A 43,306-nucleotide genomic window follows, 5' to 3' on the forward strand; every position below is an offset into this window, starting at 1 on the left:
ACTCATCGCCCGTGTGGCCGGGTAATTGGCCCCCGGCCCACCAACCCCCCCCCAACCCCCCCCGCCCCCCCCGCCCCCGGCGCGGCCCCCCCCGGTTCACCGGGGGGGCCCGACGGCGTACGGCGGGTGGTGCGGGATCAGCCGGTGAGGCGCTCACCCGTCGAGGTCGCGAAGACGTGCAGCTCGTCCGGGCGGGGCACGACGTGCAGCTTGGTGCCCTTCTCCGGGACGGCACGGCCGCCGACGCGGACGACGAGGTCCTTGTCCTGGGTGCCGACCTCGGCGGAGCCGTAGACGAAGCCGTCGGCGCCGAGCTCCTCGACGACGTTGACCGAGACGGCCAGACCGGCGGGGGCGTCGGCGGAGTCCTTGGTGAGGGACTTCGCGGCGGAGCCGCCGTGCTCGACGATGTCGAAGTGCTCGGGACGGATGCCGACCGTGACGGTCGTGTCGCCGCGGTCCGCGGCGGCGGTGAGCGCCTCGCGGGAGACCGGGACGACGCTGTTGCCGAACTTCACGCCACCGTCGGTGATCGGGACCTCGACCAGGTTCATGGCCGGGGAGCCGATGAAGCCGGCCACGAAGAGGTTCGCCGGCTTGTCGTACATGTTGCGCGGCGAGTCGACCTGCTGGAGCAGACCGTCCTTGAGGACCGCGACACGGTCACCCATGGTCAGGGCCTCGACCTGGTCGTGCGTGACGTACACGGTCGTGATGCCCAGACGGCGCTGGAGCGAGGCGATCTGCGTACGGGTGGAGACACGGAGCTTGGCGTCGAGGTTCGACAGCGGCTCGTCCATGAGGAAGACCTGCGGCTCACGGACGATGGCACGGCCCATCGCGACACGCTGACGCTGACCACCGGAGAGCGCCTTCGGCTTGCGGTCGAGGTAGTCGGTGAGGTCCAGCATCTTGGCGGCCTCTTCGACCTTCGCCCGGATCTCGGTCTTGTTGATACCGGCGATCTTCAGCGCGAAGCCCATGTTGTCCGCGACGGACATGTGCGGGTAGAGCGCGTAGTTCTGGAACACCATCGCGATGTCCCGGTCCTTCGGCGGCAGGTGCGTGACGTCGCGGTCGCCGATGCGGATCGAACCGCCGTTGACGTCCTCGAGACCCGCGAGCATGCGCAGGGAGGTCGACTTGCCGCAACCGGAGGGACCGACGAGGACGAGGAACTCGCCGTCCTCGATGTCGATCTCGAGCTGGTCGACCGCGGGCTTCGTGGAGCCGGGGTATACGCGGGACGCCTTGTCGAACGTGACACTGGCCATGCGGAATCTTCTCCTTCACCGGCAGGAACGTGCCGGACGATCCGTTGTAAGGGAGTGGTCTGGTCCACTTGAGTGAACCTGCCTGGACGCTACCCGGCCATGTCGAATCTGTCAGTAGTTCTTGGGCCACGAATTCCCCGGGCTCGATCCGGGTGGGAGGCGGCTGCGGGACGGCCCTCAGTCCTGCGCGGTGGGGCGGACGACGATGTCGCCCACGTCGACGCCGTCGGGCTGCTCGACGGCGAAGGCGATGGCGCGGGCCACCGCATCCGGCGGGATCGCGATCTTCTCCATCTTCTCCATGATCTGGGCCCTGACCCCGGGGTCCGACATGGAGTCGGCGAACTCGGTGCGGACGAAGCCCGGTGAGACGACGGTGACGCGCAGGCTGTCGCCGGCCTCCTGGCGCAGACCCTCGGAGATGGTGCGCACGGCGTTCTTCGTGCCGGCGTACACCGCCTGGAGGGGGACGATGCGCAGCCCCGCGGTGGACACGGTGTTGATGAAGTGGCCGAAGCCCTGTTCCCGGAACACGGGCAGTGCGGCGGCGATCCCGTACAGCACGCCCTTGAGGTTGACGTCGATCATCTCCTCCCACTCCTCGACGCGGAGGTCGTCGAGAGGGGAGATCGGGCCCACCCCGGCATTGCTGACGAGGACGTCGAGTTTGCCGAACCGTTCGCGTGCCAGCGCGACGAGACCGGTCAGGTCCTCGCGCCTCTTCACGTCCGTACGGACCCGGACGGCTTCCCCGCCGGCCTCCTCGATGCGGGCGGCCAGGGCCTCCAGGCGCTCCGCACGGCGCGCTCCGAGGACGACCTTCGCGCCGCGCGCGGCGAGCAGGAGCGCGGTCGCTTCGCCGATGCCGCTGCCGGCGCCGGTGATGGCCACGACCTTGCCTTCGATGCCTTCGTTTTCCGACATGACCGGCAGTCCTTCCAGAGAGGGGAGGGCAGGCCGGGGTCACTGCCCCGGTCATGCCCTAGAGTGAAAGTGGAGGCGCCGCCACTTTCACCCACACTAAGTGGAGCCGCCTCCACTTAGCAAATGGAGAGCAGGGAGAGCCGTTGATGTCCCCAGCCGCAGGACGCCCGCTGAGGGCCGACGCCCAACGCAACCGGGACAAGATCCTGGCCGCGGCGGTACGCGTGTTCACCGAGGAGGGGCTGGACGCCCACTTCGAGCGCATCGCCAAGGAGGCGGGCGTGGGAACGGGCACCCTCTACCGCAACTTCCCCACCCGGGAGGCCCTGATCGAGGCGGCGTACCGCAACGAGGTCTCCCGCCTGTGCGACTCCGTCCCCGCACTCCTGGCCGCCATGGAGCCCGGCGAGGCACTGCGCGCCTGGACGCGCCGCTTCATCGACTACGCCACCGCCAAGCTCGGCATGGCCGAGGCGCTCCGCGCCGTCGTCGCCTCCGGTGCCAACCCGTACGCCGACAGCCATCGGATGATCCAGGAGGCCCTGTCGTCCCTCATGGACGCAGGCACCGCGGCCGGTGTGATCCGGTCCGACATCACCGCGACCGACATGTTCGCCGCCCTCGCGGGAATCGCCCTCACCTCGGCCGGCCCCGACCAGCGGGAACAGGCTGAACGCCTTCTCGACCTCACCCTGGACGGACTGCGGTCCGTGCCCCGTGAGCAGGGGTGAAACTTCTTGGATGGGTGGATGGGGCGCTGTGTAGAGTGAGGGCTCGCGCGCGTGCTTCCGGCGTGCGCGATGCCTCCTTAGCTCAGCTGGCCAGAGCAACGCACTTGTAATGCGTAGGTCATCGGTTCGAATCCGATAGGGGGCTCAATCCCCAGGCCGACATCTAGTCGGCCTGGGCTTTTTATGCCGATCCGGCCTGGATCCTCGGCAGGAAGCTCAGCGCCGTCCTGAGATCCGAAGGCTCGCGATAGTGAACCCCGGTCATCCCCATGGCCCGCGCGGCTTCGACGTTCTCCAGTCGGTCGTCCACGAAGAGGCACCGCTCCGGTGCGACGCCCGCCCGCGCGGCCGCGATGTCGTAGATCTCCCGGTCCGGCTTGGCGACGCCCACGCGGGCGCTGCTGACGACGTGGTCCGCGAGATCCGTCAGGCCCAACGACGCCAGGTCCCGCTCCAGTTCCAGGGTCGCGTTCGTCACCAGGACCACGGGCAGGTGCGCCCGTACGTGGCGCAGCAGGCACACCACTGCGTCGTCGGCCCGGAACGGGGCTTCGGCGAGTGCCGTCGCGAGTGCGCGGGCCCGGGGTTCGGGGAGCTCGTCCGGCAGCGCGCGGACGATGGATTCGATCCACTCCTGCTGGGTGATCCTGCCCAGCAGGAGGGGCAGGTCCGTCTCCGGGGCGTAGGCCACGTCCGTGGTCGTTCCCGGTGTCAGGCCCGCCGCGTGTTCGAGCTCGGTCAGCCGCGTCGTGTCGTAGAAGCGGATCACGTTGTCGAGGTCGCACAGCACGGCGTCGAAGGGGCGGCCTGCGGTTGCAGGAGAAGTCATGGCTCAGCCCCGTCCCGCCACCCGGTCCGCGAACTTCGCGATCGGGTCCGTGCCCGGGCGGGGTGAGGTGCGTTCGCGGCGGTCGGCTGCCCGGTAGGCGGCGTACATGCCGTGGACGCCGAGCCAGCGGAAGGGTTCGGGTTCCCAGCGGCGGACGCGGTGGTTGACCCAGGGGAGGGTGGTCAGGTCGGTGGGGCCGGACTGGCCGGAGTCCTGCTGGATCAGGTCGCGCAGGGTGCGGGCGGCGAGGTTGGTGGTGGCGACCCCGGAGCCGACGTAGCCGCCGGCCCAGCCGAGGCCGGTGGAGCGGTCGAGGGTGACGGTGGCGCACCAGTCGCGGGGGACGCCGAGGACGCCGGACCAGGCGTGGGCGATGCGGGTGCCGGCGGTGGTGGGGAAGAGGCGGACGAGCAGGTCGCGCAGGGCCTCGACGGTGGCGGGCCGGGTGCGTCCGTCGTTGTCGGTGGCCGAGCCGTAGCGGTAGGGGACGCCCCGGCCGCCGAGTGCGATGCGGTTGTCGGCGGTGCGCTGGGCGTACATGTACGCGTGGGCCATGTCGCCGAGGGTTTCGCGGCCGTTCCAGCCGATGGTGTCCCAGAGGGAGTCGTCGAGGGGCTCGGTGACGATCATGGAGGAGTTCATCGGGAGCCAGGTGCGCTTCTGGCCCTTGAGGCCCGCGGTGAAGCCTTCGGTGCAGCGCAGGACGTACGGGGCGCGGACCGTGCCGTAGGGGGTGACGGCGTGTTTGGGCTTGATCTCGGTGACGGGGGTCGACTCGTGGATCGTGACGCCGAGGGCTTCCACGGTGTCCGCGAGGCCCTTGACGAGTTTCGCGGGGTGCAGACGGGCGCCGTGCGGGGTCCAGGTGGAGCCGACGGCGCCGGTGACGCGGACGCGTTCGGCGGTCTCGCGGGCGCCGTGCAGGGTGCGGTCACTCTCGCCGAAGGCGATCTCCGCGGAGTGGAAGCCCTTGAGGCGGGCCAGCTGGGCCGGAGTGCAGGCGACTTCGAGGACGCCGCCCCGGTGGATGTCGGCGTCGATCTTCTCGTCGGCGGCGACCCGGATGACCTCGGTGACGGTGTCGTTCATCGACTGCTGGAGGCGGACGGCTGCTTCGTGGCCGTGGAGTTTCGCGTAGCGGTCGCGTCCTGCGATGCCGTTGTAGAGCCAGCCGCCGTTGCGTCCGGATGCGCCGTAGCCGCAGAACTTGGCTTCCAGGACGGTGATGTTGAGGAAGGGGACGGCCTTCTTGAGGTAGTACGCCGTCCAGAGTCCGGTGTATCCGCCGCCGACGATGCAGATGTCGGCCGTGGTGTCACCGGGCAGGGGCTCGCGGGGTGTGGGGGTGCCCTGGTCCGCGTACCAGAAGGATATGCCGCCGTTCGCGGTGCTGACGGTGCTCATTTTGCCCCTGCTTGTCCGTATGGCCGGCTGGCCGTGTGATGGCTGTCCGCCGGTGAGCCTGTGTGGCGGGACGTTACTGGGCGGGGGCGGGTTTCGTCTTGTGCCGGTTGCGGGTGAGCGGGTAGCAGGCGAGGCCGATGAGTACGGAGGTGAAGTGGCCGACGTCGGTGAAGGTGGCGCGGGTGACGAGGGGGACGCCGTAGATGACGAGGACGGCGAAGAGGTAGACGTACCGCCAGGGCCGCGGGACGTAGTAGGTGAGCACGGCGACGACGCCCGCGAGCGCGTAACTGACGCCGACGTCCAGGGTGTTGGCGGCGGTCTCCGGTGCGTGGCCGTGCCGGATCGCCCAGGCCAGGACGCCCTCGCTGACGAGGGTGGCCAGGACGTGGGCGGCGGCCACGACGGTGAGCCAGCGCAGGGTGCCGAGCCGGCGCTCGGCGGGGGCGTGGAAGACGGTGTAGAGCACGGCGTAGGGGAGCCATTCGCCGCCGTCGATCCAGAAGGCGCTGCTGATCAGGACGCGTACGGGGTTCTGGGAGAGCTCGTGGATGTTGGTGGAACGCTGGCGGAGGAAGTCCTCCTCGAAGGCCGGTGACATCTGGTGGACGATCACGGTGGTGACGAAGAGGGCCGTCAGCCAGAGGTAGGTGCCGGGGGCGCTGCGGATCCATGAGCCGACGCCGCGGATCCACGTGGCGGGTGCGGAGCGGGGCCGCGTGGGAGGGGCGGGGTGGCTCGGGGTCATAACCGATTGACGCACGCTCCTACGATCGGGGGCGTGATTGACATTCCGGATGCGCTGATCGCCACTCAGTCCAAGTACAACGGTGCGGCCGGGCGGGCGTTCCTTGCCGCGTTGCCGGGGATGGCCGCGGAGTTCCTCGAACGGTGGGGGCTGCGCCGGGACGGCGAGGCGCTGTACGGGGTGTGTGCGCTGGTCCTTCCGGTGGTGCGGGTGGCGGACGGGCGCCCTGCCGCGCTGAAGCTGCAGTCGGTGGACGCGGAGACGGTGGGGGAGCCGGTCGCGCTGCGGGTGTGGGGTGAGACGTCGGCCGGTGCGGTGGGGTTGCTGGACCATGACGCGGCGTCGGGGGCGATGTTGCTGGAGCGGCTGGACGGGCACCGTTCCCTGTCGGGGATGGCGGATGTGCGGGAGGCGGTGCGGATCATCGCGGAGCTGCTGGCGGGGCTGACGGCGGTACGGGCTCCGCGGTCGGGCGGTTTCCGGGGGCTCGGCGAGGCGGCGGAGTCGATGCTGGCGGCGGCGCCGGGCGCGGCGGGGCTGCTGGCTGATGCGGCGGAGCGGCGGCTGCTGGCGGACTGCGCGGCGGCGGTGCGGGAGGTGGCGGGGGAGCCGGGAGACCGGCTGCTGCACTGGGATCTGCACTTCGGCAATGTGCTGGCCGGGAGGGGCTGGCCGGCGGGCGAGGGGGCGCGGTGGGTGGCGATCGATCCGAAGCCGCTGGCGGGTGATCCTGGCTTCGAGTTGTTTCCGGCCTTGGCCAACCGGTTCGACGCGGAGGGGGTGGGGTGGCGGTTCGACCTGATGACGGAGGTGCTGGGTCTTGACCGGGCGCGGGCCCGTGCGTGGACGCTGGGGCGGGTGCTGCAGAACGCGTGCTGGGGCGCCGAGGGCGGTGAGCGGCGGCTGGTGCCGGAGCACGCGGAGATCGCGCGGCGGTTGCTGGGAGGGGAGTAGGAGGGACGGTGCGGTGCTGCTTACGCTGCCTTCATGATCCGTACCGCTACTGCCGCTGATGTTCCCGCCCTTCACGCGATGATCCGTGAACTGGCCGATTACGAGAAGGCGCTGCACGAGGCGCACGCCACCGAGGAGCAGCTGCGCGAGGCGCTGTTCGGCGAGCGGCCTGCCGCGTACGCGCACATCGCCGAGTCGGACGAGGACGGTGAGGTGGTGGGCTTCGCGTTGTGGTTCCTCAACTTCTCCACGTGGCGCGGAGTGCACGGCATCTATCTGGAGGATCTGTACGTGCGTCCCGAGCGGCGCGGCGGCGGGCACGGGAGGGCGCTGCTGGGCGAGTTGGCGCGGATCTGTGTGGAGCGCGGCTACGAGCGGCTGGAGTGGTCGGTGCTGAACTGGAACGCCCCGTCGATCGCGTTCTACGAGTCGCTGGGTGCGCGCCCGCAGGACGAGTGGACGGTGTACCGGCTGACGGACGGGGCGCTGGCGCAGCTCGGGGGCTGACATCCGGGGGTCCGGGGGTCTGGGGATCAGGGGATCAGGGGATGAGGACGACCTTGCCGGTGGTGCCGCGGGTTTCGAGGGCGCGGTGGGCGGCGGCCGCTTCGGCGAGCGGGTAGCGCTGGACGGCGGGGCGCAGGCGGCCGGCGGCGGCCTCGGCGAGGGAGCGTGTCTCCAGGGCGCGCAGGCCGCCGCCGCGCTGGATCATGGCGGGGCCGAGGACGCTCTGCGAGGTGATGGCGCGGGCGGTGAGTTCGTCCTCGGTGAAGGTGAGCGGGCGGCCGTCGTGGAGCCCCTGGCCGGACCAGCCGTAGACGATGTGCTGTCCGCCCTTGCCGAGGAGGTCGACGGCGGCGCGTGCGGTGGTGCCGCCGACGGAGTCGTAGACGACGGTGGCGCGGCGGCCGAGGGCGTCGAGGTGGGTGCGGACCTGGCGGGGCCAGTCGGGGAGGGTGTAGTCGACGGCGAGGTCGGCGCCGTTGGCGCGGACGAGGCCGGTCTTGGCGGGTCCGCCGGCGAGGCCGATGACGGTGGCTCCCGCGTTCTTGGCGTACTGGACGAGCAGGGTGCCGATGCCGCCGGCCGCGGCGGTGACCAGGGCGATGGATTCGGGTCCGAGCGGGGTGAATCCGAGGATGCCGAGGGTGGTGCGGCCGGTGCCGATCATCGCGACGGCTTCGGCGTCGTCGAGGCCGTCGGGTACGGGGTGCAGCTTGTCGGCCTCGGTGACGGCGAGTTCGGCGTAGCCGCCGGGAGCGTTGCCGATGTGGGCGACGACGTGCCGGCCGAGCCAGCTCGGGTCGGTGCCTTCGCCGAGCGATTCGACGGTGCCGGCGACTTCGCGGCCGGGGACGGTGGGCAGTGGGGTGGGTGCGGGGTACGGCCCGGTCATGCCCTGGCGCAGGGCGGTGTCGAGGAGGTGTACGCCGGCTGCGCGGACGGCGATCCGGACCTGGCCGGGCGCGGGGACGGGGTCCTCGGTGCGCTCGTAGGTGAGGTTCTCGGCGGGGCCGAAGGTGTGGAGGCGGACGGCGTGCATGGTGGGCTCCCCGGGGTGTGGGTCTCGGTGAGCCCACTCTCTGACCTCAAGCGCGCTTGAGGTCAAGTGGTGCTGTGGAGGTGGCGGGTGCGCAGGGCGGGGCCGATCGGTGTGGTGCGGCCGGAGGGCCCGCTGAGTGCCGGGTCGCCGAGGAGGGCGGCGTTGTCAGTGGGGTGCGTCACGATGGGGGCATGGTGCGCAGCAGCGGGAGTGGTCAGGGGAGCGGCAGGAGCAGGTCCGGCAAGGACGGGATCGCGGCGGCGCGGCGTCCGGAGGTGCGGCTGCCGCCTCTTGAGCCGTACGGGGGCGGGGGCCTGGAGCCGGACGGGGACTACGACGGTGTGCGGTTCGACGCGGTGGATCTGGCGGACGAGTCGGGCCCGGGTGCCCGGTTCATGGACTGCGCCCTGGACGGCTGCGCGCTGGACCGTACGGAGCTGGTCAGGGCCCGTTTCATCGATTCGGTGCTGACGGGGGTACGGGGGGTGGGCACGGATCTCGCGGGGGTGTCGCTGCGGGACGTGGAGATCGTGGACGCGCGCCTGGGCGGGGTGCAGATGCACGGTGCGGTGCTGGAGCGGGTGCTCGTGCGGGGCGGGAAGATCGACTACCTGAATCTGCGGAAGGCGCGGCTGAAGGACGTGGTGTTCGAGGGCTGTGTGCTGTCCGAGCCGGATTTCGGGGGTGCGCAGCTGGACCGGGTGGAGTTCCGGGACTGTGTGCTGAAGCGGGCCGACTTCAGTGCGGTGCGGATGGAGTCGGTGGATCTGCGCACGGTCGCGGAGCTGGACATCGCGCGGGGCGTGGAGCGGCTGGCGGGTGCGGTGATCAGCCCGTCGCAGCTGATGGAGCTGGCTCCGGCGTTCGCGGCGCAGATCGGGGTGCGGGTGGAGGCCTGAGGGCCTGCCCCCCTCCGGGGGGCCGGTCAGAGGCGGGGGAAGCGGGCCTGGAGGTCCCAGATCGCGGGGTTGTCGGCGAGGCCTTCGTGCATGTCGGCAAGGTCGGCGATCAGGTCGTGCAGGAAGTCGCGGGCCTCGCGGCGCAGCACGGAGTGGTTGAAGGTGAGCGGCGCTTCCTCCGCGGGCATCCAGTCGGCCTCGACGTCGACCCAGCCGAAGCGGCGCTCGAAGAGCATGCGGTCGGAGGACTCGGTGAAGTCGAGTTCGGCGAACTGGCGGCGGTGCGAGCGGTTGCCGCGCGGATCGCGGTCGATCTGCTCGACGATGTCGCACAGGGCCCAGGCGAAGTCGAGCACGGGCACCCATCCCCAGGCTGTGGATACTTCGCGGTCCTCCTTGGTGTCCGCGAGGTAGACGTCCCCGGAGAACAGATCGTGGCGCAGCGCGTGGACGTCCGCTCGGCGGTAGTCGGTCTGCGGGGGATCGGGGAAGCGTCGGGAGAGGGAGTAGCCGATGTCGAGCACGGTTCGATGGTGTCATGCCCGGCGTGTCGCTCCTGCCGGTGGAGGAGGAGTGGAGGAAGCGACGGGCCTTGGGCCCATGATCCGCCGGACAGGCCCTAAGGGGCTGCGTCGGCCGAGGCGGCGCGCCGGACGCAGTCCCGGAGCAGGGCGCGACGCCGATCATGTACGTCATCGGGTTCCCGGCTGGTGGCCGCGTAGACGTTGCTGACCGGTGACCAGGCCATGGACATGGCGATGACCATGGCCATGATGTCGAACGGGTCGCCCGCGCGGACCCGCCCGGCGGCCTGCGCCTCGGAGATGGCCGTGAGCTTGTGGTCGTGGTAGTCCGCGCGGGTCTCGACGAGGTGCCCGTCGGGCCGGCGCTCCAGCCGTGTCCAGGTAGCCAGCCGGATGAGGTCGGGGCGGCGCAGGTATTCGTCGTAGAGACGGACGGCCCAGTCCGCGAGATCGTCGGCGTCGATGGGCACGACGTTGGTGATGCGCTCCAGCGAGCTGAGGAAGATCGCGTCGAAGAGCCGTTCCTTGTCACCGAAGTAGGCGTAGAGCTGGGCCTTGTTGGTGCGCGCCGCTGCCACGATGCGTTCGATGCGCGCCCCGGCGATGCCGTGCTCGGCGAACTCTTCGGTCGCGGCGTCCAGGATGCGCTGGTAGGTCGCGGCGCCTCGCGAGGTCTGGGGCAGTTCCGGCATGACCTCACTCTACCAAACAGAACAGTTTGTTTGCTTTGGCGTGCGGACGCGCTTACGCTGTGACAGACAGAACAGTCTGTTTAAGGAGTCAGGTATGCGCATGACCACCGGATGGCAGGCGGCCGGCCCGACGGCGGCGCTGCGGCGCGTGCCGCTGGCCCGCCGAGACCTGCGCCCGGACGACATCGCGGTGCGGGTCGACTTCTGCGGCGTGTGCCACACCGACCTGCACGCCCTGAACGCCTATGACCAGGACGCGAAGGCACCCCTGGTGCCCGGTCACGAGTTCACCGGCGTGGTGACCGGGACCGGCCCCGAGGTGACGGCCTTCTCGGTCGGCGACCGCGTCGCGGTGGGCAACATCATCGACTCCTGCGGCGTGTGCGCCATGTGTGAAGCCGGACAGGAGAATTTCTGCCACTCCTTCCCGACCCTGACCTACGGCGGCACCGACCGGCAGGACGGGGCGACCACTCTGGGCGGCTACACCCGTGAGTACGTCGTGCGCGACGCCTTCGCCTACCCGCTCCCCGCCGGCCTCGACGCGGCCGCGGCCGCCCCGCTGATGTGCGCAGGCGTCACCGTCTGGGAACCCCTGCGCTCCCTGGGCGTCGGCCCCGGCAGCCGCGTCGCCGTGGCCGGGCTCGGCGGCCTGGGGCACCTCGCGGTCAAGATGGCGGTGGCACTCGGCGCCACCACGACCGTCATCAGCCGCACGCAGGACAAGCGCGACGACGCCCGCAAGCTCGGCGCCCACGGCCTCATCGCGTCCACGGATGCCGAGCAGATGGCCGAGGCGCGCGACACCTTCGACGTCGTCATCGACACCATCTCCGCCCCGCACGAACTCGCCCCGTATCTGAAGCTGGTGGCGATGGACGGCACCCTCAGCCTCCTCGGGTACCTGGGCCCTGTCACCGTCGAGGCCATGGACCTGCTCATCGGACGCAAGAAGCTCAGTTCGGCGGGCAGCGGAGGCCGTCCGGCGACAGCCGAGATGCTCAAGTTCTGCGCCGACAACGACATCGCCGCCGACGTCGAGGTGCTCCCGTCGGCACAGGTGGACACGGCCCTCGACCGCCTCCGGCGAAACGACGTCCGCTACCGCTTCGTGCTCGACATGTCCGACCTGGACCGAAGGGAATCGGAGCACGCGCCGGACAGGCCCTGACCGCAGCTCACGCTCGGGGCTCAAGCGTCGAGATCCGAGCGCTCTTTCAGCGGAATGGGTGGAGGGATTGCGTTCCCACCCACCCTCCCTGCCTTGAGGGTTGACTTTTTGCGATCGACTTGCCACGGAGGGTGGCCGCGCTCTAGCGTCAGTGGGACCAAGACGGCCCCCGTCGGTGCTGAAACACCTAACGGGGGCCTGACCACTTCGATCGTTAGGCCCGATCTGATGGCTGCCGGCCAGCTTAGTGCTGCCCCCTCCTCTGCGCCCGCCCCTGTTCCCACGCTCGACCACCCGATGGCCAATCCCGGGTACGGCAAGCGTTCGGCGCCCGGGCAACGCCCGCGCACCGACCATGATTTCGCGCATCTCCTGCCCCGTGACGCCGCTGTCGCCGCGTACATCGACGGCTTGTGCGACGGCGCCGACATCTCCGTGAAGACCCTCGCCAAAATGCTCCCGTACGGGCAGTGCGCCCTGCGGACCACGCTCAACCGGCTCCAGGAAGCGGGCCATCTGCGCCGGGGCAGCGAGTGCGTCGCGACCGAGGAGGCGCTGATCTGGGTCACCCGGACGTTCTTCTCCCGCACCTGGCACGACGATGACTGGTGGGACGCCTTTACCCGGGGTGACGTACCGCAGCGGCAGTCGGCCCAACGCCCCACCCGTTCACGGTCGTTCATCCTGTTGGCCGCCCTCGGGCGCCACACGCCCATGCTCACGCTCTCGCAGGCGGACTGTGTGGCGCTGGAACCGCAGGTCAGCGAGTGGTTCGAGCGCGGCGCCACCGAGCCGGAAGTCCTGCACGCCCTGACCGAGGGCCTGCCCGCACGCATCCACCACGCCGCCGCGCTCCTGGGCCGACGCCTGCGGGACAAGCTGCCGCCCGTGCGCGAGGCCGCCCCGGCCCCCCGGGTCGTCCTGCGCGCCCTGGAGTGCGGCGAATGCCGCGCACCCGGCAGCGCGGAAGCGATGCGAGGCGGCCTCTGCGCCACCTGCCGAGGCAACGCCCCCGAAGCCTCCTGCGGCCCCGCGGGCGCCGTCCCCGTCCAGGGGGTGCGGGCCAGGATGAGCGCGGTACGGGCCGGACTGGTACCCCGCGCCGAGCGCGGACACCGGTGACGCCGGACGGCCTTCAGTCGAATCACCCCTCCAGGGCGTCTGCCCACGTGTGCTGTTTGGCGTGGTCGGCGAACAGACAGCAGCCCTCACCGTCAGGACCCGGGGCGACCACCGTGCAGTCCGACACCACGACAAGTTCCGCCTCGTCCGTCCCGTGCCAGCGGAGCCACAGCGCGGTCCCGTACGCGCAGGCGTCGGTGAGGAGACCGAAGTGCTCACCCTCGTCGTGCGCGGACAGCTGGCACTGCACCGCCCTGTCGACGTACGGGGCGGCCGACATCTCCCGCGCTTCCCTCGCCAGGTCGAGGGGCACCCGGCGCCAGTGCGCGCACCGCATCACGACTTCACCCGAGAGGAGGCTCCAAGGCGCGGGGAGTGGTCCGTGCAGCGCGGGCACGTGCATGGCGGGAAGCGCCCGGGGTTGTCGAGGGCCATCGGACCCTCATCTTCCTGTACCTCTGTCACCTGGCCCCAAGTCCGACCGGAGTCGTGGGAGACCCGGAGGGTCATGAGGGCTCTGGGTGAAGAGCCCAGGCCCCGCGTCCGCGCCGTACCGTCCGGCTCGCGCGCCAGAGTCTCGTCTCTCGTCGTCATGACCGAACTCCTTTGTGAATCACGCTGCTCGTCTGGGGCAACATCCAGGAAAGCGCGCGAAGTCGGAGGTCTCCACGGCATCCATGCGGCAGTCTTGACGCAGGTCCGTGCACGAGCTCTGAAGGCCCCGAAACCGCGGGAAGGGGGCGCCATGGGACTCGCGGAACGACGCAGGACCCTGGGCTACAGTCAGGAGACGTTGGCCGAGTTACTCGGTGTGGACCGCACTACTGTCGGACGCTGGGAAAGCGCCAAAGCCGCTCCTCAGCCGCCCCAGCGAAGGTCCTTGGCCGCCGCTCTCGAAGTCAGTCTCCAAGAGCTGGACGCTCTCCTGGCACCGCCACGAGCCGCAGACCGGACGGCCGCAGGGCACCAGTTCATTGACCCCCCGAGCGCGGGAGACCCCGACGAAATGATCCGCCGCGAATTCCTCCGCATACTGACTGTCAGCGGGGTTTTTGCCACCCTGCCGGTCGAGGAGGCCGAGGCCCTCACCGAGGGCGTCCGCCGGGGGGTGCCCGCCGACTTCGCACGCATGAACAGCCATCTCTGGCAGGTTTATCAACTGGCCCGCTCCAAGGGCTCCGTGTACCCCGTCATCCGTGACCAGCTGACGACACTCAACGAGGCATTGGCGGGCCGCCGTGGAAGCGCGCGCCCCCTTCTGAACGCGGCCTCCGACCTCTTCCAGTTGGCCGGAGAGGTTGCGTTCGACAGCAACCGGTACTCCGACGCAGCGGCGTCGTACTCGCTCGCGGCATCGATCAGTAAGGATGCCGAGGCGTACGACCTTTGGGCATGCGCGCTCGTTCGCCACGCTTACGTGGACATGTCCGAGCAGTGCTACCGCCAGGCGGCGCAGCTGCTCGACGCGGCCGAGCGACTGGCCGGCCGGGGGGACAACAACCTCTCGACTCGGTATTGGGTCGCTTCCGTCCAAGCCGAGGCATACGCCGGCCTCGGCGACCTGGACGCGTGCGAGCGTGCGATGGATCAGGCGGAGACCGTCCGCGACCTCACCGCGGACAGCGTCAACGGTGGATGGCTTCGGTTCGATGGTGCGCGGCTGGCCGAGGAACGGGGATCGCGCTACGTACAGCTCGGCCGTCTCGACCTGGCGGAGAACGCCTTGAAGGATGCCCTGGAGCAGGCAGCCCTGGCATCCGGGCAGTCGTACCGGCGACGCGGAGCAGTGCTCACCGACCTGGCCGCCATCGGCGCGAAGCGGCAGGACGTCGAGCAAGTTGTGGCGTACGGCAGGGAAGCCATCGGCCTGGCCCGAGCCTCCGCGTCCGGGTACGTCGCCCGTAGACTCCAAGCCCTGTGCGACGAGTTCGGTCCCTTGAGCCGCGACCACCGCGTGGCGGAGCTGGGGGCGGAGATCGCCACGCTGAGCACGCCGTGACGAGAGGGGTAGGCATGCCGCAGACCGAAGGTGCACGACTGTTCCGGGAAACCTGGATCGCGGGAGTGCACCAGCACTTTCCCGGGGAGCCGAAGGCCGGCTACGTCATCCCGTGGGAAGACACCCCGCAGTGGGAGCGCGAGGCCGCAGGCTCGGTCTACGACCAGGTCCGGCAGTTCGTCGAGATCAGCGGTGGCCACACGTCGAGGTTGTCCCGCGAGCAGAAGAGCCGGTTCGTCGCGACGTGCTGGACGGCACAGATGTTCAAGCACTTCGAGGAGCCGAAGCCGGGCTATGTAGCGGACTGGCCTGACCTGCCGTCCTGGCAGCAGGAGACGGACGCCGACATCTTCGAGGCCATCGAGAAGGCGCTGAGCTGACCGCACCGGAACGTTCCTGGGTGGACAGTGGATTGGACCGTCAGGACGGGTATTGCGCGCCGAGGGTCTTCCACTTCGCTCGTCTTATGTGAAACGCCGCCGGGATGGCCCCAGCCCTCAGGGCAGCAGCCGCTGCTCCTTGGCCACGGCGACCGCCCCGGCGCGGGTGTCGACGCCGAGCTTGTCGTAGATCCGGCCCAGGTGCGTCTTCACGGTGGCCTCGCTGATGAACAGGGCGCGGGCGATGTCGCGGTTGCCGAGGCCCTGGGAGAGCTGGCCGAGGATGTCGCGTTCGCGGTCGGTGAGGGTGGGCAGCGGCTTGCGCATCCGTGCCATGACGCGGCTGGCGACGGGCGGGGAGAGGGCGGTGCGGCCCTGGGCTGCCGAGCGGATCGCGGCGAAGAGCTCCTCCGGGCGTTCGGCCTTCAGCAGGTAGCCGGTGGCGCCCGCCTCGATGGCCCGGGTGATGTCGGCGTCCGTGTCGTACGTGGTGAGGACCAGGACGTGGGCGTCGTCGGTGCCGGCCACGATCCGGCGGGTCGTCTCGACGCCGTCGATGCCCTCGCCCAGCTGGAGGTCCATCAGGACGACGTCGGGGGTGAGCTTGGCGGCCAGGGCGACGGCCTCCTCGCCGCTGCCGGCCTCCCCGACGACCTCGATATCGGGTTCGCTGCCGAGGAGTGCGAGGAGTCCGGCGCGTACGACGGCGTGGTCGTCGCAGAGCAGGATGCGGACGGGCGTGGGGACGGGCGGGTGCGGGGCGGTCATACGGGGTCCCGGTGGGTGAGGGCGGCGGATGGTCCGTCGGTGAGGGGGACGGCGGCGGTCACCACGGTGCCTTCGCCCGGTGCGGATTCAATGGTCAGGGTGCCGCCGAGCTGGCGCAGCCGGGCGCGCATCGCGGGCAGTCCGTGACCGCGTACGCCGCCCGTGGCCCCGGTGTGCGCGGCGGGGGCGAAGCCGTGGCCGTTGTCCGCGATGTCGAGGACGGTCCGGTCGTCGAGGTGGGTGAGGGTCAGGGCGGCCTCCGTGGCGCCCGCGTGCTCGGTCACGTTGGCCAGGGCGCCCTGGGCGATCCGCAGCAGCGCGGACTGCACCCGGTCGGGCAGCGCGGTGTGCGGCGCGCCCTCGACATGGCAGCGCACGGTCAGCCGGCCCTGGGCCTGGGTGGTTTCGCGGTCGGCGAGTGCGTACAGGGCGGCGTCCAGGCCGCCGCCCTCGGCGAGGTCGGCGGGGGCCAGGTCGTGGACGAAGCGGCGGGCCTCGGCGAGGTTGCGTTCCGCGATGCCGGTGGCGGTACGGACATGGCGGCGGGCGGTCGCCGGGTCGGTGTCCCAGGTGCGGTCGGCGGCCTGGAGCAGCATCTGCTGGCTGGACAGGCCCTGGGCCAGGGTGTCGTGGATCTCCATGGAGAGCCGCTGGCGTTCGGCGAGGGTGCCTTCGCGCCGTTCGGTGGCGGCCAGTTCGCGGCGGGTGCGGAGCAGGTCGTCGATGAGCTCGTCCTGGGTGGCGGCCTGCCGCCGCATATGGACGAAGACGGCCGTGGCGACGGCCGCGACGGCGGGCGGGGCGAGCACCAGGTTCGGGTCGAAGCCGTCGGCCAGCCGTAGCTGTGCGGCGACGACGAACAGGGTGAGCAGCGCGACCAGGGCCAGTGCGGCGCGCGGCGGCAGGATGCGCAGCCCGGTGTAGAACAGCGGCACCGCGCACCACGCGAAGCTCGGTGCGAGGACGACCAGGACCATCCACACGGCGACCAGCACCCCGAGCCAGATGAGGCTGCGCGGGGTCGGGCGGGAGCCGAGCACCGGGCCGAGTACGTACAGGGCGGCCAGTGCGACGGACAGCCCGATGATCCACGGGGTGCGGGCCTCGCCCGGGTGGCGCAGCAGGAAGCGGGTCAGCGAGGCGCCCAGCAGCAGGAAGAACGCGGCGTGCATGAGCACGGCGAGCGCCCGGGTGTCCGCGTCACCGGCCCGCGCGCCGGGACCGCGGGTGCCGGGACCGCGCGCGCCGAGATCTCCGGTGCCGGTGCCGAGGCCTCCGGTGCCGAGGTCGCCGGACGGCCCGGCACCGCGTCCCGACCGGCTTCGTCGCTCCACCCGTACCCCACCCCCTTCTCCCGGCCGTGCCCCGCTCTGCGGGACCGCTGCTGACCTGCGCGGACATTCCATCGTCACCCCGATCGGGCGCGCCCGCATCAACCGATCGGCCGATGGGGCCGTCAGCCGTCCCGCACGCGGCGTCGAGCCGGTACGACGACGGCCGGGCCCCGGGTCCGGCCGGAGCATTGATCTCAGAACGCAGGAACCACCGAATGCCTTTGCTGAGGAGCCCACCATGAAGAAGATGTCGCTGCGCACCCGTGTCCTGACCGGTACCGTCGCCGCCGCCGCTCTCGGGGCCGGCACCTTCGGTGCCGTCTCCGCGAACGCTTCCGCCCCGGCCGCCGCGCCCGCCGCCGCCGTCAAGGCCGACACCGCGAACCGGAACCTCCAGCAGTCCACGCACCTGACCGTCGACGCCGCGTCGAAGGCCGCCCAGGCTGCGCTGGACGCGGCGGAGAAGGAGCACCAGAAGGTCGCCGTCTCCGTCGTCGACCGCAACGGCAACACGATCGTCACCCTGCGCGGCGACGGTGCGGGCCCGCAGGCGTACGAGTCGGCCGTGAAGAAGGCGTACACCGCCGTGTCGTGGAACGCCCCCACGTCCGAGCTGGCCGAGCGGCTGGACCAGACCCCGAACCTGAAGGACATCCCTGGCACCCTGTTCCTCGCGGGCGGCGCCCCGGTGCAGGTCAAGGGCGCTCCGGTGGCGGGCGTCGGAGTGGCGGGGGCGCCCAGCGGCGACCTCGACGAGAAGTTCGCGCAGGCCGGCGCCGCCGCCCTCGCCAAGTAGCCCGCCACGCAGCCCGCCACGTAGTCGGAACAACCCCGGGAGACGGATATGAACGCCCTCGATCACCAGCTGCTCGCCGCCGCACGCACCGGCGACCCCGACCGGGTGCGCACCGCGATCGAGGGCGGCGCCCGGGTGGACGTCCGCGACGAGGAGCTGCGCACCCCGCTGCTCCTGGCCGTCCACGGCGGCCACGTCGAGGTGGCCCAGCTGCTCGTCGCGGCAGGCGCCGACCCCGATGCGCAGGACCGGCGCGAGGAGAGCCCCTGGCTGGCCACCGGCGTCACCGGCAGCGTCCCGATGCTGCACGCGCTGCTGCCGGCCGGGCCGGATCTCAAGCTCCGCAACCGGTTCGGCGGCATCGCGCTGATCCCGGCGAGCGAGCGCGGCCATGTCGCCTACGTACGGGAGCTGCTCCGGGTCACGGACATCGACGTCGACCACGTCAACCGGCTGGGCTGGACTGCCCTGCTGGAGGCCGTGATCCTCGGCGACGGGGGCCGGGCGCACCGGGAGATCGTCGAGCTGCTGCTGGCCGCGGGTGCGACGCCCGAGCTGCCGGACGGCGACGGCGTCACGGCGCTGGAGCATGCGGAGCGCCGCGGGTTCGCGGAGATCGCGGCGCTGTTGCGGGACACCCGGTGACCGCCCGCCGCCCGGTCCGGGGGCGGGGCCGCGGAGTCCCGCCCGGCCGGCGGCGCCTGGCGGGCGCACTCGCCCTGGCGGCCGCCGCGGCCGTTCTCGCGGGCTGCGCGGCGGACACGTCCGGCGTCACCACCCCCGCCCCAGCTGCGAAGACCCCGGCCGCGAAGGCCCCGGCCGCGAAGGCCCCGGCCGCGACCGCGAGGGCCGGGGCCACCCCGGACGGCACGCTGCTCGTCGCCGACTTCGGCGGTGACACGGTGACGTTCGTCGATCCGGAGCGCGGCGCGTTCGACCGGGTCGAGGTCGGCGCCGCCCCGTACGGCCTGGTCGTCGGCGCGGATGGCCGGGCCTGGGTGGCGACGGCCGAGGGCGTCGCGGTGGTGGACACGAAGAGCCGCATCCGGACGGCGCGCATTCCGTACCGGACGGCGACCGGGCCCGTCACCACCGGCGAGTACCGGGGCGGGGGCATGGGCATCGCCTTGGCCCCCGACGGCAGGCACGCCTATGTCGGCGTCAACGTGCCGGACGCGAAAGGGGTGCTGGAGGTGATCGACACCGGGACGCGGAAGGTGACGGACACCGTTGCGGTCGGCCGCCGCCCCTTCGACGTGGACGTCTCGCGCGACGGCGGCGAGGTGTACGCCACCGGCCATGACTCCTTCGATGTGACGGCGGTCCGTACGGACACGCTGCGCGCCCGGCGGATGGAGGTCGCCCCGTACGGCACCGAGGGCGGTCTCGGCTCCTGGCTGAAGCCGCACTACGCGGCCGTCCGCCCGCAGGACGGCAAGCTGCTGCTGCCGTTCGAGGGCGAGCGGCTGGCGGTCCTCGACCCGCGCACCGGGAAGGTCACGGTCGAGCGGATGACGGCCGACACCCACCAGCACGGCGCGGCCCTGGCCCCCGACGGCACGCTGCTCGTCGTCGGCACCGGTCCGATCGCCGCCGACGACAAGGACGCGTCGCTCACCGTCCGTGCCCCGGACGGCAGCGAACGGGTCGTGCCCCTGGACGGTCCGCACGAGGACGTGGCGGTGTCCGGTGACGGCCGCACGGCGTACGTCACCGGGGGCTTCACCCGGGACGGGTACTGGAATGGGATCACCGTCGTCGACCTGGCCGGCGACACACCCCCGGTCCGGCTGGCGGCGGGGGACCGGCCGCTGGGGATCGCGGTGCTCTGAGGGGCCGCGGGGCCGGGCGCGCACCCAGGAATCCGACATTCCGCACCTAGGATCACCGGTGTGGATCACCGACACCCGGTACGTGGCACCGCACGCACACCGCGCAGGTCCGGGCGGGCCTTCCTGTTGCTCGCCCTCGCGCTGCTCGCCCCCGCCTGCGGTGGAGGGGTGGAGGGCAAGCCGGGTGCCTCCGGTGTGCGCGATCCGTACTTCCCCAAGCTGGGCAACGGCGGCTACGACGTCACGCACTACGGCCTCGCGCTCGACGTCGACCCCGGCGCGCACCGGCTGCGCGGCACCGCCACGATCACCGCGCGTGCCACCCAGGACCTCAGCTCGTTCAACCTCGATCTGGCCGGTCTGACGGTCACGTCGGCCACGGTGGAGGGGCGCCCCGCCGCCGTCAACCGGGCGGGCGACGAGCTGACGCTGCGTCCGGACATCGAGGTCCAGGACCGGCTCCGCCGGGGCCGGACCTTCCGTACGGTCGTCCACTACTCGGGTTCCCCGAAGACCATCACCGACCCGGACGACTCCGAGGAGGGCTGGCTGCGGACCGCCGACGGGGCGGTGGCGCTGGGTGAACCGACCGGCTCGATGGCCTGGTTCCCGGGCAACAACCACCCGAGCGACAAGGCCTCCTACGATCTGTCGGTCACCGTCCCCCAGGGTCTGACGGCGGTCTCCAACGGTGAACCGGCCGGTACGCCCAGGACGGCCGGCGGCCGCACCACGTACCGCTGGCACACCCCCGCACCGATGGCGAGCTACCTCGCGACGCTGGCCGTGGGCAGGTTCGGGACGAAGAAGTCGACGATGGCGGGCGGCATCACGGTGTTCACCGCCGTGGATCCGGAGTCGGCGGAGGCGAGTGCGCGGACCGTGTCCAGGGTCCCCGAGGTGGTGAAGTGGGAGGCCGCGCACTTCGGCCCGTACCCGTTCTCCGCCACCGGCGCGATCGTCGGGCGCAAGGGCGACGCCGGGTATGCGCTGGAGACGCAGAACCGCCCGTTCTTCCCCGGGCCGCCGAGTATCGGTCTGCTCGTCCACGAGATGGCGCACCAGTGGTTCGGCGACTCGGTCACGCCCGCGAGCTGGCAGGACATGTGGCTCAACGAGGGTCTGGCGACCTACGCGGAGTGGCTGTGGGAGGAGGAGAAGGCGGACACTCCGGCCCGGGAGTCGTTCGACGCGGCCTACAAGGATGACGCCAACTGGGCCTTCCCGCCCGCCGATCCGCCGGGCCCGTCGAACATCTCGGATCCGCCGGTGTACGGGCGCGGGGCCATGGCGATCCACAGGATCCGTGCGGCGGTGGACGACGACAAGAAGTTCTTCGCGCTGCTCGCGGGCTGGACGAAGGCCCACCGGCACGGCAACGCCACGACGGCGGACTTCACCGCGTACGTGGAGAAGACGACCGGCCGGGATCTGACGGAGCTGTGGAAGAAGTGGCTGTACGGCAGGAGCCGGCCCGCCGCGAACGGCTGACCGGCTCCCGGAGCAACGGATGAGGCGTTACTTCACGTTGACGCCGGCCCAGGCGGCGTCGACGGCCTTCAGCTCGGCGCTGTCCGCCCCGTACAGGTCGGTCGCCGCCTTCTCGGTGGCGGTGCGGGCGTCCGCGTAGTCGGTGGACGAGGTCATGTACTCGGAGAGGGCCTTGTACCAGACCTGGATGGCCTTGTCCCGGCCGATGCCGGTGACGGTGGAGCCGTCGGAGGTCGGGGAGTCGTAGTCGACGCCGTTGATGGTCTTGGCGCCGCTGCCCTCGGCCAGCAGGTAGAAGAAGTGGTTGGCGACACCGGACGAGTAGTGCACGTCCTGGTCACCGACGCTGCTGTCCCAGTAGTCGGCCGAGCCGCCGTCCTTGCTCGGCTCGTCCATGTAGCGCAGCGGGGTGCCGTCGCCGTTGATGTCGATGGCCTCGCCGATGAGGTAGTCGCCGACGTCGGTGCTGTTGTCGGAGTAGAACTCCACCGCGGTGCCGAAGATGTCGCTGGTCGCCTCGTTGAGGCCGCCGGACTCGCCCACGTAGTCGAGGTTGGCGGTCGACGAGGTCAGCCCGTGGCTCATCTCGTGGCCGGCGACGTCGAGGCCGGTGAGGGCGCTCTTGTTGTCGGCGCCGTCGCCGTACGTCATGCAGAAGCAGCTGTCGTCCCAGAACGCGTTGACGTACGCGTCGCCGTAGTGGACGCGGGAGTAGGCGGCCTTGCCGTCGCCCGCGATGCCGTCGCGGCCGAGCACGTCCTTGTAGAAGTCCCAGGTCTCCGCGGCGCCGTAGTGGGCGTCGACCGCGGCGGTCTGGCGGTCGTTGCCGGTGCCGTCGCCCCAGGTGTTGTCGTCGTCGGTGACGAGGTCGCCGGTGCCGCTCTCGCCCTGGTTCAGGTCGTACGTCTTGTGGCCGCCGCGGTCGCCGTCGGTCAGCTCGAAGCCGGAACCGGCCTCGGTGGTGGACAGGTCGACCTTGCCGCTGTACTGGCTGTTGCCGACACCGGCGGTCTCGATCTCCTCGTAGCTGTGGAGGACCTTGCCGGTGATGGCATCGGTGATGATGCGCTTGCGGCTCGGCGTGCCGTCCTTCTGCACCCCGGTCTTCACCGACTGGAGCGCGAGGACGGGCTTGGAGCCGCCCGCCCAGATCACCTTGCGGGCACCGGCCACCGTCTTGATCTTCGCCGTCGTGGACGGCACGGATATCTTGGCGTTCGTCGCCTTGGTGACGCTCTTGAGCTTGCCGTTGCTCGCGGTGTGGGTGACCAGGTCGCCGCCGATGACGGGCAGTCCGGCGTAGGTGCGCTCGTAGCGGGTGTGGACCGTGCCCTTGGCGTCCTTGATCACGTCACGGGCGACCAGCTTCTCCTTGCCGCCGAGCTTCAGCGTGGCGGCGGCCGAAGAGGCGTCGGCCTGCGCCGACTTGATGGCCTTGGCCTGCGTCGAGGCGCTGCTGAAGGCGGGCGAGGAAGTGCGGGGTGAGGCGGAGGAACCGTCGGCCGGGGTGGTCTGGCCGGCGTTCGCCGTACCGGTCTGCACTCCGACGACGACCATCGCGGCCACGGCGGCCAGGGCTGCGGCGCGACGGGTGTTCATGTGGGGGGTCATGGGCTCTCCGTTGCTCGTTCCGTGGGGGGTTACGAGCGGAGAGCGTGCCACTGAATGACCGACATTGACTGTGTACTAACAATTACCTCACATTTCCTTGACCAGTTCTTGTCCGACTGGGGTGCGCCTGTGTCCGTTATCCGGCGGACTTCCATCGGACTTCCATCGGTTGGACAACGCCGCGTGTCGTTCGCACCGTTGGGGGCGATCGGTGGTATGCGGACATGCGAGAGCCCCCGGCCGCAGGACGTTCGGCCGGGGGCTCCCGTATGAGTGGACGGAGCGTCAGAGAGTGACGCCGAAGTCCGATGCGATGCCGCGCAGGCCGGAGGCGTAGCCCTGGCCGACGGCACGGAACTTCCACTCGGCGCCGTTGCGGTACAGCTCGCCGAAGACCATGGCGGTCTCGGTGGCGGCGTCCTCGCTCAGGTCGTAGCGGGCGATCTCGGCGCCGCCGGCCTGGTTGAGGATGCGGATGTAGGCGTTCCGCACCTGGCCGAAGTTCTGGCTGCGGGTCTCGGCGTCGTAGATCGACACCGGGAAGACGATCTTGTCGATGTCCGCAGGCAGGCCCGCCAGGTTGACGTTGATCTGCTCGTCGTCGCCCTCGCCCTCACCCGTGACGTTGTCACCGGTGTGCACGATGGTCTGGTCCGGCGTCGCCTTGTTGTTGAAGAAGACGAAGTGACCGTCGGAGAAGACCTTCCCGGCGGCGTTGACCGCGATGGCCGAGGCGTCGAGGTCGAAGTCGGTGCCGGTGGTGGTCCGGACGTCCCAGCCGAGGCCGACCGTGACGGCGGTGAGGCCGGGGGCCTCCTTGGTGAGGGAGACGTTGCCGCCCTTGGACAGGCTTACTGCCATGGGAAGTCCCTTTCATCTGTCGTGTGCGGGCTTCGTGTCGTCACGAAGCTACCGTCACAGTCCATAACGCAGGCAGGGGACCGGGAGGTTCCTTCCGCCTTTGCTTTCTTTGCCGAACCGGGGCCGACGCGGCTGGAACCGCGGACGGGCACGGCTAAAGGAGGTGACGAACAGGCGGTGGGCCGTGGAACATGGGTGTCATGTCCGGGCCCTATGTCATCCGCGGTGCGGTCTCCCTGCCGGAGGCCGAGCTCATGTGGCGTTTCTCGCGGTCCTCGGGGCCTGGCGGGCAGCACGTCAACACCAGCGACTCCCAGGTGGAGCTGCGCTTCGACCTCGCGGCGACCGAGTCGCTGCCCGAGGTGTGGAAGGAGCGCGCGCTGGAGCGGCTGGCGAACCGGCTGGTCAACGGCGTGGTGTCGGTCCGCTCCTCGGAACACCGCTCCCAGTGGCGCAACCGTGAGACGGCCGCGGTGCGGCTCACCGCGCTGCTCGCCGAAGCCACCGCGCCGCCCCCCAAGCCGCGCGTGAAGCGCAAGATCCCGCGCGGTATCAACGAACGCAGGCTGCGCGAGAAGAAGCAGCGCGGCGACACCAAGCGCGGCCGCTCGGGCCGCGACTGGTAGATCCGGCGGCCGCGGGCAGCGCGCCCGCTGGCGGCCCGGGAACCGGCAGCGACCGGCGTCAGCCCGGTTCGGCCCGGCCGCCGGGCCGGCGTGCCCGCCGTCAGCCCAGCTGCCGGTAGCGCCCGCGGAAGTACGTCAGCGGGCCGCCCTCCACGCTCGGCAGCGCGGCACCGAGCACCCGTCCGATCACCAGCGTGTGGTCGCCCGCCGTGATCCGCTGCTCCGTGCGGCACTCCAGTGTGGCGAGCGCGCCCCCGGCCAGCGGTGCCCCGGTGATCTCCCCGCGTACATAGGGGATGTCCTCGAAGAGCAGCCGGTCGCTGATCCGGCCCTTCATGGCGAAGCGTCCGGCGATGTGCCGCTGGCTCTCCGCCAGCACCGAGACGGCCCACAGCGGCTGCTCCGCCAGCAGGTCGTCCATCCGTGAGTCGTTGCGCAGGCTCACCATGACCAGCGGCGGGTCCAGCGAGACCGACATGAACGCGGTCGCGGTCATGCCGACGTCCTCACCGCGCCCGTGCTCGTCGAGCGGCGGCTCCTGGGCGGTGATCAGCACCACACCGGCGGCCAGTCGGGCGAGGGCGCCACGGAACTCGTCGTTGCTCACCCCCTCAGCATGGGGGATGGGCTCGGAACGCGGGGCGGGGGGCTTCGTCTGCAACACACCGGGCACGCTAGCCGTGGGCGGCGCACCACCGCATCGGGCCAGGGGACCAGCCGGGTCCTAGGACCTCCGTCGAACCGGAGGCCCCTTTATCATCTCTTGTGACTTGAGTCACAGAGCGCAGTATTTGTTGACCCTGTGTACCGGGTGCACAGCTCACTGTGATTCAGTGGCCGTGACACTGCAGTAAGTACGTCAAGTACGCCGATATGAAACCTGGAGTGCTGTCGAGGTCTCGGGGAGTGCGAGCGATGGAGGCCGAGTCGGAGCCGTACGTCCGTCTTGCGACGATGCGGCAGCTGCACCAGGCCGTGGCCGATCTCAACACGGCACGGAGCCTGGCCGACACACTGCAGACCGTGGCCGACGGGATCGTCGCCGGTCTCGGCTACGAGCTGGCCTGCGTCAACCTCGTCCGTCCCGACGGTGACCTCGTGGTCGCCGCCTTCGCCGGGAACAGCGCCGCCGAGGCCCTGATCACCGGCCGCGTCGGCTCGCGGATCTCCTGGGAGCGCCGGCTGGCCATGGGCGAGATATGGGACGAGCTCCGCTTCATAGCGCACACCGACGGCTGGGTCCTCCTGGACGACGACGTCCCGCAGTGGCACACCGAGGGCCCCGAGCCCCGCTTCGATGACGAGTGGCACCCGCAGGACCGGCTCTACGCCCCGATGTACGCCTCCGGCAGCGGCCAGGACCTCCTCGGCGTCATATCCGTCGACCGCCCCCGCAACGGCCGCCGCCCCGGCGCCTGGGGCCGCGAGGCCCTCCAGATGTACGCCTCCCAGGCGGCGATCGCGATCAGTAATGCCCGGCTCCGGGCGAACATGCAGCGGGCCCTGGTCCGCCTGGAGCGGGAACAGCAGGCGCTGCGGGCCAGCGAGGAATCCTTCCGCCAGGCCTTCGAGTACGCCCCCAGCGGTATGGCCATCGCGGAGATGGGCGGCGACCAGCACGGCCGGCTCCTGCGCACCAACGACGCCCTGTGCCGGCTGCTCGGCCGCCCCGCCTCGGTGCTGCGCCGCTACTCCTTCGCCGATCTGGTCCACCCCGAGGACATCGGCACCCTGCTCCGTACGTCGGCCGAGGGCGGCCGGGCCGAGCTGCGGCTGGGCCGCCGGGACGGCACCTACCTCTGGGTCTCGCTGCGCAACTCCGTCGTCGCGGACACCGCGGACGGGCCGCGCTTCCTGCTCACCCACGTCGAGGACATAGAGGAGCGCAAGCGCCACGAGCTGAACCTCGCGCACCGCGCCTCGCACGACGCCCTCACCGGTCTTCCCAACAGCGCCGAGCTGCGCTCCCGGCTCGGCGCCCGGCTCTGCGAGCGCCCGCACGCGGTGGCGTCCACGGACGTGCAGGCGCTGGACGCGGCCTACGGCGATGGCGATGTGGACGAGGCGCGGGTGCACGGCTTCCCCGCGGACGGTTTCGACGCCGGCCAGGGCGTCGGCCCGTACGACCACCATGTGCATTCCGTCGCACCCGACAGCGGGAAGGACGACGGGTCGAAGGGCCTCGCGGTCCTCTTCTGCGACCTGGACGGCTTCAAGTCGATCAACGACCGCTTCGGTCACCACACCGGGGACGCCGTCCTGATCGAGGTCGCCCGCCGGCTCACCACCTGTGTCCGCGACGGGGACACCGTCGCCCGGCTCGGGGGTGACGAATTCGTCGTTCTCGCGGACGGTCTGGGGTCCGCAGACGCCGCGGACCTGGCCGTACGCCTGCGTAACGCCATTATTCCGCCCATTCGGGTCGATGGCAGGGCGGTCCGGGTCGGGGCGAGTTTCGGCATCGGATGGGCCGCCTGCGGCATGACGGCCGAAGAGGTGCTGCGCTCCGCCGACCAGCGGATGTACGTCGAAAAACGGTCCAGGTCGAAGGTTCACCGCAGGGCCGGCTGACGTTCACCGGCGGGCCGGGCGCGTACCCCACCCCGGTTCCCGGCGCGCTTGCGGCAATTCTTGGTGTGGTCCGTTCGGGGTAGGCTCGGCCGGTCGGCGACGGCTGACGGTATACGGCTGACGGCCGGCGACATGGTGAGGAGTGACCAAGGGATGGCCGGGAACAACGGCGCGAACACGCCCGAGGACGACGATCCGTTCGGCTACCTCTACGAGGACGGACGGGCGGCCGGCGCGCAGCCGCCGGGCGGTCAGGGCGGCGGCTACGGCTACCCGGGCCCCGCCGCGCAGCCGGGTGTGCCCCGGACCTCGTACAACCAGGTCCGGACCGTCGGCGAGCGCCAGTACGGCCAGCAGGTGCCGCAGCAGGGGGCCTACGGGTACCCGCCGCAGGGCCAGAACGCCCAGTACGGCCAGCCCCAGGGCCAGTACGGACAGCCGAACGCGCAGTACGCGGCCCCGGAGACGTATCCCGGTGCACAGACCCCTCAGGTCCCGCACCAGGGCGGCCGCGGCAACGGCGGCGGTCCCGGCAAGGGCGGTCCGAACACCAAGGGCCTGCTGATCGGTGCGGTCGCGGTCGTCGCGGTCGTGCTCATCGGCATCGGTGCCGCGCTGATGACGGACGACGGCGACAAGGACAAGAAGAAGGACGAGGCGGCATCCTCCTCGTCCGGCGCGGCCGGACAGGTCGAGGAGTCGCCGAAGCCGCAGGACTCCCCGAGCGCCTCGGCGCCCGTCGAGCTCCCGAAGCAGGACGCGGCGTCCCTCAAGCTCGGCGGTACGGCCAAGCTGGAGAACGGCGTCAAGGGCGCCAAGAGCAACAACGGCCAGTACATCAACCTGAACGAGGTCGGCAGGTCCGCGACCTGGTCCGTCGATGTGCCGGAGGCCGGTGAGTACACGCTGTTCGTGACGTACGGCGTGCCCGGCAAGGACGCCAAGACGTCCCTCACGGTCAACGCCGAGGACCCCCGCGACATCAACATGGAGAACTTCGCCAACGCCCCCGAGGGCGACCTGGAGAAGGGCTGGACGACGACGTACGCCTACGTCAACCTCACCAAGGGTGCGAACACCCTGATGATCTCCTGCAACGACGGTGACCAGTGCGATGCCAACCTGGACCAGCTGTCGCTGAAGGCGGGTCACCAGAAGCGCTGACCCGCCCGCCCCGCGCACGACGACGGCCCCCTCGCCTTCCGGTGAGGGGGCCGTCGTCGTGGACGCTCAGCCCATCAGGGCCAGGAAGCCGGCCACCGTCGCGGCCATCGCCTCCCGGCCCGGGGCGATGTACTTGCGCGGGTCCACGCCCGTGGCGTTCCCGGCCAGGTAGGACCGCACGGCCCCGGTGAACGCGGTGTTCAGTGCCGTGCCGACGTTGATCTTGACCATGCCGGACGAGGCGACGGCCTGGCGGATCTCGTCGTCCGGGACGCCGCTGGAGCCGTGCAGCACCAGCGGGACGGGGACGGCGTCGCGCAGCCGGCCGATCAGGGCATGGTCCAGGGCGGCCGTGCGCTCCGTCATGGCGTGCGAGGAGCCCACCGCGACGGCCAGCGCGTCGACCCCGGTGGCGGCGACGTACGCGGCTGCCTCGGCCGGGTCGGTGCGGACGCCGGGGGCGTGGGCGTCGAGCGGGGCCTCGCCCTCCTTGCCGCCGACCTTGCCGAGCTCCGCCTCGATCCAGATGGAGCGCTCGTGGCCCCAGGCGACGGCCGCGGCGGTGGCCCGGACGTTCTCCTCGTAGCTCAGCTTGGAGGCGTCGAACATCACCGAGCCGAAGCCCTCGTCGTGCGCCTGGTGCAGCAGCTCCACGGACTCGACGTGGTCGAGGTGGAGGGCGAGCGGGGCGGTGGAGGCGCGGGCGACGGCGGCGGCCGCGGCGGCGATGCCGGAGAGCCGGCCGCCGTGGAACTTCACGGCGTTCTCGGAGATCTGCAGGATCGCGGGCGCTCCGGCGCGCTCCGCGCCGGTGGCGATGGCCTCGGCGTGTTCCAGCGTGATGACGTTGAAGGCGGCGATTCCGCGTCCCTCGGCCTGGGCGGCGGAGACGAGTTCACCGGTGCTGACGAGCGGCATGCTGACCTCTGTCGATTCCTCGGGCCCCTCGGGAGGGGCCCGGTGGGGGTGCGGCGCTCAGGCCGCTCCGGGTGCGTGTTCCTCGATGGCGACGCGCGGCAGCAGCTCCTCGTAGGCCGCGCGGTCGAAGTCACCGGCGGTGGGGGCCAGCACGGTCGCCGTCGACAGTGCCACCGCCCGTCGCAGCCGGTCCGGCCAGCTCAGGCCCTCGACGAGACCGGACAGCAGCCCGGCCACCGCGGAGTCGCCCGCCCCGGTCGGATTGCCCTTCACCGGGGCCGGCGGGGAGGCCTGCCAGCTGCCGTCCGGGGTGATCGCCAGCATCCCGTCCGGGCCCAGCGAGGCGACCACCGCGTGTGCGCCGCGGCGGCGGGCGTCGCGGGTGGCGCGCAGGGGTTCGCGGGAGCCGGTGAGCTGGGCGAGCTCCTCGGTGTTCGGCTTGATGAGGTCGGGGCGGGCGGCGATGCCGCGGCGCAGCGGTTCGCCGCTGGTGTCCAGGAGTACGGGGACGCCCGCGGCGCGGGCCGGCCGGACCAGTTCGGCGTAGGCGCCGACGTGGATGCCGGGGGGCAGGCTGCCGCACAGGGCGACCGCGTCGGCGCCGGCGAGCAGTTCCTCGTACGACTGGCGGAAGGCGGTCCACTCGGCGGCCGTGACGTGCGGTCCCGGTTCGTTGAACTGGGTGGTGTCGCCGGTGGCCCGGTCGACGACGGCCAGGGTGCGGCGGGTGTCGCCGGCCACCGGGACGAGCGCGTCGGTGAGGGTCGCGGGGCGCGGTCCGCCGGCCGCCGGGAGTGCGGCGAGCAGTTCGCGCAGCACCGCTCCGGTGGCACCTCCGGAGAAGCCGGTGACGACGGTGTCGTGGCCGAGGGCGGTGAGCACCCGGGCCACGTTGATCCCCTTGCCGCCGGGGCGCTCGGAGAGTTCGGTGACCCGGTGGCTGGAGTGCGGGACGAGGGCCGGGACGCGGTACGTCAGGTCGAGTGCCGTGTTCAGCGTGACCGTGAGGATCACCTCGGCCGCCTCCCGGATCCGTGCTGAGCGCGGACCCCTTGCCAGAACGCGCGTTCCCTGCCTCTTTCCCGGACGATCATGCCAAAGAGACGGCGGTCGGCCCAGACCTCCGGACCAACCGCCGTCTCTTCGTTACGTATCCGTCCCACGGTCCGGGGCCTGTCGTCAGACCGCCGCCACGACCGCCGGCCGGACGATCCACTCGCCCTTGCGCATGACGCCCCTGAGCGTGAAGTCGGCGTCCAGGACGACCAGGTCGGCGTCCTTGCCCGGCTCCAGCGAGCCGACCCGGTCGTACACGCCGAGCAGCCGGGCCGGGTTGGCGGAGATGGACTGAACCACGTCGCCGACCGGGATCCGGTCGATGGTCACGGCCCGGTGGAAGGCGGTGTCCAGGGTGAGCGTGGAGCCGGCGATGGAGCCGCCCTCGACGAGCCGGGCGACGCCTTCCTTGACCTCGACGGCGAGCGGGCCCAGCTGGTACTGGCCGTCGCCGAAGCCGGCCGCGTCCATGGCGTCGGTGATCAGGGCGACGCGGTGGGCGCCCGCGTGGTGGTAGGCCAGCTCCAGGGCGGCCGGGTGCAGATGCGTGCCGTCGTTGATCAGCTCGACGGTGATCCGCTCGTCCTCCAGGAGGGCGGCGATCGGTCCCGGTGCGCGGTGGCCGAGGCCCGGCATCGCGTTGTAGAGGTGCGTGGCGACGGTGGCGCCGGCGTCGATCGCCTCGACGGTCTGTTCGTACGTGGCGTCGGTGTGGCCGATCGCGGCGATGACGCCGTGCTCGGCGAGCAGCCGGACGGACTCGATGCCGCCGGGCAGTTCGGTGGCGAGCGTGAACATCCTCGCGGTGCCGCGGGCGGCGTCCATCAGCTTGCGGACCTCGGCCGGGTCCGGATCGCGCAGCAGCGCCTCGCTGTGCGCGCCCTTGCGGCACGGCGAGATGAAGGGGCCCTCGAAGTGGATGCCGGCCAGATCGCCCTGTTCGACCAGCTCGGAGAGGATGCCGGCCCGTTCGGCGAGGAAGTCCATCTCGCCGGTGACGGTGGAGGCGACCAGGGTGGTGGTGCCGTGCTCGCGGTGGGTGCGGACGCCGTGCAGGACGTCCTCCACGGTGCCGGAGGTGAAGGACGCGCCGCCGCCGCCGTGGTTGTGCATGTCCACGAAGCCGGGAACGATCCAGTGGCCGGACAGGTCGAGTGTCGGGGCGTCCTGGGCCGGGCTGCCCGCGATGCGGGTGCCCTCGACGATCACCCGGCCGTCCTCGACGATGCCGGTGGGGAGCACCACCCGGGCACCTGTGAGAACGGTGCTGTCTGCGCGTCCGGCCATCAGGCGGATACCTCCGTGGAGAGAAGATCCCAGGCGAGCAGCCCTGCGCCCAGGCATCCGGCGGTGTCCCCGAGGGCCGCCGGGACGATGTGGGGCAGCTTCTGGAACGTGACGCGTTCCTCGACGGCCGCACGGAGTGGTGTGAACAAGGTTTCCCCCGCCTCGGCCAGACCGCCACCGATGATGATGACGCGCGGGTCCAGCAGGGTGAGGGCGGTGACCAGTCCGGTGGCGAGGTCGGCGACGGCGTTGTGCCAGACCTCGACGGCCTTCGGGGCGCCCGATTCGACGGCCTTGGCGCAGTCCGCCGCGTCGGCCTCCGGATCGCCGGAGGCGGCGGCCCAGGCCCGGCTGACGGCGGACGCGGAGGCCAGCGTCTCCAGACAGCCGCGCTGGCCGCAGTTGCAGTCCGGTCCGTCCGGCCGGATCACGATGTGGCCGATCTCGCCCGCGTAGCCGTGGGCGCCCGCCTCGATGGCGCCCGCGATCCCGATGGCGCCGGCGATCCCGGTGCCCAGCGGCACGAAGAGGAAGCGGTCGGCGCCCTTGCCCGCACCGATCCGGCCCTCGGCGAGCCCGCCGGTCCTGACGTCGTGGCCGAGGGCGACGGGGACACCGCCGAGCCGTTCGCCGAGCAGCTGCCGCATGGGTACGTCGCGCCAGCCGAGGTTCACCGCGTTGACGGCGATCCCGTTCTCGGCGTCGACGATGCCGGGCACGGCGACGCCGGCCGCGAGGGCGCTCTCGCCGAGGTGCTCCTCGCCGTACGCGCGCAGATCCGCCGCGAAGGCGAGGACCGACTCCACGACGGCGTCGGGCCCGCGCTCTCTGCCGGTCGCGCGCCGCGCCTCGTGCAGCAGGGCGCCGTCGGCCCCGACCAGTGCGGCCTTCATTCCGGTGCCGCCCACATCGAGGGCGATGACGTGTTTCACGGGAAACAGTTTCGCCCGACGGACCCCAAAAGGTCTAGTCCACTATCGCTGTTTGTTGAGCATCCATACAAAATCGGCCCGCAACCGTGCGGCAACGCACCGACAACGCGCCCGCCGGGCGGGCTCCGGCTCTCAGCCCGGCAGGATCACACTGCGGGACAGATTGCGCGGGTGGTCCGGGTCGTACCCCTTCGACTCCGCGAGCACCACCGCGAGCCGCTGGGCCCGGATCAGGTCGGCCATCGGGTCGGCGGTGGCGTGGGCCACGAGCGTTCCGCCGACCCCCGCGACCTCGCCCGCCAGGCCCTCGGGCAGCGCTCCGAAGACCCACGCCACCCGGTTCGGGCCGGTGATCGCGATCGGGCCGTGGCGGTACTCCATCGCGGGGTACGACTCCGTCCAGGCGCCCGCCGCCTCGCGCATCTTCAGCCCGGCCTCCTGGGCGAGACCGTAGGTCCAGCCGCGCCCCAGGAACGTCCACTGCTCGGCCGAGACCACCGCCTCGTCCAGCGGCTCGGTCACCGCCAGCTCCGCGTCGACGGCGGCCTCGGTCACCGTCTTCACGCCCGCCGGGAGCGGACCGGCCGCCTCGAGACCGGCCCGCAGGAAGGCGAGCGCGGTGGTGGCGAAGCGGGTCTGCACGACCGACTCCTCATCGGCCCAGTCCAGTACGGCCACCGTGTCGGCGGCGTCCATGACCGGCGTGGCGGGGTCGGCGGTCAGCGCGACCGTGGGGGTCTTTCCGCGCAGTTCGCCCAGCAGGGCCAGCACCTCGCTCGTGGTGCCGGAGCGGGTGATCGCCACGACCCGGTCGTAGGACCGCCCGGCGGGGAACTCGGACGCGGCGTACGCGTCCGTCTCGCCCTGCCCGGCAGCCTCGCGCAGCGCCGCGTAGGCGATGGCCATGAACCAGGAGGTGCCGCAGCCGGTGACGGCGACCCGCTCGCCCGGACGTGGCAGCCCGTCGGCCACCGCGCCCGCCTCGGCGGCACGCCGCCAGCAGCTGGGCTGGGTGGCAATTTCTGTTGCGGTACGGGACATGCTGGACAGCTCCTTGCGACATGGGCGGTAGCGGGGGCGGCGCAGCGACACCGCGAGCGTGCGGGTATAAAGGTCTGGACCATTAGAGGGTAAAGGCCTTGTGCGGGGCCCGGGTTGACCGAGACCTACTTAGCAGTCACTCCGCGTTCCGTGCAATGCTGCCGCGTTGCCGAAGCGATACCGGGGTGGTGTAGACCTCATCGGATGCGGTGGGGGAAAATCGCAGCTCATCCGGAGTGCCCCGCGAGGGCGCGGGTGCGGCGGATGACGTAATCGACGAGGACGGACTGGGCTGTGCAGCGGCGTTACTTGGGACTGACGGCGGCTGTCGCCGCTCTGGGGATGACGGCGACGCTGTCGGGATGCGGCGGCGACGGCGGCTCGGGCGACGTCACGCTGAAGCTCGTCGCGGCCGATTACGGCACCGGCGAGGCGAACAGCTCCGACAAGTACTGGGACGGGGTCGCCCGGAGCTTCGAGGCCTCCCACCCCGGCATCAAGGTCGATGTGACCGTCCTCCCATGGACGGACGTCGACCGCAAGGTCGCCGAGATGGTGAAGGCCGGAAAGGCCCCCGACATCGCGCAGATCGGCGCATACGCGGACTACGCCAAGGCCGGGAAGCTCTACTCCGCCGACAAGATGCTCAGCATCCGCACCCAGGCGAACTTCCTGCCGGTCCTCGCGGACGCGGGCCGGGTCAGCCAGGTCCAGTACGGGCTGCCGTTCGTCGCCAGCACCCGGCTGCTCTTCTACAACAAGAAGCTCTTCAGCCAGGCGGGCCTCGACGCCCCGAAGACCTGGAGCGACATCGCCGCCGACGCCGCCGCACTCAAGCAGCGTGGCGTGAAGGTGCCGTTCGCCCTGCCGCTCGGCCAGGAGGAGTCCCAGGCCGAGACCCTGATGTGGCTCCTCAGCGGCGGCGGTGGCTACACCGACGACGTCGGTTCGTACGACATCGACTCGGCCGAGAACATCAAGACGTTCGACTGGCTGAAGACCAACCTCGTCGACAAGGGGCTCGTCGGCCCCGTCGCCCCCGGAAAGCTCAACCGGGCGAAGGCCTTCGCGGACTTCACCAACGGCAACGTCGGCATGCTCAACGGCCACCCGACGCTGATGCAGGAGGCCCAGAAGAAGGGCGTGGACGTCGGCATGGTGCCGCTGCCCGGCGTCTCCGGCCCGACCAACGGCTCGATGGGCGTGGCCGACTGGATCATGGGGTTCAAGCAGAACGATCACCGGGTCGAGATCGGCAAGTTCTTCGACCACATGTTCAGCGACAAGAACGTCATCGACTTCGCCGATACGTACGACATGCTGCCGGTCACCGACAGCGCCTCGGCCTCGATGGAGAGCGACCCCAAGTACAAGCCGCTGCACAAGTTCCTGGCGGCGCTGCCGAACGCGGAGTTCTACCCGTTCGGCAAGACGTCCTGGGCCCAGGCCAGCGAGTCGATCAAGAAGAACATCGGTGAGGCGGTCCAGCCGGGTGCGAATCCGGAGAGTGTCCTGGAGCGCATATCGCAGGAGTCCACGACGGCGGAGAACGCGGAGTAGCGGTCCGCCGCGCGCGCAATATATTGGCTGATATGACCGCCCCTCCTCCGAACGGCCCCGACGAGCCGCCCCCTCCTGCCGGTCCTGCTGATCCTGGTGGTCCTGCCGGACTCTCCGACCGGGACCGTGCGGTGCTGGCGGTCGAGCGGCAGTCGTGGCCGGGGCCGGGGGCGAAGGAGCGGGCGATCAGGGAGCAGCTGGGTATCTCGCCGACCCGCTACTACCAGCTGCTGAACGCGCTCCTGGACGACCGGCGGGCGCTGGAGGCCGACCCGGTCACGGTGAACCGCCTCCGCCGCGTACGCGAGGCGAGGCGGGGCCGCCGCTGAGGACCGGGGGCTCCGCCCCCGCACCCCCGCACCTCAATCGCCGGCGGGGCTTGAAATGTGCCGAGCCCCGGTGGTGCCTGCATTTCAAGCCTCTCCGGCGATTGAGGAGCAGGGGTTGGGGGCAGCGCCCCCGGTGAGGCCCCCACGCACAGGCCACCGCCTATAGGCTCGGGCGCATGGGCAGCCACCCGCACACCCCGCCCCCGCCGGCCCCGACGACCCCCGCCGGGCAGGAGGGTCTCGCGGCCCTCCTCGCCCGCCCCGACCGCGCCGTCATCGCACTCGATTTCGACGGCACACTCGCCGACATCGTCCCCGACCCGGAGCAGGCCCGCGCCCACACCGGCACCGTCGAGGCGCTCGCGGCCCTCGCGCCGAAGGTCGCGTCCATCGCCGTGATCACCGGCCGCCCGGCCGGCGTCGCGGTCCGCTACGGCGGCTTCGCCGGGGTCGCCGGTCTCGACCACCTCGTCGTCCTCGGCCACTACGGCGCCGAGCGCTGGGACGCCGTCACCGGTACCGTCCGCGCCCCCGCCCCGCACCCCGGGGTCGCCGCCGTGCGGGCCGAACTCCCCGGCGTGCTCGACAGGTTCGACTCCTGGCGCGGCACGTGGATAGAGGAGAAGGGGCAGGCGCTCGCCGTCCACACCCGCCGCGCCGAGGACCCGCAGGCCGCCTTCGAGGCCCTGCGCGGCCCCCTCGGCGAGCTCGCCGCCCGGCACGGGCTGATCGTCGAACCGGGCCGCCTGGTCCTGGAGTTGCGCCCAGCGGGCATGGACAAGGGTGTCGCGCTCACGCAGTACGTGCGCGAGACGGGCGCCGAGTCCGTGCTGTACGCGGGTGACGACCTGGGCGACCTGGCCGCCTTCGCCGCCGTGGAGAAGCTCCGCACCGAGGGCCCCGACGGCACGCCCGGTCTGCTGATCTGCAGCGGCGGGGCCGAGGTGCCCGAACTGGCCGAGCGTGCCGACCTGTTGCTGCCGGGGCCGGGAGCCGTCGTGGAGTTCCTGTCAGTCCTGGCGCAGCGCCTCTAGCTGGTCCATGAACCACTGCTGCGGCGGCAGCGCGGTCGCCGCGGCGGCCAGCCGCTCCGTGCGCACCGTCCGCTCGTCCTGCGGCATCGTCAGCGCCTCGTGCAGGGCGTCGGCGGTGGCGGACACGTCGTACGGGTTCACCGTGATCGCGTCGTCGCCCAGCTCCTCGTACGCCCCGGCCTCCCGCGACAGCACCAGCGCGCAGCCGTGGTCGGAGACGACCGGGACCTCCTTGGCGACCAGGTTCATCCCGTCCCGGATGGGGTTGACGAGTGCCACGTCGGCCAGCCGGTACGCGGCCAGTGAGCGGGCGAAGTCGTCCTTCACATGGAGCACGACCGGGGTCCAGTCAGCCGTCCCGTACACCGTATTGATGTCGTCGGCGACGCGCTGCACCTCGGCCGTGTACTCCCGGTACACCGCGAGGTCCTGCCGCGAGGGGTAGGCGAACGCGATGTGGACGACGCGGCCGCGCCACTCGGGCCGCTCGTCGAGCAGGGCCCGGTAGGCGAGCATCCCGCGGACGATGTTCTTGGACAGCTCGGTGCGGTCCACCCGCACGACGGTCTTCCGGCCCGGGCCCACCTGCTCGCGCAGCGCCGCCATCCGTTCGTCCACGTCCGCCTCGTGCGCGCGGCGGCGCAGGAAGTCCGCGTCGGCGCCGAGCCCGTGCACACCGATGCGGGTGCGCCCGGTGCCGCCGAGGATCTCCGTACAGCAGCCGATGAAGGCGTCCGCCCAGCGCCGGGTCAGGAAGGCCGCCCGGTCGGCGCCGAGGATGCCGTGCAGCAGCTGCTCGGCGATGTCGTCGGGCAGCATCCGGAAGTAGTCGACGGGCGCCCACGGGGTGTGCGAGAAGTGGCCGATCCGCAGGTCGGGGCGGAGCTCGCGGAGCATGCCGGGCACCAGCGCCAGGTGGTAGTCCTGCACCAGGACCGCCGCGCCCTCGCCCGCCTCCTCGGCGAGCGCCTCGGCGAAGGCCCGGTTGTAGGTCTCGAACGAGGCCCACTGCCGGCGGAACTCCGCGTCGAAGACGGGCTCCACGGGGGTCTGGTAGAGCAGGTGGTGGACGAACCAGAGCACCGAGTTCGCGATGCCGTTGTACGCGTCGGCGTGCACCTGCGCGTCGATGTCGAGCATCCGTACACCCGGCTCACCGACCCCGCGCCGCACCGCCTCGCGGTCGCCGTCGCCCAGCGCGGCGCAGACCCACATCTTGTCGTCGACGGCGCTCAGTCCGGAGACGAGCCCGCCCCCGCCGCGTTTCGCGTCGAGCGAGCCGTCCTCGCCCAGCGTGTACGAGACCGGACCGCGGTTGGACGCGACGAGTACCTGGGAGGCGGACTGGGGGGCGTGCTCGGAGACCATGTTGCGGAATCTAGCCCGATCACGAACCGCGCAAACGTGCGTGCGGCCGCGCTCCCGGGGGAGTGCGGCCGCACGCGGGCGGACAGCGGGGCCGGGTCAGCCGTTGCGGGAGCGTCCGCGGGTCAGCCCGAAGGCGACGCTTCCGGTCGCGCCGAGAGCGAGTGCGAGGGCTCCCAGCAGCCACAGCTGCTCATGGCCGGTGCCGGTGGCGGCCATCGAGCCGCCGTCGTACCCGGCCGGCGGGGCGGGGGGACCGGGCGGCGTCGGCCGGTGCTGGTGGGTCACCGAGGGGGACGGCTCCGGGTGGCCGGCTCCGGGGTCGGGGGAGTGGCTCGGCGGCGGGGGCGGCGTCGGGTCGGGCTTCTCGACGACCGGAGTCACGCCGCAGCCCGGGTCGGTGCTGCCCGGTTCGCAGTTGGAGCGCGGCGACTGCACGTCGATGCCGTTGTGGAGTCTGCCGTCGCCGGTGGCCGGGTCGTTGACGGTGAGGGAGTACGTCACGGTCGCGGTCTTCCCGGCCGGGATGTCGCCCAGGTAGCCGATCCGCGGTGCCTGGTACGAGACGTTCCCGAGGGTCGCCCGGGCGTCGTCGTTGTAGACGGCGTCGTCGAGGTTGTCGCCGAGGTCGTCGGTGAATTTGGCGTTCGGGTAGTCGAGCGAGCTGATGTTCTTCGCACGGACGGTGTACGTGACGGTGTCACCGGGAGCGACGGCGCCGGACGGCGAGGCGGTCTTGGAGATCTCCAGGTCCGGTACGGGGACGGAGAACGCCAGCGCGGACGGGACGTACGTGTCGCCCTTGGTGCCGAAGGTCAGCGTGGTCGAGGTGTCGCCGGGCCGGATGGTGTCGTCGGGTACCTCGAACTCCTTGGCGTCGATGCTCAGGTTGTTGACGTAATCCGGATCGGCGGAGCCGTCGGCGGCGCTGACGAAGAAGTTGTTGGTGTTGCCCGTGTGGGGCTCGGTGACGTTCCGGTCCTCGATCAGGAAGCGGTCGCCGGGGGTGTTCCAGTCGCCCTCGTACGCGGTCACGGAGGCGCGGATCTTCCCGTGGCCCGAGCGGTAGAAGCCGTCCACCCCGACCGTGGTGTCGGGTGAGGTGGAGCGCTGGAGCACGTGGCCGCCGTAGACGTAGACGTTGCGGCGTTCGGGGGCGTAGGTCTCGTCCGGTGCGTCGTAGGCGTAGACGACGGTGAGCGACCAGCCCGCCACGCAGCCCTTGCCGTTGGCGGACCAGATGTCGCCGACGGCGACGGGGAGCGGTGCTCCGGTGCCGGTGACCCGGCCGAACGCGGCGGTGACGTCGGCCTCGCCCGTGTAGTAGTGCGGGCCGTTGGTGGTCGAGGGGTCCTGGACCAGGTCCTCGGCGGAGACCTTCCCGGCCGGGGCGCCGTCGACCCCGATGGCGGGGACGGCGTCCAGCGGCTCACCGGGGGAGCCCGCCACATCGGCGCCTGAGATGTCGCAGCGCTTCAGCGCGCTGCCGCTGGGGCCCCGGTAGGTGCCGTCGTTGCCGCCCCAGAACAGCCGGGCGTACGTCACCCGGGCGCCGGGCGGGACGGTGACGCGGCCGGTGCTCGACCCGAAGCCGTCCGTGGTGCCCGCGGTGTTCAGCCGCTGCATGTCGAAGGTGTTGTTGTTGTCCCGGCCCTGGCCGGATGCGGCGACGGCGCACCGGCCGGCCATGTCGGCGGGGCTGGTGGGGCAGCCCATGACGGTGTTGCCGACGGTCCTGAAGTCGCCGTACACGGCCTCGTCGTAGCGCTGGGCGAACGGCGAGACGACATCGGCGGCCGCGGGGGCGGCATGGACGAGTCCGGTGACGGCGGTGCTCAGCAGGGCCAGGGCGGCGAGGGAGACCGGCAGTCTGCGGCTCCGGCGCAGCATGGTCATGAATGGGGGGAATGCCATGCAGCGAACTTAAAGAAGATTTACGCCTTAATCGGTCACGCCGCGCGGTGCGAGACGTACTCCGCGATCTCGCACATCGGCGGCCGCTCCTCGGTGTCCACCGCGTACGTGTGCGGGACGAAACCGCGCTCGCCCCGCTCGAACTGGGTCAGCGAGGGCCGGACCAGATGCCCCCGGGAGAGCCGCAGCTGCGCGGTCCGGTAGATGGCCGCCGCCATCCGGCCGAGCGCCTGGCCGTCCTGATGGCGGTGTTTCCGGACGCCGACGTCGACCTGGCCGAGCGCGTCCAGGCCGACCGTGTGCAGGGCGTCGACGAGCAGCCCCAGCTCCACTCCGTAACCGACCGGGAACGGCAGCTGTTCGAGCAGGGAGCGGCGCACGGCGTACTCGCCGCCCAGCGGCTGGACGAAGCCGGCCAGCTGCGGCCAGTGCAGATTGAGCAGCGGCCGTGCCACCAGCTCGGTGACCCGTCCGCCCTGACCTGCGGTGTCGCCGAGCGGGCGGTCGTACATCGCCTTGACGAACTGCACCGAGGGGTCGGTCAGCAGCGGACCGACGATGCCGGAGACGAAGTCGGCCGAGAAGTCCTTCAGATCCGCGTCGATGAAGCAGACGATGTCACCGCCGGTCACCAGAAGTGACCGCCAGAGCACCTCGCCCTTGCCGGGCACGGCCGGGATGCGGGGCAGGACCGCGTCCCGGTGGATCACCCGGGCACCGGCCCGGCGCGCGACCTCGGCGGTGGAGTCCGTGGAGCCGGAGTCGATCACCACGAGTTCGTCGACCAGCCGGACCTTCTCCATGAGCTCGCGCCGGATCGTCGTGACGATGTCCCCGACCGTCGCCGCCTCGTTCAGCGCCGGCAGCACGACGCTCACGCTCCCGCTCCCGCTGTGCGGGTCGTTCCTGGCGGCCAGAAGCCGGTCCAGCGGACGGTCGGCGGCCGACCAGGAACGCCTGGTCAGCCAGCGTTCGACCTCTTCCAGCACGGTCGATACTCCCTGTGTGTGATCCATCTCGCGGTTCGGACGACTATCTCAACAGTCCGGTGCTTCGGTTACAGTCTTGAACAACGCAGATGGCCGTCGCATGCCGGGGGCCGTCCGCCGATAAACGCCTGGATCGATGGTCCAGTGCCATAGCGCTCATCCAGAGGGACAGAGGGAACGGCCCGTTGAAGTCCCGGCAACCCTCCTGCCGACCGCGAGGTTCGGTAGGGAAGGTGCCAATTCCGTCTTGTGGCGAAATGCGTCACAAGGAAGATGAGGAGAAAGGGCCTCGCCACCATGGCTGTTCAGACTGTTGAAGCAAACACCGACTCTTCTGTGGACCTCGGTCCCGCCGCGGCGCTTTCCTGCCGCGAGTGCGGAGAGCGATTCGAGCTCGGTCCGCTTTTCGCCTGTGTGACCTGTTTCGGGCCGCTCGAAGTGGCGTACGACCTGCCGAGCGGCTCCCCGGACGAGCTGAAGAAGCGCATCGAGGCCGGACCCAACAACATCTGGCGCTACGCGCCGCTGCTGCCGGTCCCCTCCGATGTCGCGGACAAGCCCAACATCAACCCCGGCTTCACCAAGCTGGTCAAGGCCGACAACCTCGCCCGTGAGCTGGGCGTCACCGGCGGTCTGTACGTCAAGGACGACTCCGGCAACCCGACGCACTCCTTCAAGGACCGCGTCGTCGCGATCGCCGTCGAGGCCGCCCGCGCCTTCGGCTTCACCACGCTCTCCTGCTCCTCCACCGGCAACCTGGCCGGAGCGGTCGGCGCCGCCGCCGCCCGGGCGGGCCTGCGGTCCTGCGTGTTCATCCCGCACGACCTGGAGCAGGGCAAGGTCGTCATGGCCGCGGTGTACGGCGGTGAGCTGGTCGGTATCGAGGGCAACTACGACGACGTCAACCGCTTCTGCTCGGAGCTCATCGGCGACCCGCTCGGTGAGGGCTGGGGCTTCGTCAACGTCAACCTGCGCCCGTACTACGGCGAGGGTTCCAAGACGCTCGCGTACGAGATCTGCGAGCAGCTCGGCTGGCAGCTGCCCGACCAGATCGTCATCCCGATCGCGTCCGGCTCGCAGCTCACGAAGATCGACAAGGGTCTCCAGGAGCTGATCAAGCTCGGTCTGGTCGAGGACAAGCCGTACCGGATCTTCGGCGCCCAGGCCGAGGGCTGCTCGCCGGTCTCCACCGCCTTCAAGGCCGGTCACGACGTCGTGCGGCCGCAGAAGCCGGACACCATCGCCAAGTCCCTGGCGATCGGCAACCCGGCCGACGGCCCGTACGTCCTGGACATCGCCCGCCGCACCGGCGGCGCCGTCGAGGACGTCAACGACGAGCAGGTCGTCGACGCGATCAAGCTCCTGGCGCGCACCGAGGGCATCTTCGCCGAGACCGCGGGCGGGGTGACCGTCGGCGTGACGAAGAAGCTGATCGAGGCCGGCCTGCTCGACCCGACGCTCACCACCGTCGTCCTGAACACAGGTGACGGCCTCAAGACGCTGGACGCGGTGGCCGCCACCTCGCAGGCGACGGCGACGATCCGTCCGAGCCTGGACGCCTTCCGCGCCGCCGGCCTCGGCACCAACTGACCTAACCGAGACTCCAGGAAGGGCACCCACCATGAGCGTCAAGGTCCGTATCCCCACCATCCTCCGCACCTACACGGGCGGCCAGGCCGAGGTCCCGGCCGAGGGCGCGACCCTCTCCCAGGTCATCGAGTCCCTGGAGAAGGACCACCCGGGCATCGCCGCCCGCGTCCTGGACGACCAGGGCAAGCTCCGCCGCTTCGTGAACGTGTACGTCAACGACGACGACGTGCGCTTTGAAGGCGGCCTGGAAGCGGTCACCCCGGACGGCGCCGGCGTCTCCATCATCCCGGCCGTCGCCGGCGGCTGCTGAGCCCTGCGGGGCCGAGCGGTTCCGACCGCCGGCTCCGACTGCACCGCGTCACCGCCATTGCCCCCTCCGCGACACAAGCGGAGGGGGCAATTCTGCATGGTTGAACGCGGTAGAGTGTGGGAAGTCCCCTCCGCTGCCCGTGCCCCCCGCATATGAGAATGCGCCCGGCCACGACAAGATGCAGCCAAAGTGCCTGAGCCTCTTGCGCCATAAGTCGCCTTTGCCTGGCCCGACTTGCCCAGGATCCTCACGGATTCCTCATATTCGGGCGCTCCGTGCTGCCCAGAATTCTCGTCCGATTGACCTGTTGCAGAGGGCAGTTGGGCAGATACATTCGGCCGCGGTCGACGCGTTCCGGCGCACGCACCCTCTCCTGTCGGAGGGTGAGTTCTGACCCAGGGCCGCGAAGTGCGGCCCTGTGCAAGGGCCAGTAATAGGGGAGTTAGGCATGGCTCAGGGCACCGTCAAGTGGTTCAACGCGGAGAAGGGGTACGGCTTCATCGCGGTCGACGGTGGTGCGGATGTTTTCGTCCACTACAGCGCGATCCAGATGGACGGATACCGCACCCTCGAAGAGGGTCAGCGAGTTGAATTCGAAATCTCGCAGGGCCAGAAGGGGCCGCAGGCGGACATGGTCAAGCTCGCCGTCGGCTGAGCTCGGCGCGGTCGGCCAACGACACTACTCACGCACGTGGGGCCCGTACCTCCTCCCGGGGTACGGGCCCCACGTGCG

At 71.1% G+C, this 43,306-nt stretch carries 43 protein-coding genes, 1 tRNA gene and 1 riboswitch; of the genes, 22 read left to right on the forward strand and 22 right to left on the reverse strand.

All coding sequences use genetic code 11. The features are described 5' to 3' along the window. Window positions 1-137 precede the first annotated feature (137 nt). Window positions 138-1,274 carry an ABC transporter ATP-binding protein gene (locus tag ACFVW8_RS02190; protein ID WP_389685650.1) on the reverse strand — a complete coding sequence of 379 codons (1,137 nt, stop codon included), beginning with the start codon at window positions 1,272-1,274 and terminating at the stop codon, window positions 138-140. A 177-nt stretch (window positions 1,275-1,451) separates the two neighbouring features. Then, on the reverse strand, window positions 1,452-2,198 hold the full coding sequence (locus tag ACFVW8_RS02195) for an SDR family oxidoreductase (protein ID WP_389685651.1): 747 nt from the start codon (window positions 2,196-2,198) through the stop codon (window positions 1,452-1,454). Between the two features lie 146 nt (window positions 2,199-2,344). On the opposite strand from ACFVW8_RS02195, the gene ACFVW8_RS02200 reads away from it, so the two are divergent. Both ACFVW8_RS02200 and ACFVW8_RS02205 read left to right on the forward strand, forming a co-directional pair. Then, window positions 2,345-2,929 (forward strand): TetR/AcrR family transcriptional regulator, encoded by a 585-nt coding sequence (locus tag ACFVW8_RS02200; protein ID WP_389685652.1) that lies wholly within the window; start codon window positions 2,345-2,347, stop codon window positions 2,927-2,929. Between the two features lie 71 nt (window positions 2,930-3,000). Beyond that, a tRNA-Thr gene (locus ACFVW8_RS02205) sits at window positions 3,001-3,074 on the forward strand. A 36-nt stretch (window positions 3,075-3,110) separates the two neighbouring features. On the opposite strand, the gene ACFVW8_RS02210 is transcribed toward ACFVW8_RS02205, so the two are convergent. The 3 genes from ACFVW8_RS02210 to ACFVW8_RS02220 all read right to left on the reverse strand — a co-directional run bounded on the left by ACFVW8_RS02210 (window position 3,111) and on the right by ACFVW8_RS02220 (window position 5,910). Continuing rightward, a complete protein-coding gene (locus ACFVW8_RS02210; protein ID WP_389685653.1) occupies window positions 3,111-3,758 on the reverse strand; it encodes an HAD-IA family hydrolase in 648 nt (215 codons plus the stop codon). Between the two features lie 3 nt (window positions 3,759-3,761). Continuing rightward, window positions 3,762-5,162, reverse strand: coding sequence for an NAD(P)/FAD-dependent oxidoreductase (locus ACFVW8_RS02215; RefSeq protein WP_389685654.1), 1,401 nt, complete (start codon window positions 5,160-5,162; stop codon window positions 3,762-3,764). A gap of 73 nt (window positions 5,163-5,235) precedes the next feature. Continuing rightward, window positions 5,236-5,910, reverse strand: a complete 675-nt coding sequence (locus ACFVW8_RS02220) for a rhomboid-like protein (RefSeq protein ID WP_389685691.1) — start codon at window positions 5,908-5,910, stop codon at window positions 5,236-5,238. Between the two features lie 33 nt (window positions 5,911-5,943). Here ACFVW8_RS02220 and ACFVW8_RS02225 point away from each other — a divergent pair, with 33 nt between their 5' ends. Beyond that, a complete protein-coding gene (locus ACFVW8_RS02225; protein ID WP_389685655.1) occupies window positions 5,944-6,864 on the forward strand; it encodes an aminoglycoside phosphotransferase family protein in 921 nt (306 codons plus the stop codon). Window positions 6,865-6,897: 33 nt separating this feature from the next. Next, complete coding sequence (locus ACFVW8_RS02230) at window positions 6,898-7,371, forward strand: GNAT family N-acetyltransferase (protein WP_389685656.1); 474 nt, start codon at window positions 6,898-6,900, stop codon at window positions 7,369-7,371. Window positions 7,372-7,405: 34 nt separating this feature from the next. Here the strand turns inward: ACFVW8_RS02230 and ACFVW8_RS02235 are convergent, their stop codons facing one another. Beyond that, entirely contained in the window at window positions 7,406-8,407 is a 1,002-nt protein-coding gene (locus ACFVW8_RS02235) for a zinc-binding dehydrogenase (RefSeq protein WP_389685657.1), read from the reverse strand. A 191-nt stretch (window positions 8,408-8,598) separates the two neighbouring features. On the opposite strand from ACFVW8_RS02235, the gene ACFVW8_RS02240 reads away from it, so the two are divergent. Further along, window positions 8,599-9,306 (forward strand): pentapeptide repeat-containing protein, encoded by a 708-nt coding sequence (locus tag ACFVW8_RS02240; protein WP_389685658.1) that lies wholly within the window; start codon window positions 8,599-8,601, stop codon window positions 9,304-9,306. Window positions 9,307-9,332: 26 nt separating this feature from the next. Here ACFVW8_RS02240 and ACFVW8_RS02245 read toward each other — a convergent pair whose 3' ends face one another. Next, on the reverse strand, window positions 9,333-9,830 hold the full coding sequence (locus tag ACFVW8_RS02245) for a hypothetical protein (protein ID WP_362959492.1): 498 nt from the start codon (window positions 9,828-9,830) through the stop codon (window positions 9,333-9,335). A gap of 95 nt (window positions 9,831-9,925) precedes the next feature. Further along, window positions 9,926-10,522: a TetR family transcriptional regulator gene (locus ACFVW8_RS02250; RefSeq protein ID WP_389685659.1), complete on the reverse strand. Its 597-nt coding sequence runs from the start codon at window positions 10,520-10,522 to the stop codon at window positions 9,926-9,928. A gap of 94 nt (window positions 10,523-10,616) precedes the next feature. Between ACFVW8_RS02250 and ACFVW8_RS02255 the strand changes: the two genes are divergently transcribed. Next, complete coding sequence (locus tag ACFVW8_RS02255; RefSeq protein WP_389685660.1) at window positions 10,617-11,693, forward strand: NAD(P)-dependent alcohol dehydrogenase; 1,077 nt, start codon at window positions 10,617-10,619, stop codon at window positions 11,691-11,693. A gap of 297 nt (window positions 11,694-11,990) precedes the next feature. Further along, the gene (locus ACFVW8_RS02260; RefSeq protein WP_389685661.1) at window positions 11,991-12,815 is read left to right on the forward strand and encodes a hypothetical protein; all 825 of its coding nucleotides are present in this window, start codon (window positions 11,991-11,993) and stop codon (window positions 12,813-12,815) included. Window positions 12,816-12,837: 22 nt separating this feature from the next. On the opposite strand, the gene ACFVW8_RS02265 is transcribed toward ACFVW8_RS02260, so the two are convergent. Then, a complete protein-coding gene (locus tag ACFVW8_RS02265; RefSeq protein WP_389685662.1) occupies window positions 12,838-13,218 on the reverse strand; it encodes a hypothetical protein in 381 nt (126 codons plus the stop codon). Between the two features lie 342 nt (window positions 13,219-13,560). Between ACFVW8_RS02265 and ACFVW8_RS02270 the strand changes: the two genes are divergently transcribed. Both ACFVW8_RS02270 and ACFVW8_RS02275 read left to right on the forward strand, forming a co-directional pair. Further along, window positions 13,561-14,814, forward strand: coding sequence for a helix-turn-helix transcriptional regulator (locus tag ACFVW8_RS02270; protein WP_389685663.1), 1,254 nt, complete (start codon window positions 13,561-13,563; stop codon window positions 14,812-14,814). 14 nt (window positions 14,815-14,828) lie between these two features. Next, window positions 14,829-15,194 carry a hypothetical protein gene (locus ACFVW8_RS02275; protein ID WP_389685664.1) on the forward strand — a complete coding sequence of 122 codons (366 nt, stop codon included), beginning with the start codon at window positions 14,829-14,831 and terminating at the stop codon, window positions 15,192-15,194. Window positions 15,195-15,311: 117 nt separating this feature from the next. Here the strand turns inward: ACFVW8_RS02275 and ACFVW8_RS02280 are convergent, their stop codons facing one another. After that, on the reverse strand, window positions 15,312-15,962 hold the full coding sequence (locus ACFVW8_RS02280; protein WP_389685665.1) for a response regulator: 651 nt from the start codon (window positions 15,960-15,962) through the stop codon (window positions 15,312-15,314). Continuing rightward, window positions 15,959-17,296 carry a sensor histidine kinase gene (locus tag ACFVW8_RS02285; protein ID WP_389685666.1) on the reverse strand — a complete coding sequence of 446 codons (1,338 nt, stop codon included), beginning with the start codon at window positions 17,294-17,296 and terminating at the stop codon, window positions 15,959-15,961. The genes ACFVW8_RS02280 and ACFVW8_RS02285 overlap by 4 nt, the downstream gene beginning before the upstream one ends. Before the next feature lie 238 nt (window positions 17,297-17,534). Between ACFVW8_RS02285 and ACFVW8_RS02290 the strand changes: the two genes are divergently transcribed. From ACFVW8_RS02290 to ACFVW8_RS02305, 4 genes are read left to right on the forward strand one after another with little or no spacing between them, the layout of a single operon-like run. After that, entirely contained in the window at window positions 17,535-18,092 is a 558-nt protein-coding gene (locus ACFVW8_RS02290) for a heme-binding protein (protein WP_389685667.1), read from the forward strand. A gap of 48 nt (window positions 18,093-18,140) precedes the next feature. Further along, window positions 18,141-18,737 (forward strand): ankyrin repeat domain-containing protein, encoded by a 597-nt coding sequence (locus ACFVW8_RS02295; protein WP_389685668.1) that lies wholly within the window; start codon window positions 18,141-18,143, stop codon window positions 18,735-18,737. Beyond that, the gene (locus ACFVW8_RS02300; RefSeq protein WP_389685669.1) at window positions 18,734-19,924 is read left to right on the forward strand and encodes a YncE family protein; all 1,191 of its coding nucleotides are present in this window, start codon (window positions 18,734-18,736) and stop codon (window positions 19,922-19,924) included. The genes ACFVW8_RS02295 and ACFVW8_RS02300 overlap by 4 nt, the downstream gene beginning before the upstream one ends. 60 nt (window positions 19,925-19,984) lie before the next feature. After that, window positions 19,985-21,415 carry a M1 family metallopeptidase gene (locus tag ACFVW8_RS02305; RefSeq protein WP_389685670.1) on the forward strand — a complete coding sequence of 477 codons (1,431 nt, stop codon included), beginning with the start codon at window positions 19,985-19,987 and terminating at the stop codon, window positions 21,413-21,415. Between the two features lie 27 nt (window positions 21,416-21,442). Here ACFVW8_RS02305 and ACFVW8_RS02310 read toward each other — a convergent pair whose 3' ends face one another. Both ACFVW8_RS02310 and ACFVW8_RS02315 read right to left on the reverse strand, forming a co-directional pair. Continuing rightward, a complete protein-coding gene (locus ACFVW8_RS02310; protein ID WP_389685671.1) occupies window positions 21,443-23,026 on the reverse strand; it encodes a M4 family metallopeptidase in 1,584 nt (527 codons plus the stop codon). A gap of 285 nt (window positions 23,027-23,311) precedes the next feature. Further along, window positions 23,312-23,887 (reverse strand): TerD family protein, encoded by a 576-nt coding sequence (locus tag ACFVW8_RS02315; protein ID WP_389685672.1) that lies wholly within the window; start codon window positions 23,885-23,887, stop codon window positions 23,312-23,314. A 191-nt stretch (window positions 23,888-24,078) separates the two neighbouring features. On the opposite strand from ACFVW8_RS02315, the gene arfB reads away from it, so the two are divergent. Further along, complete coding sequence (arfB, locus tag ACFVW8_RS02320; RefSeq protein WP_356319017.1) at window positions 24,079-24,513, forward strand: alternative ribosome rescue aminoacyl-tRNA hydrolase ArfB; 435 nt, start codon at window positions 24,079-24,081, stop codon at window positions 24,511-24,513. A 100-nt stretch (window positions 24,514-24,613) separates the two neighbouring features. Here arfB and ACFVW8_RS02325 read toward each other — a convergent pair whose 3' ends face one another. After that, the gene (locus ACFVW8_RS02325) at window positions 24,614-25,120 is read right to left on the reverse strand and encodes a flavin reductase family protein (RefSeq protein ID WP_389685673.1); all 507 of its coding nucleotides are present in this window, start codon (window positions 25,118-25,120) and stop codon (window positions 24,614-24,616) included. Window positions 25,121-25,428: 308 nt separating this feature from the next. Between ACFVW8_RS02325 and cdgB the strand changes: the two genes are divergently transcribed. Continuing rightward, window positions 25,429-27,084 carry a diguanylate cyclase CdgB gene (gene cdgB / locus ACFVW8_RS02330; protein ID WP_389685674.1) on the forward strand — a complete coding sequence of 552 codons (1,656 nt, stop codon included), beginning with the start codon at window positions 25,429-25,431 and terminating at the stop codon, window positions 27,082-27,084. A 153-nt stretch (window positions 27,085-27,237) separates the two neighbouring features. After that, window positions 27,238-28,248 carry a carbohydrate-binding protein gene (locus tag ACFVW8_RS02335; RefSeq protein ID WP_389685675.1) on the forward strand — a complete coding sequence of 337 codons (1,011 nt, stop codon included), beginning with the start codon at window positions 27,238-27,240 and terminating at the stop codon, window positions 28,246-28,248. Window positions 28,249-28,314: 66 nt separating this feature from the next. Here ACFVW8_RS02335 and ACFVW8_RS02340 read toward each other — a convergent pair whose 3' ends face one another. The 5 genes from ACFVW8_RS02340 to ACFVW8_RS02360 all read right to left on the reverse strand — a co-directional run bounded on the left by ACFVW8_RS02340 (window position 28,315) and on the right by ACFVW8_RS02360 (window position 33,482). Beyond that, complete coding sequence (locus ACFVW8_RS02340) at window positions 28,315-29,166, reverse strand: ketose-bisphosphate aldolase (protein ID WP_389685676.1); 852 nt, start codon at window positions 29,164-29,166, stop codon at window positions 28,315-28,317. Between the two features lie 57 nt (window positions 29,167-29,223). Continuing rightward, on the reverse strand, window positions 29,224-30,180 hold the full coding sequence (locus ACFVW8_RS02345) for a 1-phosphofructokinase family hexose kinase (protein WP_389685677.1): 957 nt from the start codon (window positions 30,178-30,180) through the stop codon (window positions 29,224-29,226). Window positions 30,181-30,345: 165 nt separating this feature from the next. Further along, entirely contained in the window at window positions 30,346-31,509 is a 1,164-nt protein-coding gene (gene nagA, locus ACFVW8_RS02350; protein WP_389685678.1) for an N-acetylglucosamine-6-phosphate deacetylase, read from the reverse strand. Next, the gene (locus ACFVW8_RS02355) at window positions 31,509-32,441 is read right to left on the reverse strand and encodes an ROK family protein (RefSeq protein ID WP_389685679.1); all 933 of its coding nucleotides are present in this window, start codon (window positions 32,439-32,441) and stop codon (window positions 31,509-31,511) included. Before ACFVW8_RS02355 ends, nagA begins: the two co-directional genes overlap by 1 nt. A 132-nt stretch (window positions 32,442-32,573) precedes the next feature. Continuing rightward, entirely contained in the window at window positions 32,574-33,482 is a 909-nt protein-coding gene (locus ACFVW8_RS02360; RefSeq protein WP_389685680.1) for an SIS domain-containing protein, read from the reverse strand. Window positions 33,483-33,824: 342 nt separating this feature from the next. On the opposite strand from ACFVW8_RS02360, the gene ACFVW8_RS02365 reads away from it, so the two are divergent. The 3 genes from ACFVW8_RS02365 (at window position 33,825) to otsB (ending at window position 36,405) form a co-directional block, all read left to right on the forward strand. After that, the gene (locus tag ACFVW8_RS02365; protein WP_389685692.1) at window positions 33,825-35,042 is read left to right on the forward strand and encodes an extracellular solute-binding protein; all 1,218 of its coding nucleotides are present in this window, start codon (window positions 33,825-33,827) and stop codon (window positions 35,040-35,042) included. A gap of 32 nt (window positions 35,043-35,074) precedes the next feature. Continuing rightward, window positions 35,075-35,371 carry a DUF3263 domain-containing protein gene (locus ACFVW8_RS02370; protein ID WP_389685681.1) on the forward strand — a complete coding sequence of 99 codons (297 nt, stop codon included), beginning with the start codon at window positions 35,075-35,077 and terminating at the stop codon, window positions 35,369-35,371. A 176-nt stretch (window positions 35,372-35,547) separates the two neighbouring features. After that, complete coding sequence (gene otsB / locus ACFVW8_RS02375; protein ID WP_389685682.1) at window positions 35,548-36,405, forward strand: trehalose-phosphatase; 858 nt, start codon at window positions 35,548-35,550, stop codon at window positions 36,403-36,405. Here the strand turns inward: otsB and ACFVW8_RS02380 are convergent. The 3 genes from ACFVW8_RS02380 to ACFVW8_RS02390 form a co-directional block, all read right to left on the reverse strand. Then, window positions 36,382-37,773, reverse strand: coding sequence for a trehalose-6-phosphate synthase (locus tag ACFVW8_RS02380; RefSeq protein ID WP_389685683.1), 1,392 nt, complete (start codon window positions 37,771-37,773; stop codon window positions 36,382-36,384). The two genes, otsB and ACFVW8_RS02380, sit on opposite strands and share 24 nt — an antisense overlap. A 96-nt stretch (window positions 37,774-37,869) precedes the next feature. Then, entirely contained in the window at window positions 37,870-39,684 is a 1,815-nt protein-coding gene (locus ACFVW8_RS02385; protein WP_389685684.1) for a hypothetical protein, read from the reverse strand. A 35-nt stretch (window positions 39,685-39,719) separates the two neighbouring features. Next, window positions 39,720-40,673 (reverse strand): glucosyl-3-phosphoglycerate synthase, encoded by a 954-nt coding sequence (locus ACFVW8_RS02390; RefSeq protein ID WP_389685693.1) that lies wholly within the window; start codon window positions 40,671-40,673, stop codon window positions 39,720-39,722. 153 nt (window positions 40,674-40,826) lie between these two features. Then, window positions 40,827-40,953, forward strand: a riboswitch (SAM riboswitch). Between the two features lie 17 nt (window positions 40,954-40,970). Between ACFVW8_RS02390 and thrC the strand changes: the two genes are divergently transcribed. The 3 genes from thrC (at window position 40,971) to ACFVW8_RS02405 (ending at window position 43,228) form a co-directional block, all read left to right on the forward strand. Then, the gene (gene thrC / locus ACFVW8_RS02395) at window positions 40,971-42,263 is read left to right on the forward strand and encodes a threonine synthase (protein ID WP_389685685.1); all 1,293 of its coding nucleotides are present in this window, start codon (window positions 40,971-40,973) and stop codon (window positions 42,261-42,263) included. Between the two features lie 31 nt (window positions 42,264-42,294). After that, a complete protein-coding gene (locus ACFVW8_RS02400; protein WP_327338284.1) occupies window positions 42,295-42,573 on the forward strand; it encodes a MoaD/ThiS family protein in 279 nt (92 codons plus the stop codon). 448 nt (window positions 42,574-43,021) lie between these two features. Continuing rightward, complete coding sequence (locus ACFVW8_RS02405; protein ID WP_003967346.1) at window positions 43,022-43,228, forward strand: cold-shock protein; 207 nt, start codon at window positions 43,022-43,024, stop codon at window positions 43,226-43,228. Window positions 43,229-43,306 lie beyond the last annotated feature (78 nt).

This window comes from Streptomyces sp. NPDC058221, from assembly GCF_042882365.1.
Classification (GTDB): Bacteria; Actinomycetota; Actinomycetes; order Streptomycetales; family Streptomycetaceae; genus Streptomyces.

Bases quoted from the DNA above. Each gene is read 5' to 3' on its own strand.
- ACFVW8_RS02335 (WP_389685675.1), top strand. From the start codon at position 27,238: ATGGCCGGGAACAACGGCGCGAACACGCCCGAGGACGACGATCCGTTC.
- thrC (WP_389685685.1), top strand. From the start codon at position 40,971: ATGGCTGTTCAGACTGTTGAAGCAAACACCGACTCTTCTGTGGACCTC.
- ACFVW8_RS02400 (WP_327338284.1), top strand. From the start codon at position 42,295: ATGAGCGTCAAGGTCCGTATCCCCACCATCCTCCGCACCTACACGGGC.
- ACFVW8_RS02265 (WP_389685662.1), bottom strand. From the start codon at position 13,218: ATGCACGTGCCCGCGCTGCACGGACCACTCCCCGCGCCTTGGAGCCTC.
- ACFVW8_RS02340 (WP_389685676.1), bottom strand. From the start codon at position 29,166: ATGCCGCTCGTCAGCACCGGTGAACTCGTCTCCGCCGCCCAGGCCGAG.
- ACFVW8_RS02275 (WP_389685664.1), top strand. From the start codon at position 14,829: ATGCCGCAGACCGAAGGTGCACGACTGTTCCGGGAAACCTGGATCGCG.
- ACFVW8_RS02240 (WP_389685658.1), top strand. From the start codon at position 8,599: ATGGTGCGCAGCAGCGGGAGTGGTCAGGGGAGCGGCAGGAGCAGGTCC.
- ACFVW8_RS02270 (WP_389685663.1), top strand. From the start codon at position 13,561: ATGGGACTCGCGGAACGACGCAGGACCCTGGGCTACAGTCAGGAGACG.
- ACFVW8_RS02210 (WP_389685653.1), bottom strand. From the start codon at position 3,758: ATGACTTCTCCTGCAACCGCAGGCCGCCCCTTCGACGCCGTGCTGTGC.
- ACFVW8_RS02215 (WP_389685654.1), bottom strand. From the start codon at position 5,162: ATGAGCACCGTCAGCACCGCGAACGGCGGCATATCCTTCTGGTACGCG.
- ACFVW8_RS02190 (WP_389685650.1), bottom strand. From the start codon at position 1,274: ATGGCCAGTGTCACGTTCGACAAGGCGTCCCGCGTATACCCCGGCTCC.
- ACFVW8_RS02295 (WP_389685668.1), top strand. From the start codon at position 18,141: ATGAACGCCCTCGATCACCAGCTGCTCGCCGCCGCACGCACCGGCGAC.
- ACFVW8_RS02315 (WP_389685672.1), bottom strand. From the start codon at position 23,887: ATGGCAGTAAGCCTGTCCAAGGGCGGCAACGTCTCCCTCACCAAGGAG.
- nagA (WP_389685678.1), bottom strand. From the start codon at position 31,509: ATGGCCGGACGCGCAGACAGCACCGTTCTCACAGGTGCCCGGGTGGTG.
- ACFVW8_RS02255 (WP_389685660.1), top strand. From the start codon at position 10,617: ATGCGCATGACCACCGGATGGCAGGCGGCCGGCCCGACGGCGGCGCTG.
- ACFVW8_RS02220 (WP_389685691.1), bottom strand. From the start codon at position 5,910: ATGACCCCGAGCCACCCCGCCCCTCCCACGCGGCCCCGCTCCGCACCC.
- ACFVW8_RS02250 (WP_389685659.1), bottom strand. From the start codon at position 10,522: ATGCCGGAACTGCCCCAGACCTCGCGAGGCGCCGCGACCTACCAGCGC.
- ACFVW8_RS02310 (WP_389685671.1), bottom strand. From the start codon at position 23,026: ATGACCCCCCACATGAACACCCGTCGCGCCGCAGCCCTGGCCGCCGTG.
- ACFVW8_RS02385 (WP_389685684.1), bottom strand. From the start codon at position 39,684: ATGGCATTCCCCCCATTCATGACCATGCTGCGCCGGAGCCGCAGACTG.
- ACFVW8_RS02235 (WP_389685657.1), bottom strand. From the start codon at position 8,407: ATGCACGCCGTCCGCCTCCACACCTTCGGCCCCGCCGAGAACCTCACC.
- ACFVW8_RS02365 (WP_389685692.1), top strand. From the start codon at position 33,825: ATGACGGCGACGCTGTCGGGATGCGGCGGCGACGGCGGCTCGGGCGAC.
- arfB (WP_356319017.1), top strand. From the start codon at position 24,079: ATGGGTGTCATGTCCGGGCCCTATGTCATCCGCGGTGCGGTCTCCCTG.
- ACFVW8_RS02230 (WP_389685656.1), top strand. From the start codon at position 6,898: ATGATCCGTACCGCTACTGCCGCTGATGTTCCCGCCCTTCACGCGATG.
- ACFVW8_RS02280 (WP_389685665.1), bottom strand. From the start codon at position 15,962: ATGACCGCCCCGCACCCGCCCGTCCCCACGCCCGTCCGCATCCTGCTC.
- ACFVW8_RS02260 (WP_389685661.1), top strand. From the start codon at position 11,991: ATGGCCAATCCCGGGTACGGCAAGCGTTCGGCGCCCGGGCAACGCCCG.
- ACFVW8_RS02200 (WP_389685652.1), top strand. From the start codon at position 2,345: ATGTCCCCAGCCGCAGGACGCCCGCTGAGGGCCGACGCCCAACGCAAC.
- cdgB (WP_389685674.1), top strand. From the start codon at position 25,429: ATGGAGGCCGAGTCGGAGCCGTACGTCCGTCTTGCGACGATGCGGCAG.
- ACFVW8_RS02195 (WP_389685651.1), bottom strand. From the start codon at position 2,198: ATGTCGGAAAACGAAGGCATCGAAGGCAAGGTCGTGGCCATCACCGGC.
- ACFVW8_RS02360 (WP_389685680.1), bottom strand. From the start codon at position 33,482: ATGTCCCGTACCGCAACAGAAATTGCCACCCAGCCCAGCTGCTGGCGG.
- ACFVW8_RS02370 (WP_389685681.1), top strand. From the start codon at position 35,075: ATGACCGCCCCTCCTCCGAACGGCCCCGACGAGCCGCCCCCTCCTGCC.
- ACFVW8_RS02380 (WP_389685683.1), bottom strand. From the start codon at position 37,773: ATGGTCTCCGAGCACGCCCCCCAGTCCGCCTCCCAGGTACTCGTCGCG.
- otsB (WP_389685682.1), top strand. From the start codon at position 35,548: ATGGGCAGCCACCCGCACACCCCGCCCCCGCCGGCCCCGACGACCCCC.
- ACFVW8_RS02405 (WP_003967346.1), top strand. From the start codon at position 43,022: ATGGCTCAGGGCACCGTCAAGTGGTTCAACGCGGAGAAGGGGTACGGC.
- ACFVW8_RS02290 (WP_389685667.1), top strand. From the start codon at position 17,535: ATGAAGAAGATGTCGCTGCGCACCCGTGTCCTGACCGGTACCGTCGCC.